Here is a 54,570-nt window from a genome sequence, read left to right as displayed (position 1 = left end):
ACCTCGGCGCCTTCAAGGACTGGGCCGAGGGTGGTGGAGCGATGGAGGCGGTTCCGGAGAAGGCTTGAGCCGACCCCCGGTCAGTTCACGCCCTGGGTCGAGCGCAGGGCGAAGTCGCCGCCGAAATTCACCAGCATCACGCCGTTCCAGCCGTCGCGGAACCCGTTGTCGCTGGCCTCGATGATGGTCTTGCCGTCGAGCGCGACCACCATCCGGCCGGCGGCATCGCGGGTCCAGGTGATGCGGGTGCGGTCGCCGCGGCGCAGCGGCGCGGTGTTGCTGGTCTGCGCCACCTGGGTGATGCCCGAGCGGCCGGCGCGGTAGAGCGCGAAGACCGGGCTGTTGGCCGGCAGATAGACCAGCCGGTAGCCGGAATCCTTGGACGCGCCCTGAAAGACCCGGATCTCGAACTGGCCCTGGTTGGCGACGTCGGTCAGCTCGAATTCGAGCCCGAAATTGTTCTTCAGCGTCTGCTGCAGCGAGATCGCCGCGACGCCGCCCTGCTGCCCGTTGGCCGCCTTGGTGTCGCTGTGCAGCCCGCTCTTGTCGACGGTCCAGGTGCCCTGCAGCGAGGTCCAGGCCGGGTTGGCGGTGAAGTTGCCGTCGCTGAAATCGTCGCTGAACACGCGGGTGCCGGCGAGCGAGGCCGGCTGCGCCGGCGCGGGGGCCGGAGCCGGAACGGGCGCCGCGGCCGGCGGCTGCGCCGGGGCCGCCGGCGGCTGGGCCGGGACCGGCGCGGTGGAGGCCGGCGGGGCGATGGTGGCGGAGTAGCGCTCCGCCAGCCCCTTCAGGTCGGCGATGAAGTCCGGGCTGGCTGCCTTGTCCCGTTCGGCCTGGCTGATCATCCGCGACAGGTCGTCGAGCAGCGCCTTGGTCTGATCCTGCTGCGCCGGCTGCCAGGGGGCATAGCGCTGGGTCGTTTGCGCCATGGCCGTGGACGACAGCAGGATGGCGGCGAGGATGGGCAGAAGGGCTCGGACGGGTTTCATCGACGGGGCTCCGCTTCCAGGTCGCGACGGCACATGCCGTTCTGACGTGCCGGACGGCCGGGCTCAAGCCCTTCCGAGCGGCGCCCCGGAAAAACCCGCGGGCGCCCTTGCGGTTCCGGCCCGGCACCATGGTCGCAACATTCCGAACGCCGTGGCTGCCCGATCCGGCGATTCGCGAAAGAACGGCCGTGACAAAGCCCCGGTCCCGGCTTATATGCAGAACATGAACTCCGTCCGCGCGACCTATTTTTGGTACTTTAGCTTCCCGCTGCCAGCGGCGGAGCGAGGGTGCGCGTGATCTGAAGTTCGATCCACAGCCGACCCGAGAGCCGCCAGATCCCCTGGCGGCTTTTTTGTTGCCGCCGGCGGGGTGAACCCCAGGAGCCCCAAGCCGTGTTGAAGACCACCGACGACCTGCGCATCCGCGAGATCAAGGAGCTGAGCACACCCGCCGAGGTGATGCAGGAGTTCCCGCGCGATGCCGTGGCCACCCGCACCGTGACCGAGGCGCGCCGCGCCCTGCACGCCATCCTGCACGGCACCGACGACCGCCTGGCGGTGGTGATCGGCCCGTGCTCGATCCACGATCCCGCGGCGGCGCTGGACTATGCCCGCCGGCTGCAGCCGCTGCGCCAGCGCCTGGGCGGCGAGATGGAGATCATCATGCGGGTCTATTTCGAGAAGCCGCGCACCACGGTGGGCTGGAAGGGGCTGATCAACGACCCCGACCTGGACGGCAGCTTCCAGATCGACAAGGGGCTGCGGCGGGCGCGCAGCGTGCTGCTGGAGGTCAACCGGCTGGGCCTGCCGGCGGCCTGCGAGTTCCTGGACATGACCACGCCGCAATACATCGCCGACCTGGTCGGCTGGGGCGCGATCGGCGCCCGCACCACCGAGAGCCAGATCCATCGCGAGATGGCGTCCGGCCTGTCCTGCCCGGTCGGCTTCAAGAACGGCACCGACGGCAATGTGAAGATCGCGGTCGACGCCGTCTCCTCGTCGTCGCAGCCGCATCATTTCATGGCGGTGACGAAAAGCGGCCGGTCGGCCATCGCCTCGACCGCCGGCAACGACGACGCGCACATCATCCTGCGCGGCGGCAAGGCGCCGAACTACGACGCCGCCAACGTCGAGGCCGCCTGTGCCGAGCTGGCCCGGGCCGGGCTGCGGCCGACGGTGATGATCGACGCCAGCCACGCCAACAGCAGCAAGAAGCCGGAGAACCAGCCGCAGGTGGTCGAGGACGTGGCACGCCAGGTCGAGGCCGGCGACGACCGCATCGTCGGCGTCATGGTCGAGAGCCATCTGGTCGCCGGCCGGCAGGAGCTGATTCCGGGCCGGCCGCTGGTCTACGGCCAGAGCATCACCGACGGCTGCATCGGCTGGGACGAATCGGTCGCGGTGCTGGAGCGGCTGGCCGCTTCGGTCGCAGCGCGGCGGACTGTAACAGCACGGACGTTGACGGCGACCGCCTGAGACGGGATCATCCCGTCATGATCCGCTTCGCCCGAGCTACCACCAGCAGCAAACGACGTCGCCCCTCGGCGACGGCGGCGCTGCGGTGCGCCGGGAGAGGCGGGGGAGCCGCCGGGACCCGTCCCGGCTGATCCCAACCGGATCCCGACCACCGCAACCCGCCGTCCCCGACCGGCGGGTTTTTTCTTGCCGGCCGCCCTGCCCCCCGAAGGAACGCAGACCATGAGCCAGCCCGCCCTCGACCCGCAGGCCCACCAGGCGACGACCGAGCCCCGGATTCGCCGGGCCAATGCCGGCGACGCCGACGCCGTCCGGGCGCTGACCCGCGCCGCCTATGCCAAATGGGTGCCGGTGATCGGCCGCGAGCCGAAGCCGATGACGGCCGATTACGACTTGGCCGTGCGCGAGCACCGGATCGACCTGCTGTTCGAGGGCGACGATCTGGTCGCGCTGATCGAGATCATCGACCGCGGCGATCACCTGCTGATCAAGAACCTGGCGGTCTCGCCCCATGCCCAGCGCCGCGGCCACGGCCGGCGCCTGCTGGCCCATGCCGAGGCGCTGGCGGCGGAGCTGGGCCGGCCGCTGCTGCGGCTGTACACCAATCCGCGCTTCGCCGGGAATGTCGACCTCTACGCCCGCGCCGGCTTCGCCGTGGAGCGGGAGGAGCTGTTCCTGGAGGGCACCACCGTGTTCATGAGCAAGCCGGTGCCGCTGGACCGGCCGGGATTGTCCGGTTGAGGGCGGTAGGCCCGAACGCGAACGCAAGGTCCCAGCCTGGTCCCCGATGAAAAATGCGGAGGACGATGAAATGCCTGTCATGGAACCAGACTGGGACTTAAATCTTAGAATCGATTACCTATGGGTGCAAGACGAAACCCTTCGTCCTACTTATGCGTGCAACTAAAGAGCGCAAAAATTTCCAGGAATGCGATTGATCGAATGGCCGGTCGCCGCCCCCGGGGACCGAGCCCCGAGGGCGGGCGCGGTCAGTCCCGCCGCGCCATATAGGCGGCGAAATCGTCCTTGTGGTCGCGATGCCAGCGCGACAGCGCCGGCCGGTTGCGGATGATGTCCTCCGCCGCCCAGCGGATGCGCTTCTCGTCCGTCGCCCGGGTGACGTCGTTGTCGGGGCAGAGGATGTAGAAGTCGCCGCGGCCGAGGCTGTCGAGCATGAACTCGACCACTTGATCCGCGGTCCAGGCCGCCGCCGGCTTCTCGGTGGCGCCGCGGGCGGTGATGCCGGTGAAGGTGTAGCCGGGGATCAGGAGATGCGCGGTGACGCGGCAGCCCTCGGTCTCGCGCAGGGCATGCGCCAGCCCCTCGGTCAGCGCCTTCACCCCGGCCTTGGAGACGTTGTAGGCGGTGTCGCCCGGCGGGGTGGTGATGCCCTGCTTCGAGCCGGTGTTGACGATCAGCCCGTCGCCGCCCTGCGCGATCATCGCCGGGGCGAAGGCCTGGACGCCGTGGATCACGCCGTAGAGGTTGACGTCGAGCAGCCGGCGCCAGCGGTCGTAATTCTCCCACGGGCCGCCGCCCTGGCCGATGCCGGCGTTGTTCATCAGCACCCCGACCTCGCCGAAGGCCGAGAGGGCGGCATCGCGCAGCGCCTCGACCTGCTCGTGCCGGGACACATCGGTCGGCACGGCGCGGATGTCCGGGGCGCCGCCGGCGGCGAGCTCCGCCACCTCGCCGGCGGCGCGGTCGAGCGCCTCGCCAGGCAGGTCGGCGAGCACGACCTTGAGGCCGATCGAGGCAAAGCGCCTGGCGGCGGCGAGGCCGATGCCGCCGGCGGCGCCGGTGACGACGGCGACGCGGCCGGCCCGGATCGCGGGGTGGGTGGACATGGAAGGCTCCTTGGAGACGGCCCGGGGGTCGACGGCCGGGGATCGGTGGCCGGGTGGCCGGCTTCAGTGATCTGGGTCGGCCGGGTCTGGCCGGCAAGCCGGGCCGGCCCGATATAGACGACGATGCGCCGCCGGATCCTGCTCCTGTCCGTTCTGATGCTGGCCGTCCTGGCGGCGGCTCTGCTGTGGCGCGGCGACATCGCCGTGCCGGAGCGCTGGAACCCCTGGGCGCCGCTCGACCTGCGCGACCCGCCGAACCTCCTGACCGGCCTCAAGCTGGCGCGGGTGAAGGCCGACCCCGATCTGTGCCGGGCGGTGCTGGCGACCTCGGGCTTGAGCACCCGCCCGGTGCCCGACCGGCAGGACGCGCCGGGCTGCGCGATCGAGAACGCGGTCGCGGTCTCCGGCGCCGGCCTCGACCGCGGCTTCGTCGCCTCCTGCCGCCTGGCCGTCGCCTTCGCCCTGTTCGAGCGGCACGCGCTGCAGCCGGCGGCGCAGGAGGCCTTCGGCCAGGGGGTCGCGGCGGTCGAGCATCTCGGCACCTATGCCTGCCGCAATGTCAACAATCGGGCGGAGGGGCGGCGCAGCCGGCATGCCACCGCCGACGCCATCGACCTCGCCGCGGTGCGGCTGGCAGACGGGCGGCGGATCACCGTGGCCCGGGGCTGGGCCGGCGACGGGCCCGAGGCGCGCTTCCTGCACAGCCTGCGCGACCGCGCCTGCCGGATCTTCGACGTGGTGCTGTCACCCGACTACAACGCGGCGCACCGGGATCATCTGCATCTGGACGTCGGGTGGTTCGGGACGTGCCATTGAAGGGTCGGCTCAGTCCCGGGTGCCCTCACGGATGGCTTCGTGGTGGCGGATCACCTCGGCGACGATGAAGGCCAGGAACTTCTCGGCGAAGTCCGGGTCGAGATGCGAGTCCTCGGCCAGCCGGCGCAGCCGCGCGATCTGCGCCGCCTCGCGGCCCGGATCGGCCGGCGGCAGGCCGACCGTCGCCTTCAGCCGCCCGACCTTCTGGGTGCATTTGAAGCGCTCGGCCAGCAGATGCACGAGGGCCGCGTCGATGTTGTCGATGCTGCTGCGCAGCTCCGCCAGCTCGGGCGGGATGGCCGGTTTGGTGTCGGCGTTCTGGTCCATCGGGTCACCTGGGATCGGAAAGGTCCGACCATAAAGCAGCCATCCGGGTCCCGCCAAGCCGGCAGGGCCTGCTGCGGCAAAGCGGCGGAGACCACGCCCGTTCCGCCGAGAAGCCGGGACAAAGCCCCTGCCCCGGCCTGGCGACTCAGAGACCGTGTGGAAACGCTACTGGCGCGGCCGTCTGACGGCGGTTTCTGCGCTTCCGGTGCTCACGGACTCAAACGTCCGCTGCGCGCCGGGTCTCGAAACCACCGCCAGCCGACTCACGCCAGCGCGTTTCCAAACGGTCTCTCAGAGGTTGAAGTCGAGGTGGCCGAACAGGCCGCCGAGCACGCTGCCCAGCGCGTTGCCGACGCCGTCACCGATGTGGCCGACCGCATCGCCGACGCCCGCGACGACATCGCCGACGGCCGACTGCGTGCCCTCGAGCACCGAACCGACGGCCGAGGTGGCGCCGCCGACCACGTCGCCCAGCGCGTCGCCGACGACCGCGCCGACCTCGCTCACCACGCCGCCGACGATCTCGCCGGTCTCGCCCACCGCCGTGCCGACCGTGCTGCCGACGCCGGCGACCGCGCCGCCCACCACGTCGCCGACATCGTGCAGCAGGCTGCCGAGAAGGCCGGTCAGATCAAAGATGCCGCTCATGAACGTCTCCTGTGTGTGAAGGAAGGACTTCTGGTTGCCGCCGCCGAGACCGCGACTTCGCCAAACGAACCTCGATCAGGAGAGATTATTCTTCGAACGCAGAAAGAATCTATCCGACGAAGCCCTGTCGTCCAGGCAGCTGGCCGGTCGATTTTCAGAAATCGGCCGACAGAAACCATTCCTATCACTCAGATCTCGCAAGTATACCTGCTATGTTATGCAGATTGACTGCCGATCGAGATCCACGAATCGAGACGCCCGCCGACGGGATGCGATTTCGTCCTGTGATGGCGGATGGCAGCCGGATCGGGGCCGCGCCGGGGGCCCGCGGCGGCTTGCCGCAGCCGGCACCCCATACGGTCTTATGCGAATCTTCTTTGCGGTATCCGCCGAATAGAAATACAATGAGCCCAGCCGCCATGACTTAACGTGGCGCAGAAAAACTCAATAATAACCAATAAAATTATCAAGAAAGGGGGAACCCCCGAGAGAGCACGATGCGGATGAGGGGCAAATGGATCAAATTTTCCAGAATTTCATCCTACACCTCCCGGCCATCGGTCGGCTGGGGGTGGGGGAGCTGTTGGAGCAGACGGTCCGGGGGTATGGGCTGAGATACTTTGCCTATGTCAGCTTCCCGTCGGGGGAAGACGACATGCCGCTGATGCTGACGACCTATCCCGCGGACTGGGTCGAACGCTACGGCGAGCACCGCTACGACCGGATCGATCCGGTGATCGCGCGCGCGGTCGGCACCATGCTGCCCTTCAGCTGGACGATCGAGTCGCTGAAATCGCCGCGGCAGCCGCCCTCGCGGCGGCTGAAGGCGTTCCTGGACGAGGCGGCGGAGGCCGGCATCCGGCGCGGCGTGACCATCCCGATCCACGACCGGCAGGGCCGCGCGTCCAGCCTGACCCTGGCCGAGTTCGGCCTGGAGCCCGACTTCCAGCGCTGCATCGACCAGAATCAGCACGCGCTGCATCTGGTGGCGCTGCATCTGCATGCCCGGCTGCGTCAGGATGAGCGGCCCGAGCCCGAGACGCGGCCGGCGCTGACGCCGCGGGAGATCGACTGCCTGCAATGGGCGGCCAAGGGCAAGAGCGCGTCGGACATCGCCGAGATCATGCGTATCAGCCGCCGCACCGTGGTGTTCCATACCGAGAATGCCAAGCAGAAATTCGGTGTCGCAACACTGTCACAAGCGATTGCCAGAGGGATGATGCATGACATCATCATTTGTGCCTGAGCAAAACCTGTAAACCTATACAGCTCCCGACAGCTTTCGATTCACACCAAGCTTCGCGCGGTTAGGACTCATTGAGCTGCGATGCCGGTCCCGCGCATGTCCGTCATGCGTTGGACTGGCCCGGCGGAGCGAGGCGGCGTGGGGATCGCGATCATTACCGAAGGCGCCGGCCGCGGCACTGCCGCCGGACCGCGAAAGATTTCAATTCGAGTCCTTGTGCCAATTTGTGCCGGCCGCGCCGCCAGGCGTGGGCATCGGGGAGCCTGGATATGACCAGCGTTTTCGACAATCCGGAAGGCCGCTTCCACGTCCTGGTCAACGACGAGGGGCAGCATTCGCTGTGGCCGGCCTTCATCCCGGTCCCGTCCGGCTGGACCGCGGTGCTGCGCGACGCCGCCCGCCCGTCCTGCCAGGACCACATCGACAGCCATTGGACCGATCTGCGGCCGGCATCGCCGGCCGGTCGGTGACCACCGCCTGCGGACGGCCCCCCTTTATATTCTGCGAGCGAGTTGAGCCATGGACAGCATCGATTTCGGCAGCGCCTCGCTGCCCCTGACGACGGCCCAGACCGGCATGTGGCTGGCGCAGAAGTTCATGCCCGAGATCGAGTTCAACCTCGCCGAGGCGATCGAGATCCACGGCCCGCTCGATGCCGGCCTGATGCAGGCGGCGCTGCGGCAGCTGACGCGGGAGGCCGAGGCGGTGCGCATCCGCTTCGTCGAGGGCGGCGAAGGCCCGCGGCAGCTGATCCGGCACGAATATGAAGGCGACATCCCCTTCATCGATTTCAGCGCCGAGCCGGACCCGCGGGACGCCGCCGGCCGGTGGATGAAGTCGGACTACGCCCGGCCGCTCGACCCGCTGACCGATGAGCTGTGGTACTCCGCCGTGCTGAAGATCGCGGACGAATCCTTCATCTGGTACCACCGCTGCCACCACCTGCTGATGGACGGCCTGTCCGGCGGGCTGTGCACCCGCCGCGTCGCGGAGCTGTACACCGCCCTGGTCGAGGGCCGGCCGCCAAGCGACACCACCGCGTTCGGCGCGCTGGCCGAGGTGCTGGGGGAGGAGGCGGCCTATCGCGGCTCCGACCGCTTCGGCCGTGACCGCGACTACTGGATGGAGCGCTTCGCCGACACGCCGTCGCCGATCACGCTGTCCCACCGCCGGCTGGCATCCGGCGACCTGCTGCGCGACCGGTCCTTCATGGAGCCGGGCCTGGTGACGTCCCTGCGCGCCCTGGCGCAGTCCATCGGCGCCAGCCTGCCGCAGATCCTGATCGCCCTGACCACCACCTATCTCTACCGCATGACCGGGGCCGAGGACCTGATCGTCGGCCTCACCGTCACCGCACGGGCCAATGCCCGGATGCGGCGCACCCCGGCGATGCTGGCCAACGCCGTGCCGCTGCGGCTGCGGATGGACCCGGCGCTGACCATGCAGGACGTGATCCGCCAGGTCGGCACCGAGGTCCGCCAGTGCCTGCGGCACCAGCAGTACCGCTACGAGGACATGCGGCGCGACCTGAACCTGCTGCCCAACAACCAGCAGCTGTTCACGATGCTGGTCAACATCGAGCCCTTCGACTACGACCTGCGCTTCGGCGGCCTGCCGATGACGCCGCAGAACCTGTCGAACGGGTCGACCAACAATCTCGGCGTGTTCATCTACGACCGCGGCGACGACAAGGGCCTGTGCATCGACCTGGACGCCAATTCGGCGCTGTACACGGCCGAGGAGTTGGCCGGCCACCGCGAGCGGCTGCTCCGCCTGGTCCGTTCGGTCGTCGCCGATCTCGGCCGGTCCATCGGCGGGATCGACCTCCTGGCCCCGGAAGAGCGGCAGCGGCTGCTGGTGGACTGGAACCGGACCGACCGGCCGGTCGAGCCGGACACGCTGACCGCGCTGCTCAACGCCCAGGCCCGGACGGCGCCGGCCGCGACCGCGCTGGTGTTCGAGCGGGACGAGCTGAGCTATGCCGAGCTCGACGCCCGCGCCAACCGCCTGGCCCGGCTGCTGGCCGCGCGCGGCGCCGGGCCGGAGCGGATCGTCGCCGTGGCGCTGCCGCGGTCGGTCGAGCTGGTCGTCGGCCTGCTCGCCATCCTCAAGACCGGCGCCGCCTATCTGCCGATCGACCCCGACTATCCGCTGGACCGCATCGCCTACATGCTCGGCGACGCCCGGCCGGTCACGGTGGTGACCACCAGGGACTTCGCCTGGGTGGTGCCGGACGATGCCGACCGCCTGGTGCTCGACACGGCGGAGGTGGGGGCCGCGCTGGCCGCGGCCGACCCGTCCGGCCTCGGCGACGCCGCCGGCACGCTGACGCCGCTGCATCCCGCCTATGTGATCTACACTTCGGGCTCGACCGGCCGGCCGAAGGGCGTTGCCGTGTCGCATGGCGCCATCGTCAACCGGCTGCGCTGGATGCAGGCCGAATACGGCCTGACGGCCGACGACCGGGTGCTGCAGAAGACGCCGTCCGGCTTCGACGTCTCGGTCTGGGAGTTCTTCTGGCCGCTGATCCAGGGTGCCACGCTGGTGGTGGCCCAGCCCGGCGGGCACCGCGACCCGGCCTATCTGGCCCGGCTGATCCGCGACGAGCGGATCACCACCCTGCATTTCGTCCCCTCGATGCTGCGCGCCTTCCTGCAGGAGCCGGAGGCGGCCGGCTGCACCGGGCTGCGGCGCGTCTTCTGCAGCGGCGAGGCCCTGCCCGAGGACCTGCAGACCCAGTTCCACGCGACGCTGGCGGTGCCGCTGCACAACCTGTACGGGCCGACAGAGGCGGCGGTCGACGTGACCTATTGGGAGTGCCGCCGCGACGCCGAGCCCGGGCCGGTGCCGCTGGGCCGGCCGATCTGGAACACCCAGCTCTACGTGCTCGACCCCGGGCTGCAGCCGGTCCCGGCCGGCGTCAATGGCGAGCTGTACCTGGCCGGGGCCAACCTCGCCCGCGGCTACATCAACCGGTCGATGCTGACGGCCGAACGCTTCGTCGCCAACCCCTACGGCGCGCCCGGCAGCCGGATGTACCGCACCGGCGACCTGGTGCGCTGGCGGGCCGACGGCACCCTCGACTTCCTCGGCCGCATCGACCACCAGGTCAAGCTGCGCGGCTTCCGCATCGAGCTGGGCGAGATCGAGGCGGCGCTGATCCGCAGCGATACCGTGGTCCAGGCGGCGGTGGTCGCCCGCGAGGACCGGCCGGGCGACCCGTATCTGGCCGCCTATGTGGTGCTGGAGACCGGCGCGGTGCTGGAGCCGGCGGCGCTGCGGCACGATCTGGCGCTGCGGCTGCCCGACTACATGGTGCCGACCACCTTCACCGCGCTGGACGCCCTGCCGCTGACCCCGAGCGGCAAGCTGGACCGCAAGGCGCTGCCGGCGCCGGAGCGGCAATCCTCCGCCGGCTACGTCGCGCCGCGGACGCCGACCGAGGCGACCCTGGCGGCGATCTGGGCCGAGACCTTCGGGCTGGAGCAGGTCGGCGTCGAGGACAACTTCTTCGAGCTCGGCGGCCATTCCATGCTGGTGGCGCAGCTGATCGGCCGGGTGAAGGCGACCTTCGCCGTCGACCTGCCGCTGGCGATGGTGTTCGAGGTCTCGACCATCGCCGGCCTCGCCGGGAAGGTCGACCAGGCCCTCGGCGACGGCCTCGCCGCCGCTTCGCTCGACCTCGCGGCCGACGCCCGCCTCGACGACGGCATCCAGCCGCAGGCAGTGCTGCCGCCGGTCGAGTTCAGCCAAGCGTTCCTGACCGGCGCCACCGGCTTCGTCGGCAGCCAGATCCTCGCCACGCTGCTGCGCGACACCGACGCCCGCATCGTCTGCCTGGTGCGGGCGATGAGCCGGGGCGCGGCCCGGACCCGGCTGCGCCGGACCCTGGCGGAGCGCGGGCTGTCCGAGCTGTGGGACGAGCACCGCATCGAGATCCTGATGGGCGACATGGGCGAGCCGGATCTCGGCCTCGAGGAGCACGGCATCGCCGTCATCCGCGACGAGTGCGACGCCATCTTCCATTGCGGCGCGATGATCGACTTCCTGCAGGGCTATGCCGCCCTCAAGGGGCCCAATGTCGACGCGGTGCGGACGCTGATCGGCTGGACCGCGACCGGCCGGCCGAAGGCCCTGCACTACGTCTCGACCCAGTCGGTGATCGACCCGGCCAGCGGCCCGGTGCTGATCACCGAGGCATCGGGGCTGGAGAGCTGGCGCGGGCTGGTCGGCGGCTACAGCCAGAGCAAATGGGTCGGCGACACGCTGGTGCGGCAGGCCCAGGCGCGCGGCCTGCCGGTGGCGGTGTACCGGCTGGGCACCGTCACCGGCGACCGCATCTCCGGGCTCTGCAACGACCGCGACATGATCTGGCGGGTGGTGCGGGCCTCGGCCGGCCTCGGCGCCGTCCCCGACATCCACCTGCCGATGACGCCGGCCGACGACATCGCCGACGCGATGCTGCGGCTGGCGCGCAGCGACAAACCCTGGGGCGGCGTCTACCACCTGGTCAGCCAGGGCACCGTCCATCTGCGCGACATGGTGCCGATCCTCCAGCGGCTGGGGCTGCAGATCGAGCTGCTGCCGCTGGCGCCCTGGCTGGAGCAGGCGCAGTTGAACCGGCTCGACAGCCGCGACCGCGACCTCGCCACCGTGCTGTCGATCTTCGGCGAATACGACACGTCGCTCGCCCTGCCGTCCCTGTCCTTCGAGGCCACCCATGCGCGGCTGGCGGAGGTCGGCGGCACCATCCCGCCGGTCGGGCTGGACCTGATCGAGCGCTACCTGCGCAACCTGAAGATCCGGGACTCGGTCGAGGCGGCCGAAGCCTGGACACCCGAGCCGACCCCCGTCGCCGCCGAGTGACCTGCAGCAAGGCCGGGCGGCACCAGCGCCGCCCGGCGTAAGGATCGATCCGATATGGCCCGTTTCATCGTCGCCGCGACCGCCCTGCCGGGGCACGTCTCGCCGCTGCTCGGGATCGCGCATCATCTGGTCGGCCTCGGCCACGAGGTCGTCGTGCACACCGCCAGCCCATTCCGCGAGAAGGCGGAGGCGACCGGGGCGCGCTTCGTCCCGTTCCGCAGCGAGATCGATCTCGACTACCGGCAGGTCGACGACTATTTCCCGGACTACCGCAAGGCGCAGCCCGGCCCGGAGAAGATGATGTTCGGGCTGAAGCACTTCGTCTGCGACGCGATGCTGGGCCAGAAGGCCGGGCTGGAGGAGATTCTGAGCGGCTTCCCGGCCGACGCCATCCTGGGCGACACGGTCTTCGCCGGCGCCGTGCCGATGCTGCTGGGCCCGCGTGAGGCCCGGCCGGCGGTGGTTACGCTCGGCATCACCGCGCTGGGCGCCACCAGCGTCGACACCGCCTTCTTCGGCTCGGGGCTGCCGCCCTCCTCGACCCCGGAGGGCCGGGCGCGCAACATCGCCATGCACCGGACCATGCAGACCCTGTGCGCCGGCATGCAGCAGGGGTTCAACGACACGCTGGCGTCGATCGGCTGCCCGCCGCTGCCGGAATTCATGTTCGACAGCTTCATCATCCTGCCCGACTTCTATCTGCAGCTGACCGGCGAATCCTTCGAGTATCCGCGCAGCGACCTGCCGGAAACGGTGCGCTTCGTCGGCCCCCTGCTGGCGCCGCCGACCAAGGCCTTCCAAGCGCCCAGCTGGTGGGGCGAGCTGGACGGCGGCCGGCCGGTGGTGCTGGCCACCCAGGGCACGCTGGCGAACGAGGATTTCGGCCAGCTGATCGGCCCGACCCTGACCGGACTCGCCGGCGAGGACGCCCTGGTCATCGCCACCACCGGCGGCCCGCCGGTCGAGGCGATTCCGGTGCCGATCCCGGCGAATGCCCGGGCCGAGCGCTTCGTGCCCTATGATCGGCTGTTGCCCAAGGTCGACGTGCTTGTCACCAATGGCGGCTATGGCTCGGTCAACTACGCCCTCAGCCTCGGCGTCCCGATCGTGGTGGCGGGGGACACCGAGGAGAAGCCGGAGATCGCGGCCCGCGTGGCCTGGAGCGGAGCCGGGATCAATCTCGGCACCGGCCAGCCGCGGCCAGAGCAGCTGCGCGACGCGGTCCGCACCGTCCTGTCCGACCCGCGCTACCGGCGCCGGGCCCAGGCGCTGCAGGCCGATTTCGCGCGCCACGACGCCCGCCGGGAAATCGCCGCAATCCTGGAGGATCTGGTTCCCCGTCAAGAGCGCCGCAAATCGGCCTGAGCGGGAGATCCGGTGATGAATATCCTTCGTTCCCGCCGCCTCGGCCTCCTGGCTCTGGCGGTCATCGGCCTTTCGGTGGTGGCCGGCGGCTGGCGCATCCTGGCCTCCGACCGCGTCGGACAGCCGTCCGGCGATGCCGCCGCCCCGGCCCCGGTGACCACCGTCGCCCGGGCCGAGCTGCACGAGGTGGTCGAGACCCTGGCCGTGACCGGCACGCTGATGGCGCGCGAGGAGGTGCTGGTCGGGGCCGAGGTCGACGGGCTGCGCATCGTCGCGATCGATGCCGATGTCGGCGACCGGGTCGGCGCCGGCCAGGTGCTGGCCCGGCTGGACCACGCCCAGCTGGACACCCAGCTGGCCCAGAGCGACGCCAACATCGCCAAGGCCGAGGCCGCGATCCAGCAGGCCCAGGCCTCGATCGCCGAAGCCCAGGCCTCGGCCATCCAGTCCCAGGCCTCGCTGGAGCGGACGCAGACGCTGCGCGGCAACGGCAACGCCTCGGCCGAGCAGCTGCTGGCGCGGCAGACCGAGGTCAAGGTCGCCGAGGCCCGCATCGCCTCGGCCCAGGAGACGGCGCATTCGGCCATGGCCGACAAGGCGCTGGCCCAGGCGCAGCGGGACGATGTCGCGCTGCGCATCGCCCGGTCCGAGATCAAGGCGCCGGTGGCCGGCGTGGTGTCGGAGCGGCAGGCCCGCATCGGCGCCGTGGTCGGGCTGTCGAGCCAGCCGCTGTTCCGGCTGATCCGCGACGGCGAGGTCGAGTTCCGGGCCGAGGTGACCGAGACCGGCATGCCGCGCGTCGTCATCGGCCAGTCGGTCGAGCTGCAGCTGACCGGCATCGACCGGCCGGTGCGCGGCACGGTGCGGCTGGTCGACCCGACGGTCGACGCCACCAGCCGGCTGGGCCGCGTCGCCGTCACCCTGCCAGCCGAGCCCGGGCTGCGCCCCGGCGTCTTCGCCCAAGGCGCGATCGAAACCGGCCGCAGGTCCGCGCTGACCGTGCCGCTGTCGGCGGTGTTCTTCAGCGCCGAGGGCGCCTATGTCCAGGCGGTGCGCGACGCGGTGGTCGAGCGCCGGCCGGTCGAGACCGGCTTCGTCGGCGACGGCCGGGTCGAGATCCGCCGCGGCCTGGCCGAGGGCGAGGCGGTGGTGCTGCGCGCCGGCAGCTTCCTGCGCTCCGGCGACCGCATCGCCCCGGTGTCGCCGCCGGTCGCCAAGGCGGGCTGAACCATGGCGCTGAACATCTCGGCCTGGTCGATCCGCAAGCCGATCCCGCCGCTGGTCCTGTTCGCCGTGCTGATCGTGGTCGGCCTGGTCAGCTTCCGGTCGCTGCCGGTCACCCAGATGCCGAACATCGACGTGCCGGTGGTGACCGTCACCATCGCCCAGGCCGGGGCGGCGCCGAGCGAGCTGGAGACCCAGGTGGCCCGGCCGGTCGAGGACGCCGTGGCCGGGCTGACCGGGGTCAAGCACGTCACCACCGCCTTGACCGACGGCGCCGCCGTCGTCATGGCCGAGTTCGTGCTGGAGACGCCGACCGACCGGGCGGTGAACGACGTGCGCGACGCCGTGGCCAAGGTCCGCACCACCCTGCCGCAGAGCATCGAGGAGCCGGTGATCCAGCGCATCGACGTCGCCGGGCTGCCGATCCTGACCTATGCCGCGTCGATCCCGGGGATGAATGTCGAGCAGCTGTCATGGTTCGTCGACGACACGGTGGTGCGGGCGCTGCAGAGCGTTCCGGGCATCGCCCAGGTCACGCGCATCGGTGGCGTCGACCGCGAAATCCGGGTCGACCTGCGCCCGGACCGGCTGGCGGCGCTGGGCATCACCGCGTCCGAGGTCAACGACCAGCTGCGCGCCAGCAACATCGACCTGGCCGGCGGCCGCGGCACCATCGGCGTGCAGGAGCAGTCGATCCGCACCCTGGCCGGGGCGGCGACGGTGGAGGAGCTGGCGCAGCGCCGCATCGCCCTGCCCGGTGGCCGCCAGGCGCTGCTGCAGGACCTGGCCACCGTGACCGATGGCGGGGCCGAGCCGCGCAGCTTCGCCCGGGTCGACGGCAAGCCCGTGGTCGCCTTCAGCCTGTACCGGTCCAAGGGCTTCTCCGACGTCGTCGTCGGCGACGCCGCGGCGCTGCGGCTGCAGCAGTTGACGATGGAGCATCCGGAGCTGTCGATCACCGAGATCGACAACCTGGTGCGCTACACCCGCGCCGATTACGACATGACCATGGAGACGCTGATCGAGGGCGCCATCCTGGCCGTCATCGTCGTGTTCCTGTTCCTGCGCGATTTCCGGGCGACGATCATCTCCGCCGTCGCCATCCCGCTGTCCGTGCTGCCGACCTTCGCGGTGATGGACGCGCTGGGCTTCTCGCTGAACTCGATCAGCCTGCTGGCGATCACGCTGGCGACCGGCATCCTGGTCGACGACGCCATCGTCGAGATCGAGAACATCGTCCGCCACATGCGCATGGGCAAGTCGGCCTACCGCGCCGCGATCCAGGCGGCGGACGAGATCGGCCTGGCCGTGGTCGCCACCACCATGACCATCGTCGCGGTGTTCCTGCCGGTCAGCTTCATGGGCGGCATCGCCGGCCAGTACTTCAAGCAGTTCGGCATCACCGTCGCCGTCGCCGTCACCTTCTCGCTGCTGGTGGCGCGGCTGGTGACGCCGCTGATGGCGGCCTATCTGATGCGCGACAAGGGCCATGAGGAGGCGCGCGACGGGTGGGTGATGCGCCGGTATCTGCGGCTGCTCGACTGGTCGATCCGGCACCGCGGCCGCACCATCGCGGCCGGCCTCGGCATCTTCGTCGCCTCCGCCGCGCTGGCCAGCCTGTTCCCGACCGGCCTGCTGCCGAACAACGACATCTCCCGCTCCTCCCTGTCGATCGAGCTGCCGCCCGGATCGACCCTGGAGGACACCCAGGCCGTGGCCGACCGGGTGTCGGCGCTGTTGCGCGCCCAGCCGGAGGTGACCAGCGTCTACGCCGTGGTCGGCAGCACCGGCGTGAACCCGCTCGACGTCGCCGGCGGCGAGGTGCGCGAGGCGACCATCGTCGCGACGCTGGTGCCGCGGGCCGAGCGCAGCCTGGACCAGAAGGCGTGGGAAAGGACGATGCAGGCGAAGATCGCCGTCGAGCCCGACCTGCGCTTCAGCTTCGGCGCCGGCGGCGGGTCGCGGGAGTTCACGCTGCTGCTCTCCGGCAATGATTCGGCGGTGCTGGAGCAGGCGTCGCTGGCAATCGAGCGCGAGATCCGCGACCGCGTGCCGGTCTTGGCCAATGTCGTCTCCACCGCGGCGATCGACCGGCCGGAGATCCGCATCGTGCCGCGGCTGGCCGAGGCCGCGGCGCTGGGCGTCTCGGTGGCGCAGATCGCCGAGACGGTGCGAATCGCGACGCTGGGCGACATCTCGGCCAACTTGGCCAAGTTCTCCTCCGGCGACCGCCAGGTGCCGATCCGGGTGCAGATCGCGGAGACCGCCCGCGGCAAGCTGGCCACCTTCGAGACGCTGCGGGTGCCGACCGCGACCGGCGGCAAGGTGCCGCTGACCTCGGTCGCCCATATCGGCTTCGGCGAGGGCGCCACCACCATCGACCGCTACGACCGCCAGCGCCGCGTCGCGATCCAGGGCGACCTGATCGGCAAGACGCCGCTGGGCGAGGCGATGACCGCGGTGCTGGCGCTGCCGTCGGTGCAGGCCCTGCCGCCCGGCGTCAGCATCCGGCCCTTCGGCGACGCCGAGATCATGCAGGAGGTGTTCTCCGGCTTCACCCTGGCGATGGGCGCCGGGGTGCTGCTGGTGCTGGCCGTGCTGGTGCTGCTGTTCGCCGACATCGCCCAGCCGGTCACCATCCTGGTGTCGCTACCGCTGTCGATCGGCGGGGCCTTCCTGGCGCTGCTGGTGACCGGCTACCCGATCAGCCTGCCGGTGGTGATCGGCATCCTGATGCTGCTGGGCATCGTCACCAAGAACGCGATCCTGCTGGTCGATTTCGCGATCGAGGCGATCGCCGCCGGCGCCGGCCGCACCGAGGCGCTGATCGAGGCCGGCCGCAAGCGCGCCCGGCCGGTGGTGATGACCACCCTGGCGATGATCGCCGGCATGGTGCCCTCGGCCATCGGCTGGGGCGAGGGCGGCGCCTTCCGTTCGCCGATGGCCTCGGTGGTGATCGGCGGGCTGATCACCTCGACCGTGCTGAGCCTGGTGTTCGTGCCGGCGGTGTTCACCGTGCTGGACGACCTGAACCGGCTGTTCGGCCGCGTCTTCGGCCGCTTCGTCGGCGCTCGCGATGAACCCGAGCCGGCCGCGCCGCCGGCGGAATAGGCCAGATCGTCTCAAATACGGTGAGACCAAATGACGACGCTTGGAGCAGTGGTTGTGCTATTCCACCCGACGGCGGAGCAAATCGCGCGGGCTGTCGAGTTGCGCAGACACTGCGACGACCTCGTCGTCGTGGACAACACACCGCAACCCGACAATCGACTGGCGATATTGTTCGAAGACCATGACATCACTTTGATCAATGAAGGTAATAGAAACGGCATCGCCGGAGCCCACAATCGCGGATTGGCGAGTCAGTTCGAGCGGGGCGCGGACGCAGTTGCCCTGATCGATCAAGACTCGGTGATGCCGGCGGACTACTTTCCAGTGATGCGCGAAATTTGCGCGACGCTGGCTTCACAGCCCTTCATAGTGGGACCCCGAATTTTCGAAGAAGCCATTCAAGAATATGTCCCCGTGCTGGAAACCAATGGCATCGCTGTACGACAGCTTGACATTCACGAAGATGACGGCATGCAGCGTTGTGCAACTCTGATCTCTTCCGGCTGCGTGATCTCACGCGCGGCCTTTGCGAAGATTGGCTCGTTCGACGAGAAGCTCTTTATTGATTGCGTTGACACCGAATATTGTTTCAGGGCGCGTGCCTGCGGCGTCCCGGTGTACGTCACCCCGGCGCTGACGCTGTCTCATCGGATCGGGAACCTGCGTCGCCATAAGCTGGGTCCATACAAGACGATAACGCTGAATCACCCCTGGTACCGGCGCTATTACAACGCTCGCAATAGCATTCAACTTTTATTCCGACACGGAAGGCGATATCCAGTCATATTCTTGCTGAATTTGTTCACCTTGAGGGAGGTCTTTTACATTGCGTTGCTCGAGGACGCCAAGCTCGCCAAGCTTATCGGTATATTTCTGGGAGTGGTGGACGGGCTGTCTGGCCGCCTTGGGCCAATCGAGCATACACGTCCGCGATTGGTCGCCCGCTTTGCGCATGGGGCCGATCGACGACGGCTCGAGCCGCGACTGGGTCGCAGCAGGCGTGGTTAGATGCAGATGACCAGCCCGCCTCCGCGCCGACCGGGCCGCGCCGCGGTCGCCTTCGTGTTCGTGACCATCCTGCTCGACACCCTCGCGTTCGGTGTGATGGTGCCGGTCCTGCCCAAGCTGATCGTCGACTTCGAGGGCGGCGACATGGAGCGGGCAGCGTCGATCACCGGGCTGTTCGGCCTGGCCTGGGCGGCGATGCAGTTTCTGGCCTCGCCGGTGCTGGGCGCGCTGTCCGACCGGTTCGGGCGGCGGCCGGTGATCCTCCTGTCCAATCTCGGCCTCGGCCTCGACTACGTGCTGATGGCGCTGGCACCGAACCTGACCTGGCTGTTGATCGGGCGACTGATCTCCGGCATCACCTCCGCCAGCGCTTCGACCGTCGCCGCCTACGTGGCCGACGTGACGCCGCCGGAGCAGCGTGCCGCCAAGTTCGGGCTGCTCGGCGCCGCCTTCGGTTTCGGCTTCATCGCCGGACCGGCGTTGGGCGGGCTCCTGGCCGGCATCGATCCCAGGCTGCCGTTCTGGGCCGCGGCGGCACTCAGCCTCGCCAACGCCGCCTACGGCCTGCTGGTCCTGCCGGAATCGCTGCCGCCGGAGCGGCGCGCCCGCTTCTCCTGGACCGGTGCCAGCCCCCTCGGCGCCATGGCGCTGCTGCGCTCATCCCCGGCACTGCTCGGCCTCGCTGGCGCGGCCTTCATGATGCTCCTGGCACAGGAATCCATACCGAACATTTACGTGCTCTACACCATCCATCGCTTCGGCTGGGACGATGCGGCGGTCGGGCTGTCGCTGGCGGCGGCCGGCGCCGGGGCGATCGTGGTGTCGATGGCCCTGACCGGCCCGGCCGTGGCCCGGCTGGGCGAACGCCGGGCGATGGCCGTGGGGCTGGTCTTCGGGGTTGCCGGCTTCGCCCTGTTCGCCCTGGCCCCGACCGGCTGGCTGTTCCTGGCGGCAATCCCGCTGCTCTCGCTATGGGCCCTGACCGGGCCGGCGCTGCAGGCGCTGATGTCGCGCCAGGTCGGGGCGGACGAGCAGGGGCGGCTGCAGGGGGCGCTGGCGGGGCTGCGCGGCATCACCGGCATGATCGGCCCGGTGCTGTTCACCCAGAGCTTCGCGTTCGGCATCGCACCAAGGGCAGGCCTGGATTCGCCCGGCCTGCCCTACGGGCTGGCGGCGGCGCTTCTGGCGTTAGCCCTGGTGCTGGCTTGGCGGATCACCCGGGTGGAAGGCGTCCGGTCGGACGCCGAGCCGGCCCTGCCGCCGGGCTGAGCGTCCCCGGCCTTACATCCACAGGATCAGGTCGCGCGGATGCGGCGCCGGGCAATGCGGCTCCAGTCCGACATCGCGGCGCTCATGGTTGGTCAGCCGCTCCACCGACAGGGTGCGGCTCCGGCGGCGGCGCATCGTCTCGACCAGGATCGAGAGGTGCAGCCACAGGCCGAGGCGGACCGGACGCATCGGTGCCTCGATCTGGACCGGTGGCACAAGCCGGAGATACGACACCCTGCCGGGAGCGGGCGGGTTCATGACCCAATTCCTTTCGTGAGCGGTGGGGAGGCAACAAAAAACCCGCCGGGAAATCCGCGGCGGGCTGGTGAACGCGAGGGGGGTGACGATCCGGGCCTAGGCCCTCGAAGACACCCCTTCAACGCGCAGCACGCCCGCCGCCGGACGGACCCGGCGTCGCATGTGCAGCGAGCTGTTGAGGATGGCGTTCATGGCGAAAGGATCGGGGACGACGCCGTCCCCGTCAATGGGCTTCGGGCTCGCTGCGGTCAGTTCCCCCATCTCGGCCGGCGCAGCTCGAACACCAGGGCCTCGGTGATCTGCGTCGCGCTGAAATTGTCGTCGGACATCACCACCAGAGTCGGGTTGCCGTTGCGCAGCCGCGGGCCCCAGCCCATCGCCTCGAAATTGTCGAGACGGACGCCGCTGAGCGTGTCGAAGTCGAGCAGCAGCGTCTTGCGCATCGGCCGCCAGCGGCTGCCGGCCAGGGAGTCGATCCGGGAGACGTCGGTCGCGCCGGCCCGGTCGGCGACATAGAGCCGGAGCTTGTTGCCGACCCCGGCGATGAAGGTGCGCTCGAGGACCAGGAGGTCGCGGCCGAAGCCGGGCCCGGACAGGATCTCCGACACCCCGAAGCTGCCGCTGCCGCCCGCCGGCAGCGGGTCGGTGACATAGACATATTCCGCCCCGGCCCTGCCCGTCAGGGTGTCGAAGGCGGTGATCCGGACCGGGCCGGGCGCGGGCGTCGGCGGGATGTCGGCGTCCTGGATCAGCGGGGCTTCCATCGAGGCGAACAGCGTCCGGCCGTCGCGCGAGAGCGCCAGCCCCTCGAACACCAGGTTGTTGCGCGGGCCGCTCTTGCCGTCGCTCGACACCTTGAAGCGCTGCGGCAGGTCCATGCTGCGGCGGAGAGTGCCGCCCGGCGAGGCGACGTTGATCGACGGGTCGATCCCGGCCGAGATGTCGCCCTCGCTGCTCCAGTACAGGATGCCGCGCAGCGGGTCGCGCCGGATCGATTCGGGGTCGACCGCGCCCGGGGCGTAGGTCTGCCCGGCCTTGTCACGCAGCGGCGTCACGCCGGTGACTCGGATGCCGCGCACGGCCTGCGCGTCGTAGTCGATGGCGAGGGTGTAGAAGCGCGCCGGGCCGGTGGCCGAGCGGTCGTCGCTGAGCGCCGTCCATCGGGCGTTGACCGGGTCCCAGTCCAGGCCGGACAGGCCGCCGACGACGGTGCCCTGGAAGTCCAGCCCATGCGGCAGCGTCGCCAGGCCGATCAGGCGCAGCTCGCCGATCCGGTCGCCATCATGGCCCGGCAGGTCGTGGCGCGTAGAATCGGATGCCACCTGCGCCTGGCCCGGCTGGGCGCCGAGCAGGGCGGCGGCGACGCAAAGGGCCGCCGCGACGGAACGAATCGCCATCCCCCACCTCCATCAGATCCGGTCTTCGATTGGGGTGGGATCAAGCACAGTCCGGATTTGTTCATAAAGTTAATTTATTGTGACGAAGCTATTGTTTTATTTGTGTGATTCCCAGATGAGCTTGGACGAGACTGCCGGCATGACCATCTACTTCACCAGCGACACTCATTTCGGCGATCCGCGCGTGCTGCGGATCGACCGGCGGCCCTTCGCCAGCGTCGCCGAGCATGACGAGGCGCTGATCGCGCTGTGGAACCAGACGGTGGGGCCGGAGGACGAGGTCTGGCACCTGGGCGACTTTGCGCTCGGCCCCCCGCCGGAGGCGGTGGCGGCGCTGCTGGGCCGGCTGAACGGCCGCAAGCACCTGATCAGCGGCAACAATGACGGGCCGGGAACGCTGGCGGCGCCGGGCTGGGAGTCGGTGCAGGCCTATGCCGAGCTGCGGGTCGACGGGCGGCACCTGATCCTGTGCCACTACGCGTTCCGCACCTGGAACCAGATCGGCCGCGGGTCCGTGAACCTGCACGGCCATTCGCATGGCCGGCTGACGCCGGCGACGCGGCAATTTGATGTCGGGGTCGATGTGCAGGAGTTGAGGCCGGCGACGCTGGATCAGATCATCGCCCGGAAGCGCGTGCGGAAACCGTTCGCGGAGACGAGGGAACCGGGAGGGGAGTGATCAGACCTCGGGATCGGGAAGCGGCCGGCGGCAGCGGTGCGGGGCGCGATTCGCCTTGCGCAGCGCGGCATGCAGCTCGCGCTCATGCCCGTCGTCGTCGCCCATGGCGGCGGCCAGCAGCCGCACCCAGTTCCACACCCGTCGCATCGGCTGGCTCCCCTTGAGGAAGTCTCCGCCCCATGTGACGACGGTAGGGGAATTATGTCAAATACAAGCCGACAACAATTTTGTTACGAAGCGTTGCCGGCGCCGATCCGGCGCAGCGCCTCGGCGGTGGCGGCATCGGCCGGGAAGAAGGATTCCACCGCCAGCTCCGACAGGGTGACGTCAACCGGCGTACCGAACACGGTGGTGGTCGACAGGAAAGAGAGAATCCCGGACTTGGTCGCGAGGCGGAACGGCACCACCACGTCGGGATGCGCCTCTTCCGGCGGGGCCAGCGTCGCGATCGTGGCCGGCGGGGCCGGATAGGCCCGCAGCTCCGCCAGCAGCTCGACCAGCACCGGGTCGCCGGCCGATTCGACCTGGCGCTGCAGCCGCTCCAGCAGATGGCCGTGCCACTCGGCATAGTTGACGATCCGCGGCGCCAGCCCGTCCGGGTGCAGGCCGAGCCGCAGCACATTGACCGGCGGCTGCAGCAGCGCCGCCGACACCCCGTCCAGCAGCAGCGGCACCGCGGCGTTGGCGGCAACCAGCTGCCAGTGCCGGTCGACCGCCAGCGCCGGGTTCGGCGCATGCGCCTCGATCACCCGCTCCACCGCCCGCCGGGCCAGGGCCAGGGCCGGGTCGTCCAGCGGCCGCAGCGGATAGGCCGGGGCGAAGCCGGCGGCGACCAAGAGGGTGTTGCGCTCGCGCAGCGGCACCTCCAGCCGCTCGGCCAGGTGCAGCACCATGTCCCGGCTCGGCCGCGACCGCCCGGTCTCGATGAAGGAGAGGTGGCGGGTGGAGATGTCGGCCTCGCAGGCGAGGTCGAGCTGGCTGAGGCGGCGGCGCCGGCGCCAGTCGCGCAGATGGTCGCCGAAGCTGGGAGCGGTGTGGGCCATGCGCCGACGATAGCCGGTGGGCGGCGGCGCATCCATGACCTGGCAGGTAATCGCTTTCGTCCCCCAGGCCGGACAGGATCGGGCCATCGCAACCACCGATGGAGAGCCCAGATGACCGACGTGACGAGTGGCGCCACCGACCTGGTCGACCGCTACATCGCGATCTGGAACGAGACCGATGCCGGCCGCCGGCGCGCTTTGATCGACACGACCTGGACCGAGGACGCCGCCTATCTCGACCCGATGATGCGGGGCGACGGCCGGGCCGGGATCGACGCCATGATCGCCGCGGTGCAGGAGCGCTTCCCCGGCCACCGCTTCCGCCGGATCGGCCCGGTCGACGAGCACAGCGGCCGGGTGCGCTTCCGCTGGGAGCTGGGGCCGGAGGGCGCGCCGGCGCTGGTCGCCGGCACCGATTTCGGCGAGATCGCCGGCGGCCTCTTGTCCGGCATCACCGGCTTCATCGACCAGGCCCCGGCGATGGCGGCGTGAGGAGGCGGGGGCGGACCGCAAGGCCCGCCCCTTCCCTTCATTCGGCCGGCAGCCGCAGCGCCAGGCCGATCACGACCAGCGCCGCCAGGGCGCAGAACCCGGCCAGCGCCGTGCCGGCCGGCAGCACCAGCACCGCCAGCGTGCCGACGGCGCCGACGATCAGCCCCTCCAGGCAGGCATGGAGCGCCGTGGCGGTGCCGGCCACATGGCCGAAGCCCTGCAGCGCTCCGTTGGCGGTGACGGCGCAGGTAATCGAGATGCCGGCCGAGAGCACCCAGACCGGCACCAGGAAGGCCCGGAGCGAGGGACCCACCGCGACCTGTCCCAGCGTCAGCAGCCCGGCCCCGGCCAGCAGCAGCGCCATGCCGCGGATCAGGCAACCGCGCCGGCCCCAGCGCGCGGTGAAGCGGCCGGCGAAGCGGGCGGTCGCGATCATCACCAGGGCGGCGGTGCCGAAGGCCAGGCTGAAGCCGATCGGGGTCAAGCCGAGCCCACCGATCAGCACCGCGGGCGCGGTCGAGAAGTAGACGAAGAACGCACCCATCGCCGCGCTGAAGCCGAGCGTATAGGTCCAGAACGGCCCGCTGCCGAGGATGGCGCCGACATGGCGCAGCCGCACCCCGTCGCCGCCCTCGGGCCGCGTCTCCGGCCAGCGCCACAGCGCGTGCAACCCGGCCAGGGCGCCGAGCCCGGCCAGCAGCCAGAAGATGCCGCGCCAGCCGAAGCCATGGTCGACCCCGGCGCCGAGCAGCGGCCCGAAGGCCGGCACGAAGGCCAGCATCGAGCCGAGCAGGCTGTAGATCACCGCACCCTCGCGCCGCGTGGCATAGACGTCGCGCACCGTGGCGAAGGTGGCGACCAGCATGGCGGCGGCGCCGGCCGCCTGGACCAGGCGCAGCGCCAGGAACAGGCCGGCCGAGGCGGTCAGCGCCAGACCGGCCGAGGCCAGGGTGAACAGGAACGCGCCGCCGAGCAGCACCGGCCGCCGGCCGATGCGGTCCGAGAGCGGCCCGAACAGCAGCTGGCCGCAGCCGAGCAGCAGCAGATAGAGGCTGAGGGTCAGCTGGACCAGGGCCGGCGTCGCCGCCAGGGCAGCCGGCATCAGCGGCACCACCGGCAGGTACACGTCCATGCCGAGCGAGGCGATCAGGTCGAACGGGGACAGCAGCAGCAGGGTCGCCGCCAGGGAATATGGCCATGGCCTGGGTGCAGGCATGGGAAGACCTCCGCGAAAAGGGGATTCGGCGGCGGTCCGCATCAGGATCGGCAGGAAAAGGCCGTGATCGGAGCGCCGCAACAACCGGACAGGCTGCTGCGGCTCAGCGGGTTGCGGTGGAGTCGGTCCTCATCGCATGGCTCCGGGCTACGGCAGGATGGCTGTAGCGGGTGCGGGACAGGGCGTCAATCGGCGGACCGCCCGGAATGCGTGATCCGCGGCGCGATCCGGGCTAGGCTGCGCCTTCCCTTTCCTGAGCTGCGGGCGGCACGATGGTCTCCTTCCTCAAATCCCTGTTCGGCGGCGGCAAGCGCGAGGAGGCCTCGTCCGGCGAGGCCCCGGCCGGGCCGGCGGTCGAGTACAAGGGCTTCCGCATCCGCCCCGCGCCCTTTGCCGCCGGCGGCCAGTATCAGACCGCGGGCGTGATCGAGAAGGACTTCCCGGAGGGCACCAAGACCCACCGCTTCATCCGCGCCGACAAGCACGGCAGCAAGGACGACGCCACCGCCTTCTCGGTGACCAAGGCGCAGCAGATCATCGACGAGCAGGGCGACCGGGTGTTCGCGGACTGAGGCTCAGCGGGCCTGGCGGCGGTATTCGCCGGGCGGCAGGCCGGTGCGGCGGGCGAACAGGCGGCTGAACGACGCCGCGTCCTGGTAGCCGACCCGGTAGCAGATCTCGGCGACGCCGAGATCGCTGCGCTCGAGCAGGTCGCGCGCGGCATCCAGGCGCCGGTCCTGGATCCAGCGGCCCGGCGTGGTCTGCAGCTCCTCGGTGAAGCGTCGGGCCAGGGTGCGCGGCGACAGGCCGAGCGTCCCCGCAAGGCTTTCGGGGCTGAGAGCCGGGAGATCGGCCCGCGCCACCTCCAGCAGGCGGTCCCGGAACGGCTGCGGCGCGACCTCGTCGAGCGGGAACTCGTAGGGCGTCTGCGACCGGCGCGCCGGCGGCAGCACCAGCAGCTTGCGCACGATCCGCTCTTCCTTGGCGAAGCCGAGGTCGCGCAGCAGGGCGGTGGCCAGCTCGAGCCCGGAGAAGCCGCCGCCGCAGCTGTAGATCCGGTCCTGGCGCAGCAGCAGGCGCGACGGATCCCAGCGCACCTTCGGGAAGCGCCGCAGCGCATCCTCCTTCAGCCACCAGGAGATGGTGGCGCGGCGGCCGTCGAGCAGCCCTGCATCGGCCAGGAAATAGGCGGCGCCGCAATGGGCGGCGATGATCGCGCCCTGCTGCCGGGCCTGGTCGATCAGCGGCCGGGCGTGGCCGCTTTCCTCCGCCAGGGCCCGCAGCATCTCCGGCACGTTCAGCCCCGGCATCGCCAGCAGCACCAGCACGTCGACCGGCGCCGAGGGCTGCGGCCGGGCCGGGAAGGCGATGCCGGAGGTGGCGGCGGCGACCGGCGTGCGGGCCACGAATTCGAAGGTGAAGGCGGGCTCGCGCCGCAGCGCGTTCACCAGCTCCAGCATCTCGACCAGCGTCGCCGCCACGGCCGAGTAGAAGCGGGCGGGCAGCCAGATCGCCACATGGATCGGTTTGACCGTCATCCGGCAGATTTAGCACAGAGATTGTCAATCCCGCCAATTCAACCGCCGACGGCGCGCTTCTAGGGTCTCGGTATGCGGCCCCCTGTTCCGAGGCTTCCATGACCAGACTCCCCGTCGCGATCCTGGCCGCCGCGCTGTCCGCGCCGGTGCCGGCCGCCGCCGAGCCGCCCGGCCTGCCGGCGGGCTTCCAGAGCCGGACCATCGCCACGGCCGGCGCCGAGATCTTCGTGCAGGTCGGCGGCGCCGGCGACCCGGTCGTGCTGCTGCACGGCCATCCCGAGAGCGGCGACATGTGGGGGCCGCTGGCGGCGGCGCTGGCACCGCGCCACACCGTGATCGTGCCGGATCTGCGCGGTCTCGGCCGGTCGTCCCGCCCCGCCGGCGGCTACGACCAGGCGACCCAGGCCGCCGACATCCGCACCGTGGTCGAGGCGCTGGGCTTCGACCGTGCCGCGCTGGTCGGGCACGACCTCGGCGGCATCGTCGCCTATGCCTATGCCGCGCGCTATCCCGGCAAGGTCACCCGCCTGGCCTTCCTGGAGGCGCCGATCCCCGGCGTCGGCCCCTGGGAGGAGGTCAAGGCGATCCCGGCGCTGTGGCACTGGAACTTCGGTGGCCCGGATGCCGAGCGGCTGGTCGCCGGGCGCGAGCGCGTCTATTTCGACCATTTCTGGAATGCCTTCGCCGCCGACCCGGCCCGGATCGGCGACGAGGTCCGCGAGCACTACGCCGCGCAATACGCCGCGCCGGGCGGCATGCGCGCCGCCTTCGCCCAGTTCGCCGCCTTCGCCGAGGACGCGCGGCAGAATGCCGGGGCGGAGGAACGCAAGCTGACCATCCCGGTGCTGGCGGTGGGCGCCGAGCGCGCCTTCGGCCCCTACCCCGCCGTCTTCATGCGCGAGGTCGCCACCGATGTGCGCGCCGTCGTGATCCCCGGCACCGGCCACTGGCTGATGGAGGAGGCGCCGGACCAGACCGTCGCGCTGCTGCGCGACTTCATCGACGGCGAATGACGGAGGATCGGATGAAAGCGGTGGTGTTCGACCGGATCGGCCTGCCGGCCGAGGTGCTGTATGTGGCTGATGTGCCGGTGCCGGAAATCGGACCGGGCGAGGCGCTGGTGCGGATGGTCGCGGCCTCGATCAACCCGGGCGACTTCCTGTTCGTCCAGAACCTGTATCCCGAGCCGAAGAAGCCGAAATTCCCCCGACAGATCGCCGGCAACCATGGCGCCGGAGTGATCGAGCGGGCGGGCACGGGCGTGGCGCTGCCGCCGGGCACGCTGGTGGCCTTCAGCCATGAGAAGACCTGGGCGGAATACGCGGCGGTGCCGGCCGAGTACCTGATCCCGCTGCCGCCCGGCATGCCGGCGGAGAAGGCCGGGCAGCTGATGAACCCGATCACCGCCTGGGACCTGGTGGCCGAGTCCGGCGTCGAGCCTGGCCAGTGGCTGGCGGTGACGGCCGGCTACTCCACGATCTCGACCCTGGTGCTGCAATTCGCCCGGCGGCGCGGCATCCGTCCGATCGCGATCGTCCGCCGCACGCATCCGGAGCTCGACCTGCGCGAACTCGGCGCCGAGGCGGTGATCGACCTGTCCCGCCAGGACCTGCGGGCCGAGGTGATGGCGATCACCGGCGGCGCCGGGCTGCATGGCGTGGTCGACAATGTCGGCGGGCCGGCGACCGGCACGCTGATCCGCAGCCTGGCCTTCGGCGGCCGGGTGGTGATCAACGGCGGCATGAGCGAGGAGAGCTTCACGCTGCACAATTTCGACCTGCTGCTGAACGGCGTCACGATCCGGCCCAGCATCTACCGCTACTTCTTCGGCCCGCCGGCGCCGGAGGATGCGGCGATGCTGGGCGAGATGATCGAGGTCTTCGCCCGGCCGGAGATCCGGGTGCCGCTCGGAGGTGTCCATCCGCTCGAGGATGCCGGCCGGGCCATCGCCGAGAGCTGGGCCCGCCCGGGCGACGGCAAGCGGATCTTCCGGATGTGAGTCCATGACCTCCGAGGTCATGGACCGCAGGACGGCAGCGCCCGCATCCTGCCGGCCGCTGCCACAGGAGGCCCCGATGCTGCTGTCCACCGTCACACCGCCCGGCGGCACGGCCGTCGCGATCGTCGTCACCCTGCATGTGAAGCCGGGCCGCGAGGCCGAGTTCCTGGCGCTGCTGACGCCGGTGCTGGACGCGATGCGGCACGAGCCGAGCTTCATCAACGCCGTGCTGCACCGGTCGCCGGATGACCCGACGCTGTTCATGCTGTACGAGACCTGGGCCGATCGCGACGAGTTGGTGCAGGTGCAGATCCCCCGCGCCTACCGCCAGGCCTATGTCGCGGCACTGCCGGACGTGCTGCGGCAGGAGCGTGGCGTCACCATCTGGCAGCCGATGCGCGGCGATTTCGCGACGGCCGCGCCGGGCGCGTGATCAGACAGCCTGCCCGGCGCACCAGCCGGAGGACCAAGCCCATTGGAAGTTGTAGCCGCCGAGCCAGCCGGTGACGTCCACCACCTCGCCGATGAAGTAGAGGCCCGGCACCGCCTTCGCCTCCATGGTCCGGGAGTCGAGGCCGGCGGTGTCGACGCCGCCCAGCGTCACCTCGGCGGTGCGGTAGCCTTCGGACCCGGCCGGCCGCACCCGCCAGCCATTCACCGCATCCGCCACCCGGCGCAGCACCTTGTCGGACAGGTCGGCGAGGTTGCCGGCCGCGCCCTCGGCCTCCGCGATGGTCTGCGCCAGCCGCTTCGGCAGCGCCTCGGACAGCACGGTGTGCAGGGCCCGGCGGCCGTTCGCGACGCGGGCGGCGCGCAGCCAGTCGAACATGTCGGTGCCGGGCAGCATCGACACCTCGATCTCCTGCCCTTCGCGCCAGTAGGAGGAGATCTGCAGGATCGACGGGCCGCTGAGGCCGCGATGGGTGAACAGCATGGCCTCGCGGAACCGGGTGCGACCGCAGCCGATCTCGGCGTCGACGGCGATCCCGGCCAAGGGCTTCAGCCGCTCCAGCAGCGCCGGCTCGAAGGTCAACGGCACCAGGGCCGGGCGGGTCTCGGTGACCTCGAGGCCGAAGCGGGCGGCGAGGTCGTAGCCGAAGCCGGTGGCGCCCATCTTCGGGATCGACCGGCCGCCGGTGGCGACCACCAGGGACCGGCAGCGCAGCGGGCCGCCCCCTGACGCTTCATGGGCCAGCCCGAGGACGAAGCCGTCGGCGTCACGCTCGACCGAGTCGACCTTGCTCGACAGGCGCAGCGTGACGCCGGCGCGGCCCATCTCGGCCAGCAGCATATCGATGATCTGGCGGGACGAGCCGTCGCAGAACAGCTGGCCCAGCGTCTTCTCGTGCCAGGCGATGCCGTGGCGCTCGACCAGGGCGATGACGTCGCGCTGGGTATAGCGGCGCAGCGCCGAGATGCAGAAATGCGGGTTGGCGGAGACGAAGTTCGCCGGCGCCGCGTGCAGGTTGGTGAAGTTGCAGCGGCCGCCGCCGGAGATGCGGATCTTCTCGCCCGGCGCCGCGGCGTGGTCGAGCACGAGCACAGACCGGCCACGCTTGCCGGCCTCGGCCGCGCACATCATCCCGGCTGCCCCGGCGCCGATCACCACCACGTCGAAGGACTGCACGCCGTCTCCGTTCCGGCCCGATCAGGCGACCAGCGGCGCCACCTTGGCGTTCAGCGCCGCCCGAAGATCCTGCGGCGTCAGCCGGATCTGCAGCCCGCGCTGGCCGCCATTGACGAAGATCTCGGCCTCGGCCATCGCCGCTTCCTCGATCGCGGTCGGCACCGCCCGCTTCTGGCCGAGCGGGCTGATGCCGCCGACATGGTAGCCGGTGACGCGCTCGGCGTCGGCCGGGCGCATCATCTGCGCCGACTTCGCCCCGAAGGCGGCGGCCAGCTTCTTCATGCCGACCTCGCGGTCGGACGGCACGACGACGCAGACCGGCTTGCCGTCGGCCTCCGCCATCAGCGTCTTCAGCACGATGCGCGGCGGCACGCCCATGGCTTCGGCCGCCTGTATCCCGATTCGGTCGGCGCCGGGGTCGTAGTCATAGGTCGCGACGGCGAAGCTCACGCCCGCCTGCTGCAGCGCCTGGGTGGCGCGGGTGGTCTTCGACACGACGCCCCGCGCCTCTCAGGTCAGCGCTTGGCGCGCGCCTTGCGGGCGGCGTAGCGGGCGTCGCGCTCGGCCTTCTGCTCGGCCAGCTGCGCCACCATCCGCTCCGCGTCCTCGCGCCGGGACCGGGCCTCGGCCTCGGCGGCCTCGGCCTTGAGCCGCGTCTCCTCGATCGCGCGGGCCTCGGCCTCGGCCTTCAGCCGCACCGCCTCGGCCTCCTTGGCCACCCGGCGCTCGGCCTCACGCTGCTCGCGCGCGGCGGCACGGGCCTCGCGCTCCGCCCGCTGCCGGGCCAGCTCCGGATTGTCCGGAGAGACCTTGGCGCGGAACCGCTCCAGCGCGGCCTTCTTCGCATTCTGAGCGCTGCTCAGCCGGTCCCCGAACCCCTTTTCCTTGTAACTGCTCATCGTTCCGTCGACTCTTTGCATGTATCCCCGATTCACCGGCGGGGGAAGAATGCCGCCCGCGCGGACGCACTAGATATGCTTCCTCGGCGGCGGTGCCAACAGCCGTTCCGGCATGCCGGTCACGCGGACTAATTGGTTCTGCCATCTCAAGACGCGGCCGGGCTATGCTTTCGCGGTTGTCGCGGGAGGCCGTCATGACCATCGAGATCCGGCCGGCGACCGCGCCGGATGCCGCGGCGATCGCCGATCTGCATCAGCGCAGCTGGCGCAGCGCCTATCGCGGGCTGCTGCCCGACGCCTATCTGGACGGGCCGGCCGCCGCAGAGCTGGCGGCGCGCTGGGGCCGAGCGTTCACCAAGGACGAGCCGCGCCGGGTGATCCTGGTCGCGATGGCGCCGGACGGAATCGCCGGCTTCGTCGCGGCCTGGCCGAACACCTCGCGGATGGCGCTGATCGACAACCTGCACGTCGCGCCCGGACAGCGCGGCGGCGGGCTCGGCCGTCGCCTGATGGGCCGGGCCGCGGCCGAGCTGCGGCGCCAGGGCTTCGAGGCGGCCTTCCTGGAGGTGATCGAGGGCAATCACGGCGCCCGCGGCTTCTACCGGCGGCTCGGCGGCGTCGAAGGCGAGCTGTTCGTCGAGCCGATCGGCGGCCACCCGACCCCGGTGTTCCCGGTCGTCTGGGACAACCTGGCCGCGCTGGAAGCGGCCTGCGCGCCGTAGGTCGGCCTCAGCGGCGCTGGAACAGCTTCTCGATGTCGGCCAGCTTCAGTTCGACATAGGTCGGCCGGCCGTGGTTGCACTGGCCGGCATTGGGCGTGGCCTCCATGCTGCGCAGCAGCGCGTCCATCTCGGCGGCGTTGAGGCGGCGGCCGGCGCGGACGCTGCCATGGCAGGCCATGGTGGCGCAGACATGGGCGAGCCGCTCGGTCAGCGGCCTTGCGTCGTCCCATTCCGCCAGCGCGTCGGCGAGGTCCTGCACCAAACCGGGCACGTCGGCCTGCCCGAGCAGCGCCGGCACGCCGCGCACCACCACGGCGCCGGGCCCGAAGGGCTCGAGCTCAAGGCCCAGCTCCGCCAGCTCGGCCTGGCGCGCACCGAGCCGGTCGACCGAGGCCTCGTTCAGCTCCACCACCACCGGCAGCAGCAGGCCCTGGCTCTTGACCGTGCCGGACAAGAGCTCGGCCTTCATCCGCTCATAGACGATGCGCTCGTGGGCGGCGTGCTGGTCGACGATGACCAGCCCGTCGCCGGTCTGGGCGACGATGTAGGTGGCATGAACCTGGGCCCGGGCGGCGCCCAGCGGATGGTCCGGCGCCGGCTCCTCCACCACCGCCTCCGCCCGCGCCGACGGCCGGGCCAGGTCGGACGCGATCGGCGCCTGCCAGGCGGCCGCCGATTCGGCCAGGCCGGCGGGCGGACGCACCGGGCCGCGGGTCTGGAACCAGGAGGTCTGGCCGCTGAACCGTGACAGCGGGGCCTGCATCGGCGCCGCTCCGTCCTGCGACACGAAAGCCGCCAGGGTGTCGGCGCCGACGCTGGTCGAGGCGCGGTGGCCGGCGGCGGCGATGGCGTGGCGCAGGGTGCTGACGATCAGCCCGCGCACCAGCGCCGGGTCGCGGAAACGCACCTCGGCCTTGGTTGGGTGGACGTTGACGTCGACCTCCTCCGGCGGCAACTCGAGATACAGCGCCAGCACCGGGTGGCGGTCGCGCGGCAGCACGTCTGAGTAGGCGCCGCGGATGGCGCCGAGCAGCAGCCGGTCGCGCACCGGCCTTCCGTTGACGAACAGATATTGCGCCTGGGCCGTGGCGCGGTTGAGGGTCGGCAGCGCGGCATGGCCGGTCAGGCGCACCGATTCGCGCTGCGCCTCGATCGGCATGGCGTTCTCGGCGAAGTCGCCACCCAGCACGGCGCCGACGCGGGCGAGGCGGGCGTCGAACAGCTCGCCCTGCGCCGCCTCCAGCCGCAGCAGGGTGCGGGCGGCGTCAGCGACCGTGAAGCTGAGGGTCGGATGCGCCATGGCCAGGCGCTCGACCGCGTCGACCGCGGCCTGGGTCTCGGCCCGTTCGCCCTTCAGGAATTTCAGCCGCGCCGGGGTGGCATAGAACAGGTCGCGCACCTCGACCCGGGTGCCGTGGTTCAGCGCCGCCGGCACCGGCGCCGCCACCGCCCCGCCCTCGACCGACAGGCTCCAGCCCTCGGCGGCATTGCGAGGACGGCTGGCGATGGTCAGGCGCGAGACGGCACCGATCGAGGGCAGCGCCTCGCCGCGGAACCCGAGAGTCGAGATTCGCACCAGATCGTCGTCGGGCAGCTTCGAGGTGGCGTGGCGCTCGATCGCCAGGACCAGCTCCTCCGGATCCATGCCGGCGCCGTCATCGACCACGGCGATCAGGCTGCGGCCGCCGTCGCGCAGCGCCACGTCGATGCGGCGGGCGCCGGCGTCGATCGCGTTCTCCACCAGCTCCTTCACCGCTGCGGCCGGGCGTTCGATCACCTCGCCGGCGGCGATCTGGTTGACCAGGGTCGGCGGCAGGCGGCGGATGGTGCGGAGGGACTCGATGGTCATGGATCGATTCTAGGCCCGGATCGCGCCGGAGGGAATCGGTCAGGACGGATCGTCGATCAGCGTGCCGGAATAGACCACCGGCCCTGTCGGGGCGCCGGTCGGCGAGCCGCCGGCCGGCTCGACGCTGACCGCCAGGGTGCCGCCGACGAGGGTGGAGCCGCGCAACGCCTCGGGGATGGCCAGGCGCTTCCGGTCGGCGGCGTCGATCAGGCCGAGCGAGCGCGGCGCGGCGCCGGCGGCGACGAACCACAGCTCGAGGCTGCGGTCGGCCGGCACCTCCGCCCGCACCGGCCGCACCTGGACCACGCCGGCGCGGGTGTCGACCCGGACGATCAGCGCCGGCAGGTCGCCGCCGCGATTGACCACCGCGACATAGCTGTCCGGCCGGGCGGGCGGCTCGGCGCGCGGCAGCAGGATGAACGCGGCCAGGCCGGCGGCCAGCGCCCCGGCGGCCAGGGCCGCGCTGCGCCACCAGGCACGGGACCGGTGCAGGCGGCTCTCGGCGGAGAGCGTTACGACAGTCGGGCCCGCGGCCACGGGCGGCGCCTCCGGGCCGATCGCGCGTTCCAGCGCCGCCCAGACCTGCGGGCCGGGCTGCACCGGCGGCACCTGCGCCGCCAGCCCGGCCAGGCGCCGCTCCCAGGCCGCGACCTCGGCCTTGAGCGCCGGGTCGGCCGCCAGCTCCCGCTCGAATTCGGCCCGTTCCCCGGGCGGCAGGGTCCCGAGGACGTATTCGGCGATCCGGGCCTCCTGCTCCTCGGTCACGGTCCGGCTCCATCCATGCAATGCCGCAGGGCGGCAAGCCCGCGATGCAGCCAGGTCTTGATGGTGTTGACCGGCCGGTCGAAGCGGGTCGCCAGCTCCTCGCGGGAATAGCCCTCGTAATAGGCCAGCAGCACGCAGCTGCGGTGGCTGTCCTCCAGCAGGCCGAGGCAGTGGCCGAGCTGGCGCAGGGCGACGAAGCCGGCGCCTTCGGACCGCGAATCGGGGATCGATTCAAGCCAGTCGCGGCCGTCCTCGTCGGGCTCGACCAGCACCTCGCGGCGCTGCCGGGCCACGTCGATGGCGCGGTTGCGGGCGATCGCCGCCATCCAGCCCAGCGGCGACCCGGTGCCGGCCGAAAAGGACGCGGCGCCGCGCCAGATGCGGAGATAGGCATCCTGCAGCACCTCCTCCGCCGTCGCCCGGTTGCGCAGGATGCGGAGAACGATGCCGAACAGCAGCGGCGACGTCCGGTCATAGACGGCCTTGAACGCGCGCCGGTCCCCGCGGCCGGTCGCCTGCAGCATCCGGATCAGCTCCTCGTCTTCCTGCAGCCGCATCGGTCCCCGCATCATGGGTGCCGGGACTCTAGCAGCAGAGCCCCGGCTGGCGGACGCGAATTCGCTGTGCGGGGGCGCCCCGGCCGCGACGCCCCCCTCGCCGGTCACTACGGCATCAGCACGGTGTCGACGACGTGGATCACGCCGTTCGACTGCAGCACGTCGGGGATCGTCACCCAGGCGGTGGCGCCCTTGGCATCGACCACCTCGAGCCGGTCGTTCTTCCACCCGACGGTCAGGTCCTCGCCCTCGACCGTCTTCAGCATGGCCTTGCCCTTGCCGTCCTTGACGGCCTTCATCAGGTCGGCCGCGGTCAGCCGCCCGGGCACGACGTGATAGGTCAGGATCGTGGTCAGCATCGCCTTGTTCTCCGGCATCACCAGGGTCTCGACCGTGCCCTTGGGCAGCTTGCCGAAGGCGGCGTTGGTCGGGGCGAAGACGGTGAAGGGGCCCGCGCCGTTCAGGGTGTCGACCAGCCCGGCCGCCTTGACCGCCGCGACCAGGGTGGTGTGGTCCTTCGAGTTGACCGCGTTCTCGACAATGGTCTTGCTCGGGTACATCGCGGCGCCGCCGACCATCACGGTGTCTTCCGCGAAGGCCGGGCCGGCCGCGGCGAGGAAAAGGCAGGCGCCGATGGCGCTGGAGACGATTCGAACGACACGCATTTCGGGTTCTCCCTCTCGGTTGCGTCGCCGGATGACCGGGACGGGGAGCCTTTACGGGGCGCGTGCCGGGAAAGTTTCAGGGCCGGGCCAGAAAAAAGAGTCCGCTTACCAGGGGAAGGTGCCGAGCTCCGGCTCGCCGTAGAAGACCGGCCGGTCCGGCCGGATGCGGTCGACCCAGCCGGCCAGGCGCGCCGCCGCCTCCGGCGCCTCGAGATCGGCGTCGGCGCTGGCCATCCTGGTGCGGATCCGGCCGGGATGGACGGCGTAGACGGCGAGGCCGCGCGGGCCGAATTCGCGGGCAAGGCAGGCGGTCAGCATGTTCTGCGCCGCCTTGGAGATGCGGGTGGCGTAGGCGATGCCGAGATGGTCGAAATCGCCGGCCGCGACCCGGCCGATCGAGCCGAGCCGGCTGCTGACATTGACGATGGCCGGCCGCTCCGCCGCCAGCAGCGCGTCGATCGCCGCCTGGCTGATGCGCAGCGCCGCCAGGCAGTGGACATCGAGCGCCTGCTGCACATCCTCGATCCGGATGCCGGCCAGCTGCGCCCCGCGGCCGGACATGCCGGCGTTGTTGTAGAGCAGGTCGACCGCCGGCGCGCGCTCCGCCAGCACCTGGCGCAGCCGGTCGGCGCAGGCCTGGTCGGTGACGTCGCCGCGCACCAGGATGCTGTCCGGCCCGGCCGCCGCCGTGAAATCGGCCGCGTCGCTGCGGACCACGCCGACCACGGTGTCGCCACGCGCCGCGTACCACCGCGTCAGCTCCAGCCCCAGCCCCGCCCCGGCGCCGGTGATCACGATCCTGCGAGCCATGCGTCGTCCCCTTATGTCCGATGTAGCGGGGGCAGGATGCGGCGAAGCGGCTGGAGGAGCAAGCGGGCCGACCTCAAATCAACATATTTATTTTGTATGAAATATAAATAACACCGCCGCGATATTGACTTTTCTTCTGCAATAACAGATATGACAGTCAGCGGAGGTTGATCATGCCCTTGCCTGCCCGGACATCCAACGTCGTCGACCTGGCCCAGTACCGCGCCCAGCGCGCGAGGGCGGCCGCGCCTGCGGTCGACCCGACACAGGCGATGGCTTTTCCGGTAATGTGGGTGTGGATGCCGCTGCTGCCGACCATGCCCGTCGCCTGGCCGACCCAGCCGGCAGGCTGATGAGGATGACCTTGGCCGGGACCGACGCCGACGAGCCCGCCACCGACAAGACCGCCGCCAAGCCTGCAGACGAGGCGAACGGCGCCGATACGGCCCATGACCTGTCGCTGGCTCTCGGCCAGAATCTGCGTCGGCTGAGGACCCGCCAGGGCCTGTCGCTGGAGCGCTTCGCCCAGAAATCCGGGGTCAGCCGGGCCATGCTCGGCCAGATCGAGAACGGCCGCTCCGTCCCGACCATCGGCGTTGTCTGGAAGGTGGCGAAGGCGCTGGACGTGCCCTTCTCCAGCCTGCTGACCGGGCCCGAGGCACGCGGCACCACGGTGCTGCGGGCGCGCCACGCCAAGGTGCTGACCTCGACCGACGGCAGCTTCGTCTCCCGCGCGCTCTTCCCCTATGAGGGCGAGCGCAAGGTCGAGTTCTACGAGCTGCTGCTGGCGCCCTGGCGGCAGGAGGATGCCGAGGCGCATGCGCCGGGCACGACCGAGAACCTGGTGGTGGCGCAGGGCGAGGTCGAGATCACGGTCGGCGCCGAGCGCCATCGCCTCGGCCCCGGCGACGCCATCCTGTTCGAGGCCGACGTGCCGCACAGCTACCGCAACCCCAGCGCCGACAAGGCGGTCATGTACCTGGTCATGACCTATGTAGAGTCGGTCGGATCCTGATGAATCGCTGGCTGCTGGTCCAGGGCGGCACTGTGCTGGGCACGCTGCGCTGGACGCACAGCGACTTTCCTTTCGACTATTGCCGCTTCGAGCCTGCTCCCGCCTTCTCTGCGGTGGAACCGCTGTTCGCGGCGTCCCTGCAGGCCCTCAAGGCCGACGACGGATCGCAGTTCGAACAGGCCTATGAGCGCATCGAAGCGCTCGGTCTCGCCCTGGTTTCGCCTGATGGAGCCGAGCGGATCGACGCGTTCCTCTTGAACATCGACGGCGAACAAGCCTGGTTCCGGTCCTGATCACCCGGAATCGTTAGGGCGGCCGCGCCGAGGCGCCGGCCGCCCTTGCTCCCGGACGTGTGAACGAGAACAACGCGGCAGAGGCCGCGCCGGCAGAAGATCAGGCCGCCATCTCCGGCATGCCCACCATCATCGGCATGCCGCCGCAGCTCATCATCACGGGCATGCCGCCGCCCATCATCGCCATCATCCGGCGGCAGGCCTCGGTGAACATCTCCATGCTCATGCCGTCCATCGGCATCATCTCGCAGGTCATGCCGGTCGGGGTCGTCTTGCAGGTCATCTTGCACATCATGACCGGCATCATGCCCCCCATCATCGCCATTTGGGGCATCATCTGGGGCATCATGCCCGGCATCATCCCGGACATCATGTTGGGCATCATGCCCATCATCGGCATCATGCCCTGCATCATCTGGGGCATCATGTTCGGCATCATGCCCATCATCGGGTTCATCGGCATGGCCTGGCTGGTCGAGGACGTCATGGATCGCGCTCCGCGGCGAGGGGGTCGGCGTGGCGCGACCATTTCGCAGCCGCGGACTCGGCGCAAGGCGCGCCCGGCCGCGCACCGCACTTTCCTCCGCGCCATCGGAGGGGCCGCCGCGATCCTGGAGGCCCCGACCGATTTGACGACCGGACGTCCGATTTATTGGAGGCCGGTCAGGGCAGGAGCTTCACCCGGCCCTCGACCTTGGGCGCGACCCGGCCCTGCGCCGCGACATAGTCGATGACCTGGTTGGCGATGATCTGGGCGTCGGATTCGGTGACGATCGGCCGTCCCTCGGCCAGCATCGCGTACTGGTCGCCGCCGCGGGCGAGGAAGTCCGGCGTGGCGAGGGTGTAGGTCCGGGCGGGGTCGAGCGGCGCGCCGCCGACGGTGACGCTGCGCAGCCGCTCGCCGACCGGCCGGTCGAGATCGGCCTCGATCGCCATGCCGGAGACCTGCGGGAACCGTCCGCCGACCTCGCGCACCTGGCTGACGCCGTTCTCCAGCGCCCGGCGCAGCACCGCGCCGGTGACCTCGAGCTTCACCGTCCGGTTGCCGAAGGGCAGCTCCGACTGGATGTCCTTGCGGGTCAGCACGGCGCCGGCCCTGTATTCCCGGTCGGCGCGGATGCCGCCTCCGTTGAACAGGGCGACGTCGGCGCCGACCGCGGCGCGCATCGCATCGGCGATCAGGTTGCCGATCGCGGTCTCCTGGGTGCGAACGCTGGCACGGCGGCTGTCCAGCGGCGTCTCGGTCACGCCGATCTCGACCAAGAGCGCCTTGTCGAGCTGCCTTCCATAGGCGGCGACCACCTCGGCGATCGCCGGATCGGGCGTGACCGTGGCGGTGTCGACGATGCGGAAGGCGGGCCACCAGTCGATGTCGGTCCCGCCCTGCTCCACCGACTTGGTGATGGTCGCCTCGGTGACGACGACGAAATTGGCCTCGGTCTGGGATTCGACCAGCGCGCCCTTGCCGTCGAAATAGGTCAGGAGGTGTTCGTCATGGCCGGACAGGACCAGGTCGGCGAAGCCGCCGCGCAGCAGGCCCATATCGACCGCGAGCGGCGTGTGCACCATGGCGACGATGAAGTCTGCGCCCTTGCCGTGCAGCTCCGCCGCCTTGCGCTTCGCGGTGTCGATCGAGCCTTCGAAGGTGATCTCGCCCGGGCTCGACCCGATCGGCGTGTCCTCGGTGGTCAGGCCGTAGAAGCCGATGCGGATCCCGTCCACGTCGATGATCTTGTCGTCGATGGTGTGGGCCGGGGCGCGGCCGTCCGGCTCGCGGATGTTGGAGGAGACGATGTCGAAGCGCGCCTCGGCCAGCCGGTCGCGGAAGACCTGCGGGCCGAGATCGAAATCATGGTTGCCCGGCACGAACAGATCGACCGGAATCCGGTTCAGGAGGTCGATGATGTGGCGGCCCTTGTCGATGCCCGAGAGCAGCGAGGGGGACAGCGTGTCGCCGGTGTGGATGAAGATGGTCCGGCCCGGCCGCGCCCGCTCCGCCGCCACCGCGCCGGCCAGCCGGGCGAAGCCGCCGCGACCGTCGCGCTCCTCCATCCGGTCGATGTCGTTGGTGTGGACGAAGCGGACCGTGACCGTCTGGCCCAGGGCCGGGCCGGCGAGCACAACGATGCCGAGCGCCGCGGCGACGGCCGGCGCGATCGTCTTGCCAAATCGCATTCTGTTCCCCCTCTCGGATGTGGCATGTCCGGGACGCGCCGCAGCATGCCCCGACCGTTTGCCATGCCCGCGATGACAGGGTGATGAAGCCGGGCGGCCTCAACCGCCCTGGATCGCCCGGATATAGCGCTCGGCCGAGCGCAGCACGGCGCCACGGGCATCCGCCCTGACCTGCCGTCCGACGAAGGCGCCGTAGAGCCGGTCGAAGGCGAAGGGCGCCACCGCGTCGGCGATGCGCCGCACCGCCGGGGCCGGCAGCGGGATCAGGTTCGGGTAGCTGAACATGAAGGACACCCAGCGCCGGTCCGGCAGGCCCTGGATGGTGTCGCCGCTGAGCAGCACGCCGCGCCCCTCCGCCCCCGCCGCCCAATGCAGCACCGCGGCGCCGACGAAATGGCCGCCACAGCGGATCACGGTGAGGCCGTCGGCCAGCGCCAGGGTCTCGCCCGACCAGAAGGACAGCGCCGGGTCGGGGCGCTGCGCCCACTCCCGGTCATCGGCATGGAGATGCACCGTGCAGCCGAAGGCCTGCGCCCATTCCACCATCGTGGTGTAGTAGTGCGGGTGCGAGATGGCGATGGCGCGGAGGCCGCCCAGCGCCCGGATCGCCGACACCGTCGCATCGTCGATCAGCGCCACGCAGTCCCACATCACCACGCCGCCCGCGGGCAGCCGGATCAGGAAGGCGCGCTCGCCGATGCCGAATTCCGGCTCGACCAGGACCTGGTCGAGGCCGGGCTCGATCGCCGTCAAGACGTTGCGGTGGCCGCGCCGCAGCTCCTCCAGCGTCAGCCAGCTCTGCCCGGATTCGGGCACGAACTGGCGCTCGTCCTCGCAGATCGGGCAGGCGGCGGGCGGTGCCGCGCTGTCGGGGTACTGGGTGCCGCAAGTGCGGCAGAGGTGGAAAGCCATGCCGCGATCCTGTCACGGGATCGCGGGGGCCTCAATCATGGCCGCTGCTGCCCGCACCCAGGCTGGAGCCGCCACGCGAGGCGGGCTTGACCTCGACGCCCTGGCAGGCGGCGAGCAGGAGCAGGGCGCTGAGCAGCGACCCGATCGCGGCGAGGTGGGTGATCGACATGGCGGGCTCCATCGTCGTGGTCTGTCCCTGCCATGTGGTGCCCCGCCGCGACGCGGGGAAGAGCTAGCGCGGGCGGCGGGCGACGACAAAAAGCCGCGGGAAGGCCAGCAGCAGCCTGCCGTCCGCCTTCGGCCGGTAGGCCTCGGCGATGCGGCGGGTGTAGTCGTCGAGAAAGCCGGCGCGCTGGGCCTCGGTCAGCGGGTCGATGAAGGGCCGGAGGCCGGTGCCGCGCACCCAGTCGACGATCGCCTCCGGCGACGCCATCGGGTGCTGGTAGGCGGTGCGCCAGACATCGGTCTCGGCGGCGAGCGGCGCCAGCAGGTCGTAATAGGCGTCGAGCAGCAGGATCTTGGTGCGGACCAGCGCGGCCTCGCCGATCGTCTCTTTCCACGGCCCCTCACCCGCCACCGCGCGCATCAGCCGGTGCGTCGGCTCCTCGCGGTTGTCGGGCATCTGCACCGCCAGCACGCCGCCGGGCGCCAGCAGGCCGAACAGCCGCGGCACCAGCGCCTCATGTCCCGGCACCCATTGCAGCGTGGCGTTGGCATAGATCAGGTCCGGTGCCTGCGGCGGCTGCCATGTGGCGACGTCGTGCCGCTCGAAGCGGCAGCCCGGCAGGCGGGCGCGGGCATCGGCCAGCATCGCCTCGGAGCTGTCGATGCCGGTGATCTCCGCCTCCGGGAAGCGCTCGACCAGCAGCTCGGTCGAATTGCCCGGGCCGCAGCCGAGATCGTAGATCACCAGCGGGCGGCCGGGCGGGTCGAGCTCGACCCGCGCCAGCAGGTCACGGGCCGGGCGCGTGCGCTCGTCCTCGTAGCGGCGGTAGAGGGCTGGGTTCCAGTCGGCCATGGCGTGTCCTCGGCTCGCGGGGCAATTGCCCTAGAGATGAGCCGAGGCCGCCATCATGTCCAATAGTGTGATTCCGGCCGATCCATATGCATTCGATATGGATCGGCCGGCCGGGATCACGACCAGTCGCGGATCGCGGCGAGCAGGCCGAGGGTCGAGCCGTCATGCGCGCCCGGCGCCGTCTCGCCCAGCAGCTCGGGCAGGATCGCCTTGGCCAGCTGCTTCCCCAGCTCCACCCCCCACTGGTCGAAGGAGTAGATGTTCCAGATCGTGCCCTGGACGAAGATCTTGTGCTCGTAGAGCGCGACCAGCAGGCCGAGCGTGTAGGGGTCGATGGTCCGCACCAGGATGGTGTTGGACGGGCGGTTGCCCTCGAACACCTTGAACGGCAGCAACGCCTCCAGCGCCGCGCCGGACAGGCCGGACTTGACCAGCTCCGCCCGCACCTGGTCCGGCGTCTTGCCGACCATCAGCGCCTCGGTCTGGGCCAGCACGTTGGACAACAGGATCGGGTGGTGGTCGTCGACCGGGTTGTGGCTTTCGACCGGGGCGATGAAGTCGCAGGGGATCACCTTCGTCCCCTGGTGGATCAACTGGTAGAAGGAGTGCTGGCCGTTGGTGCCGGGCTCGCCGAAGATCACCGGCCCGGTCTGGTAGTCGACCCGGTGGCCCTGGCGGTCGACCGACTTGCCGTTCGACTCCATGTCGGCCTGCTGCAGATAGGCCGGCAGCCGGTGCAGATACTGGTCGTAGGGCAGCACGGCGTGGGTCTGCGCGTCCCAGAAATTGCCGTACCAGACGCCGAGGATGCCCAGCACCGCCGGCAGGTTCTGCTCCAGCGGCGCCGAGCGGAAATGCGCATCCATGGCGCGGCCGCCGGCCAGGAAGCGCTCGAAAGCGTCGGCGCCGATGCCGATCATCACCGGCAGGCCGATCGCCGACCACACCGAGTAGCGGCCGCCGACCCAGTCCCAGAAGCCGAACATGTTGGCTGTGTCGATGCCGAACTTCGAAACCTCGGCCGCGTTGGTCGACAGCGCGGCGAAATGCCTGGCGATCGCCGCCTCCGGCGCGCCGGAATGCAGGAACCAGCGCCGCGCGGTGTGGGCGTTGGTCAGCGTCTCCTGCGTCGTGAAGGTCTTCGACGCGATCAGGAACAGGCTGGTCTCGGGGTCGATCCGCTTCAGCGTCTCGGCGATGTGGGTGCCGTCGACATTGGAGACGAAGTGCAGCGTGATGCGCGGATGCTGGTAGGGGCGCAGCGCCTCGGACACCATCACCGGGCCGAGGTCGGAGCCGCCGATGCCGATGTTGATCACGTCGGTGATCGGCTTGCCGGTGTGGCCGGTCCAGCTGCCGTCGCGCACCGCGTCGGAGAATTCGCGCATGTGCTTCAGCACCGCCGCCACCTCGGGCAGCACGTTCTCGCCGTCGACGGCAACCGAGCCGGACAGATCGGCCCTGAGCGCGGTGTGCAGCACGGCGCGGTGCTCGGTGCCGTTGATCAGGTCACCGGCGAACATGCGGTCGCGCCAGCCCTCGACGTCCTGCTGCCGGGCGAGGGCGAAGAGGAGGCCCAGCGTCTCCTCGGTCACCCGGTTCTTGGAATAGTCGAGCAGGACCTCGCCGAGGCGCAGCGAGAAGCGGTCGAAGCGCTTCGGGTCGGCGGCGAAGAGGTCGCGCATATGCACGCCCTCCATCGCCTTGCGGTGCGCGTCGAGCGCGGTCCAGGCGGGCGAGCGGGTCAGATCGGACATGGGCAGGCGCCTCCGGTGCGGCAGCGTGTCGGATCAAGGAAGACGGGCCGGCAGTGGCCGGCCCGTGGAACTCACAACCCTCAGAAGCTCGGGACGAGGCTCTCGAGCGGCGCCTCGCGCCGGCGGATGATGATCGGCGTGTCGCCGGTGGTCAGCGGCTTGCCGGCATCGGCATTGGTGTTGAGCCGCGCCGATTCCTTGTAAGGGTCGACAACGGTGCCGGGCAGCGGCTTGGAGTTCCAGAACATCAGCCGGTCGACGAGGCCGTCCTCGCTGGCCGCGATCTGGGTCGTCTCCTGGTCGACGGTCGAGCGGATGTCCGGCTGCGCCTGGCCGGCCTTGGCCAGCACAGCGGCAGCGCCGGGGCCGGTCGCGGTCGGGGCGGCCTCGCCGCGCATCACCTTCTGGCCCTGGCCGAACAGGATAGCCTCAGCCTGCTCACGCGGCTGGGCCTCCTGCGGCCGCGGCGCGCCGGGCGTCGGCGCCGGCAGCTCCTCCATCGAGGTCGGCATGGCCAGCGGCGCGCGCGGCATCACCGCGAACTCGTCCGGAGTCGAACGGTCATAGCCGATCATCTCCTGCACCGTCTGGTTGCCGCCGCAGCCGGCGACGGCCAGGGTGGCAACGATCAGGCCGGTCAGCGTGACCAGCCTGCCCCGCCGCGCCCGGGCGGGCTGAGGAAGAGAGGTAGACTGGAGAAAGCGAGACTGCCCGTTCACGATCGATCCCTCTGCTGCGCCGTCACCGGATGCGTGCGCCGGCCGAACAGACTGTCGGCGATCAGCAGCATCACCCCGATGCTGATCGCGCTGTCGGCCACGTTGAACACCCAGAAGGAATACTCCCCGGCGTGAAAATGCAAGAAATCGGCGACGGCGCCAAAGCGCAGCCGGTCGATCACGTTCCCGATCGCCCCGCCGATGATCAGCCCGACGCCGAAGGCGACGAGGCCACGATCGTTGCGCGCAAGCCACACCAGAAGGCCTGCGACGACGGCGACCGCGACCGCCGACAGCCCCCAGCGCGCCAGCGGCGTGTCGCCGGCAAGGAGACCGAAGCTGATTCCATAGTTCCAGACCATGGCAAAATCGAGGAAGCCGGTGATCCGGATCGGCGGCGCCCAGCTGGCGGTGGTGATCGGCTCGGCCAGCCCGAACACGCCCTTCAGCACCCACCATTTGCTGATCTGGTCGGCGATCAGGATCAGCAAGGCGATGCCCAGGCCGCGCCGGAACAGCCGCGCATGGGTCATGCCGAGGCCCCGGCGGCGACGGCATCGGCGCAGCGGTTGCACAGGTCGGGATGGGCCGCGACCGTGCCGACCTCCGGCAGGACCCTCCAGCAGCGCTCGCAGCGATGGCCCTCGGCCGAAGAGACGACCACGCCCACGCCCGGCACGTCGGCCAGGGCAAAGGCGCCATCCGGCACCGCGCCGGTCTCGACCGTCAGGCCCGAGGTGATGCAGGTCTCGGCGAAGTCGAGGCTGCGCAGCAGCTCGGCCTCGGCCGCACCGGCATGCACCACCGGATGGGCCTGCAGCGACGAGCCGATCTGCTTCTCCCCGCGCTTCAGCTCGATCGCGCCGGTGACCACGCGGCGCAGGTCGCGGAGCCGGGCCCAGCGCGTCGCCACGGCGTCGTCGCGCCAGGCTTCCAGCACCTCCGGGAAGGTGCGGAGATGGACGCTGACCTCCGGCCCGTCGCCATGCCGGGCCAGCCACGCCTCCTCCGCCGTGAAGCAGAGGATCGGCGCCAGCCAGACCGTCAGGTGGTCGAACAGGATGTTGAGCACGGTGCGCACGGCGCGGCGGCGCGGATCGTCCGGCCGGTCGCAGTACAGCGAGTCCTTGCGGATGTCGAAATAGAAGGCCGAGAGGTCGACGGCACAGAAATTGTGCAGCGCCGTCGACATGGCGTGGAAGTCGTAGGCCTCGATCGCCCGGCGGATGGTGCCGTCCAGCTCCCACAGCCGGTGCAGCACCCAGCGCTCCAGCTCCGGCAGCTCGGCGGCGGGCAGCCGCTCGCTGTCCTGGAAGCCGTCGAGGGCGCCCAGCAGGTAGCGCAGCGTGTTGCGCAGCCGGCGATAGGCGTCGGCCTGGTACTTCAGGATCTCCTTGCCGACGCGCATATCCTCGGAGTAGTCGGTCGAGACCACCCAGAGGCGCAGGATGTCGGCGCCGGACTGGTCGACCACCGTCTGCGGCGCGACGACGTTGCCGAGCGACTTCGACATCTTGCGGCTCTGCTCGTCGAGCACGAAGCCATGGGTCAGCACCGCGTCATAGGGCGCCCGGCCGCGGGTGCCGCAGCTTTCCAGCAGCGAGGAGTGGAACCAGCCGCGATGCTGGTCCGAGCCCTCGAGATAGAGGTCGGCCGGCCATTTCAGATCCGGCCGCTGCTCCAGCACGAAGGCGTGGGTCGAGCCGGATTCGAACCAGACGTCGACGATGTCGAGGACCTGCTCGTAGTCCTCGGCCTTGAAGGTGTTGCCGAGGAAGAACTGGGCGTCGTGCTTGTACCAGGCGTCGGCGCCTTCGAGCTCGAAGGCCGCGGCGATGCGCTGGCACACCGCGGTGTCGCGCAGCGGCTCGCCGGTCGCCTTGTCGACGAAGATCGCAATCGGCACGCCCCAGGCGCGCTGGCGGCTGATCACCCAGTCCGGCCGGCTCTCGATCATCGAAGACAGGCGGTTGTAGCCCTGCTCCGGCACGAAGCGGGTGTGGCGCAGCGCCTCCAGCGCCGTCTCGCGCAGCCCGTTCGTCTCCATCGAGATGAACCATTGCGGCGTGGCGCGGAAGATCAGCGGTGCCTTGGACCGCCAGCTGTGCGGGTAGGAGTGGCGGATCTGGCCCTTGGCCAGCAGGCCGCCGGCGGCGTCGACCGCCGCGGTGACGACCTTGTTGGCGTCGCCCTTCTTGCCGTCCGGCCGATAGATCACATGGCCGGCGAACAGCGGCACGCTGACATGGTAGCTGCCGTCCTCGGTCACCGTCTCGGTGGCGGCGATGCCGTGGGCGCGGCCGAGGTCGAAATCGTCGGCGCCGTGGCTGGGCGCGGTGTGGACCAGGCCGGTGCCGGCATCGACCGTGACATGGCCGCCGGGCAGGAACGGCACCTCGAAATCATAGCCCTGCCCCGCCAGCGGGTGGCGGGCGACGCTGCCGGCCAGGGCCGAGCCTGGGAATCTGTCGATGCAGGTCCAGCCGGTGACGGCGAGGTCCTTCGCCACCGTCTCGGCCAGCGCCGTGGCCAGCAGCAGGGTCTCGCCCGGCCGAGCCAGGCTGCCCTCGGCCACGGTGTCGACCTGGTAGACGCCGTATTCGAAGTCCGGGCCATAGGCCATGGCGCGGTTGGCCGGCAGGGTCCAGGGCGTGGTGGTCCAGGCCACCGCCGCCGCGCCGTCGAGCGACGGCCGCGACGCCTTGGTCACCGGGAAGCGGACCCAGACCATGTCCGAGGTGATGTCCTGGTACTCGACCTCGGCCTCGGCCAGGGCGGTCTTCTCGACCACCGACCACAGCACCGGCTTCAGCCCGCGGTAGAGCCCGCCGTTGAGCAGGAACTTGTGGATCTCGCGGACGATCTGCGCCTCGGCCGGGTCGGTCATGGTCAGATACGGGTCGGCCCAGTCGCCCATCACGCCGAGGCGCTGGAACTGCTCCGACTGGACCCCGACCCAGTGGCGGGCGAAGGCGCGGCATTCCTCGCGGAACTGCAGCACCGGCACCGCGTCCTTGTCCTGGCCGGCCTGGCGGTACTTCTCCTCGATCTTCCACTCGATCGGCAGGCCGTGGCAGTCCCAGCCCGGGACATAGACCGAATCCCGGCCCAGCATCTGCCGCGTGCGGACGACGAGGTCCTTCAGGATCTTGTTGACCGCGTGGCCGATATGGATGTCGCCATTGGCGTAGGGCGGGCCGTCATGCAGGACGAATTTTTCCCGGCCCTTCGAGGCGGCGCGGATCCGGTCCAGCAGGTCGTTCGCCGCCCAGCGGGCCAGCAGCTCCGGCTCCTTCTGCGGCAGGCCGCCACGCATCGGGAAGTCCGTCTTCGGCAGGAAGACGGTGGATCGGTAATCGGGCGCGGCCGGGGCGGCGGCGGCGGCCGGTGTCTCGGCAGGCTGGGCGGTCATGACATGAGGGCTCGTGGATCCACGCGGGGCTCAATACCCGCTTTGACGATCGGATGCCAGCCGGACGACCCGATGGGCCGGGGAGCGGCATGATGCGAGGGGTGCGCGCGGCGCGGTGACCCGACCCCCGTCAGAGGGCCGGGCGGATAATTCGGAGCAGGGCGGCCGACTTGCGCATGGATGCCATCGTACCGGACCAGCGCCCGGGGTCAAGGCGCGCGGAGTCGCGGGCTGGACGGCAGCGCCGCCCGGCCCGGTGCGGTCACAGCACGAAGTCGCCGGCGACGACGCCGATGGAGCCGATGAGCTGGATGTGGAAGTCGGAGACGCCGTCGCCATTGACGTCGCCGGCGATGGTGGTGACGGCGCCATCGGAGTGGGTGCGCAACTGGCCGGCGACGCCGGTGTAGAGGGCGGTGCCGATGAAGGTGAAGGCCTGGTTCCCGGCGGTGCCGGTGCTGGCGTCGATCGCCGACAGGTCGATGCGGTCGCCCTGGGCGTGGCTGAAGTCGCGGATCACGTCGGCACCGGCGCCGACCGCGCTGTCGGACACGCTGCCGTAGATGAAGCGGTCGGCCCCGGCGCCGCCGAGGAGCGCGTCCTTGCCGCCGGCCCCGGTGAGGGCATCGTCGCCGCCCCAGCCGCGCAGCACATTGGCGCCGGCGTTCCCGGCCAGGCTGTCATTGCCGAGGTTGCTGCCGGAGAGGCCCTCGATGCTGGTCAACGTGTCGCCCTGGGCATCGCCGCCGCTGGCCGTGCCGGTCGTCAGGTTGACCGAAACCCCGAGAATGCCGGTGTAGTAGCTGGCGATGTCGCTGCCGCTGCCGCCGTCCAGCTGGTCGGCCCCGGCGCCGCCGGACAGGATGTCGGCGCCTTCCCGGCCCGAGAGGATGTCGTTGCCTTCCATGCCGTAGAAGATGTTGTCGGCGTCGTTGCCGAGCAGCCTGTCCTCCACGGTCGTCCCGGTAAGGCCCTCGATGCTGATGAAGAAATCGTCCTGGGCGCCGACGAGACCGGTGCCGAGGTGCAGATCGACAAACGCAAAGCCGACGCCGGTGTTGGTGTACTCGACCATGTCGAAGCCGGAACCGCCATCGAAGATATCGGCCAAGATATCGCCGGGGTCGCTTATGCTGGCCCTGAGGATGTCGTTGCCCGCCCCACCCGACAGCGTGCTGGCGACAGGGCCGGCTCTCAGCACGTCGTCATGGTCCGACCCGATCAGGTTTTCGATGCTGTTGAAGGTGTCGCCCGTGGCGTCGCTGCCGTAAGCGATCCCAGAGCCGAGATCCACCCGCACCCCCGCGGCCGAATGGGCGTAGGACACGGTGTCGACACCGGCGCCGCCATAGAACGTATCTGCCCCGGCGCCCCCTTCCAGCACGTTGCTGCCGGTATCGCCGACCAGGGTGTCGGCGAAGGCGCTGCCGCGCAGGTTTTCGAAGCCGGTCAGCACATCGCCCTGGGCGTCGCCGCCGGAAGCGAGCCCGGTGGAGAGGCCGACGGTGACGGCGGCGGCGGAATGCTCGTAGCTGGCGGTGTCGATGCCGCCGAGCCCGTCCAGGACGTCCGCGCCGCCGCCGCCCTCCAGCACATCCGTTCCATCACCAAAGTTTATCGACGGATCGGTGCCCTGCAAAATATCGTTGAAATTCGACCCGATCCGAATCTCGAGGTTGTAAAGCGAGTCGCCTGCGGCATCGCCCCTGGATCCGCTTTGAGGACCGACGGTGACCGGGCCGGCGGATAGTGAATAGTCGATCGTGTCCACGCCGAGTCCACCGTCGAAAAAATCAGCCCCGGCACTACCGTACAGATGGTCGTCGCCATTCCGCGCTATGACAGTGTCGTCGCCGCTGGTACCGAACAGGACATCATTGCCGTTCGTGCCCTCAATGTAGGCCATCGCTGAATTCTCCCCGGAATGCGGAATAGAAACCGACTCGAACCATCGCCGCCGATTGTAGCCGGCCGATGGCGATGCCGCAGGGGAGAGGCGCGCTACCGGGCCAGCACCTGCCGGGCGGCCTCGCAGTCGCGGTCGATCTGGGCGATCAGGGCCTCGAGCGAGTCGAATGTCTCCTCGCCGCGCAGCCATTCCACCAGCTGCACCCGCAGATGGCGGTGGTAGAGGTCGCCGGAGAAGTCGAACAGATAGGCCTCGAGCAGCGGCGTCTCGGTCCGCCACATCGGCCGGATGCCGAGATTGGCGACGCCGTCATGCCAGGCCAGCGGTCCGCCCTCGTCCACGGCGCAGCGCACGGCATAGATGCCGTAGGCCGGGCGCAGGAAGTCGCCGAGCTCGACATTGGCGGTCGGGAAGCCGAGCTCGCGGCCGCGCTTGTCGCCATGCTCGACCCGGCCCTCGATCTCCCAGGGCCGGCCCAGGATCTCGGCGGCGCCGTGGGTGTCGCCGGCAGCCAGCAGCTCGCGCGCCCGGCTGGAGGAATAGAGGCCGCCGGTCTCGTCCGAGGCCTGGGTGACGATGGTGACGCCGAAGCCGAGCCGCCGGCCGAAGGCGGTCAGCGTCTCCGGCGTGCCGGCGCGGCGGTGGCCGAAGCAGAAATCATAGCCGACCACGACATGGCGGGCGCCCATCGCTCCGACCAGAATGGTCTGAATGAAATCCTCGGCCGAGCGGGCGGCGAGGGCCCGGTCGAAATGCAGCACGACATGCAGGTCGACGCCCAGCGCCTCCAAGAGCCGAGCCTTGATCCGGAACGGGGTCAGCCGGAACGGCGGGTCGTCGGGGCGGAACAGGCTGCGCGGATGCGGCTCGAAGCTGAGCACGCAGAGCGGCACGCCGAGCCGCCGCGCCGCGGCCTGGGCCGCCGCGACCACGGTCTGGTGGCCGCGATGCACGCCGTCGAAATTGCCGATGGCGACCACCGCGCCGCGCGCCGCTGCCGGCAGGTTCTCGGTGTGGCGGAAGATCTGCATGGGCCTCGTCCCGGCCCGGCCGGTCGTGCCGGGCCCGTTGGATATAGCGAGGACCGACGCCACCAGCCAGGGGGCAGGCCAGTGCGGGCCACCGGCTAGGACGGCGTGGCGCTCATCCGGCGCCGGCCGGGCAGCAGCAGCGCGGTCGGCGCCAGGCGGCGCTGCACCAGGTAGATCGGCCCGGCCGGCATGTTGTCGGTGACCACCAGATGCAGCGTCACCGTGCCGCCGGGCGGGATGGCGCCGCCCTCGAACACCAGGCCGTCATGCGGCTCGTCGACCACCCGGCCGGAGGCGAAGCCCTCGGCCCAGATCGACCGCGTGACATGCGGCCCCTGGGCGAAGGACAGGCCGTCATCATAGGTGCTGCTCTCGCCGCGATGCCGCTCCAGCTCCACCGGGAAGTCCTGCCAGGTCTGGTTGGTGTCGTTGCGCACGACCTTGGTCAGGGCGAAGCCGGTGAGATGGGCGGTGGCGATGCGGTTGCCGAAGCCGGTGGTCAGCCCGGTGATGGTCAGCGCCGCCTCGCCGTTGCCGGTGATCCGCTCGACCACCACGAAGGGATCGTCGAGCCGCCCGGTCCCGCTGGCCGATTCCAGCACGAAGCCGCCCTCGGCATCGCTGAACACCAGCCCGGCGGCCGAGACTTCTTCCGCCCGCGCCGTGCCCGCAAGTCCCAGGCCCAGCAGCAGGCCGGCCAGCGCCGCGCGGCGCCTCATCGCCCGGCCCGGGCGACGCGCCGCGGCGGCGGCAGGGACGCGGTCGGCTGGATCCGCCGCTGCACGACGTAGAATTGCGCCGACGGGGTGTTGTCGGTGACCACGACGCGCAGCACCACCGTCGCGCCGGGCGGCACCGTGCCGTCGTGGAACAGCACCATGTCGCGCGGCTCGTCATACATCTGGGCCGCGGTGAAGCGGTCGGCGCGGATGCCGCGCACCGCGTCGGGCGCCTGGGCGAAGGACAGGCCGTCGCCATAGGGGCTCTGGTCGCCGCGCTGCTCCTGCAGCTCGACCGGGAAGTCGCGCCAGGTCTCCGCAGTGTCGTTGTGCACCACCTTGACCAGGGCGAAGCCGGCCAGATGCGCGGTTCCGACCCGGTTGCCGAAGGCCGGCGTCAGCCCGGTGACGGTGAGCGCCGCCTCGCCCTTGCCGGTGATCCGCTCGACCACCACGAAGGGGTCGTCGAGCCGCCCGGTCCCGGTCGCCGATTCGAGCACGAAGCCGCCTTCCGCGTCGCTGAAGGTGATCCCCGCGACCGTCATCTCTGCCGCGTGGGCGGCCACCCCCCATGCCGCCAGGACGATGACGGGGGCGCATAACGCCGAGCGCCTCATGCCGGTCAGTGTGGCCGTCCGCCGCCTCGCGGTAAAGGGGCTCGCGGTAAAGGCTGGATGCTGCGGATTGCTTTTATGTTTATTTTTCCTAAAGCTTTAGATAATTACTCGCTGCCGTCGCCGGCCCGCCGAAACCGACCGCGAGCGTCATGACCACAGAGCTGACCGAGGCTGCCATCGCCGTCCTCCGGGCCAATGACCGGGGCGGCCATACCGTGCCGACCGCCGCCAGCCCCCGCGCGGCGCAGCGGAGCTGGGACTCCAGCCTGGCCGCGCTCGGCCTCGCCCAGTTCGACGAGGACCGCGCCTGGACCGAGATCGAGACCCTGCTGGCGGGACAGGAACCGGACGGCATGGTGCCGCACCTCCTGGTCCATGGCGGCGAGCTCGGCGATGCCCCGGACGGCGTGGCGGCCCCCGGCCTGACCCACCCGCCGGTCGCCACCACCGCCGCCCGCCATCTGTTCGAGCGCTTCGGGGTGCGGCGGTCGCGCCCCCGCCTGCGGACCCTGGCGCCGAAGCTGCTGGCCTGGCACCGCTGGTTCGCCGCGGCGCGGGATCCCGAGGGCACCGGGCTGGCGGCAATCATCGATCCCGAGGAGAGCGGAATGGCGGGCAGCCCGGCCTGGGATGCCGCGCCGGCCCCGTTCCGCGTCGCCGATATCGGCTTCAACGCCATCCTGCAGCGCGCCAACCGCGACCTGCGCTTCCTGCTCGACATGGTCGACGACCGCGCCGGCATGGCCGAGGTCGACCGCATGATCGCCCGGACCCGGGCGGCGCTGGAGGCGTGCTGGGTCAAGGCCGACGGCGCCTACCATTCGCGCGACGCCGGCAGCGGGCAGCCGATCCGCCAGCCCGGCATCGGCGGCCTGCTGCCGCTCTACGCCGATCCGGCCCTGGCGACGCGGCACCCGGCCCTGCCGGCCCGGCTGGAGCGCTGGCTGGACCAGGCTGCCGTCGCGGTGCCGAGCGTCGAGCCCGGCCAGCCCGAATTCGATCCCAGGCGCCCCTGGCGCGGCGCGGTCTCGCTGCCGGTCAACTGGATGCTGTATGACGGGATCAAGCGCGCCGGCCGGCGGGAGCTGGCGGCGCGCATCCGCCGCGACAGCATGGCCGTTGCCGCGCGCAGCGGCTTCCGCGAATATTTCGACCCGATCACCGGCGAGGGGCTCGGCGGCACCGACGCCTCCTCGACTGCAGCCATGGTGCTGCTGTTCGCCGGCCTCGAGGACTGACGACGGGACGGGCGCATGGCGGATCGCAAACGGGTGGGCATCGTCGAACTCGCCCGGTCGCTCGGACTGTCGACCTATACCGTTTCCCGCGCCCTCAACGGCCACAGCGACGTCGCCGACGACACCCGCAAGCGGGTGCTGGCGGCGGCAGCCGAGGTCGGCTACATGGCGAACGCGCTCGGCCGCACCCTGCGCCGCGGCCGGACCGACGCGGTCGGCTTCCTGCTGACCCCCTCGCCCGCCGGCTTGGTCGACAGCTATTTCCTGCCGCTCCTGACCGGCATCGACGCGGTGCTGGCGCCGGCCGGCTATGCCGTGATGGTCGCCGGCGCCGCGCCGGACTGTCAGGAGATCGAGGTGCTGCGCCGGCTGGTCGAAGGCCGGCGGGTCGACGCGGTGATCCTGACCCGGGTGCGGGTCGACGATCCGCGCGCCGCCTATCTGCGCCGGCTGGACTTCCCCTTCGTCATGCTCGGCCGCGACGGCGAGCAGCCGGAGACGCCCTTCGTCGACGCCGACCACCGGGCCAGCGGCCGGGCCGCGACCGCCTGGCTGGCCGCCCCCGGCCATCGCCGCATCGGCCTGATCAACACGCCGGCGCAGGTCAATGCCAGCCGGCAGCGGCTGATCGGGTGGCAGGAGGCGCTGGCCGAGGCCGGCCTGGCCGCCGACCCGGCCTGGCACCGCTGCGGCGACTACACCGCCGAGACCGGCCGGCGCCAGGCCCAGGCCCTGCTGGCGCTGTCGCCGCGGCCGACGGCGATCCTGTGCGGCAATGACGAGATGGCGTTCGGCGCCGCCGAGGCGGTGCGCGCCGCCGGCCTGCTGGTCGGCGTCGACGTCTCGATCATCGGCTGCGACGACATCCCGATCGCGGCGCTGGCCAACCCGCCGCTGACCACCTTCCGCACCTCGCAGCGCCCCTTCGGCGAGCGCCTGGCCGAGCAGGTCCTGGCGCTGCTGCGCGGCGAGACGCCGCCGTCGCAGCTGGGCGTGCCGGAGCTGATCGAGCGCGGCTCGGCCGGGCCCGCCCCCTCGGACGCCGGC

At 70.7% G+C, this 54,570-nt stretch carries 55 protein-coding genes (1 of these 55 only partly in view); 23 read left to right on the top strand and 32 right to left on the bottom strand.

Annotated features, from left to right (window positions below):
• Window positions 1–68, top strand: partial view of a rhodanese-like domain-containing protein gene (locus ACTOWL_RS22890; protein ID WP_441323584.1) — the final stretch only. Its footprint begins 319 nt before the window's first position; 68 of the gene's 387 nt are visible here — the last part of the coding sequence; its start codon lies off the left edge, out of view; its stop codon occupies window positions 66–68.
• A gap of 12 nt (window positions 69–80) precedes the next feature.
• On the opposite strand, the gene ACTOWL_RS22885 is transcribed toward ACTOWL_RS22890, so the two are convergent.
• Window positions 81–989 (bottom strand): hypothetical protein, encoded by a 909-nt coding sequence (locus ACTOWL_RS22885; RefSeq protein WP_441323583.1) that lies wholly within the window; start codon window positions 987–989, stop codon window positions 81–83.
• Window positions 990–1,382: 393 nt separating this feature from the next.
• On the opposite strand from ACTOWL_RS22885, the gene ACTOWL_RS22880 reads away from it, so the two are divergent.
• Entirely contained in the window at window positions 1,383–2,465 is a 1,083-nt protein-coding gene (locus ACTOWL_RS22880; RefSeq protein ID WP_441323582.1) for a 3-deoxy-7-phosphoheptulonate synthase, read from the top strand.
• 222 nt (window positions 2,466–2,687) lie between these two features.
• Window positions 2,688–3,206, top strand: a complete 519-nt coding sequence (locus ACTOWL_RS22875; RefSeq protein WP_441323581.1) for a GNAT family N-acetyltransferase — start codon at window positions 2,688–2,690, stop codon at window positions 3,204–3,206.
• A 248-nt stretch (window positions 3,207–3,454) separates the two neighbouring features.
• On the opposite strand, the gene ACTOWL_RS22870 is transcribed toward ACTOWL_RS22875, so the two are convergent.
• The gene (locus tag ACTOWL_RS22870) at window positions 3,455–4,312 is read right to left on the bottom strand and encodes an SDR family NAD(P)-dependent oxidoreductase (RefSeq protein WP_441323580.1); all 858 of its coding nucleotides are present in this window, start codon (window positions 4,310–4,312) and stop codon (window positions 3,455–3,457) included.
• Between the two features lie 123 nt (window positions 4,313–4,435).
• Here ACTOWL_RS22870 and ACTOWL_RS22865 point away from each other — a divergent pair, with 123 nt between their 5' ends.
• Window positions 4,436–5,128 carry an extensin-like domain-containing protein gene (locus ACTOWL_RS22865; protein ID WP_441323579.1) on the top strand — a complete coding sequence of 231 codons (693 nt, stop codon included), beginning with the start codon at window positions 4,436–4,438 and terminating at the stop codon, window positions 5,126–5,128.
• A 9-nt stretch (window positions 5,129–5,137) separates the two neighbouring features.
• On the opposite strand, the gene ACTOWL_RS22860 is transcribed toward ACTOWL_RS22865, so the two are convergent.
• A complete protein-coding gene (locus tag ACTOWL_RS22860; RefSeq protein ID WP_441323578.1) occupies window positions 5,138–5,455 on the bottom strand; it encodes a chorismate mutase in 318 nt (105 codons plus the stop codon).
• Between the two features lie 291 nt (window positions 5,456–5,746).
• On the bottom strand, window positions 5,747–6,103 hold the full coding sequence (locus ACTOWL_RS22855) for a hypothetical protein (protein ID WP_441323577.1): 357 nt from the start codon (window positions 6,101–6,103) through the stop codon (window positions 5,747–5,749).
• A 514-nt stretch (window positions 6,104–6,617) separates the two neighbouring features.
• On the opposite strand from ACTOWL_RS22855, the gene ACTOWL_RS22850 reads away from it, so the two are divergent.
• The 8 genes from ACTOWL_RS22850 (at window position 6,618) to ACTOWL_RS22815 (ending at window position 20,192) form a co-directional block, all read left to right on the top strand.
• Entirely contained in the window at window positions 6,618–7,349 is a 732-nt protein-coding gene (locus ACTOWL_RS22850; protein ID WP_441323576.1) for a helix-turn-helix transcriptional regulator, read from the top strand.
• Between the two features lie 269 nt (window positions 7,350–7,618).
• On the top strand, window positions 7,619–7,819 hold the full coding sequence (locus ACTOWL_RS22845) for an MbtH family protein (protein ID WP_441323575.1): 201 nt from the start codon (window positions 7,619–7,621) through the stop codon (window positions 7,817–7,819).
• Between the two features lie 49 nt (window positions 7,820–7,868).
• The gene (locus ACTOWL_RS22840; RefSeq protein ID WP_441323574.1) at window positions 7,869–12,215 is read left to right on the top strand and encodes an amino acid adenylation domain-containing protein; all 4,347 of its coding nucleotides are present in this window, start codon (window positions 7,869–7,871) and stop codon (window positions 12,213–12,215) included.
• A gap of 54 nt (window positions 12,216–12,269) precedes the next feature.
• Window positions 12,270–13,580 (top strand): glycosyltransferase, encoded by a 1,311-nt coding sequence (locus tag ACTOWL_RS22835; RefSeq protein WP_441323573.1) that lies wholly within the window; start codon window positions 12,270–12,272, stop codon window positions 13,578–13,580.
• A gap of 15 nt (window positions 13,581–13,595) precedes the next feature.
• Window positions 13,596–14,807, top strand: coding sequence for an efflux RND transporter periplasmic adaptor subunit (locus ACTOWL_RS22830; RefSeq protein ID WP_441323572.1), 1,212 nt, complete (start codon window positions 13,596–13,598; stop codon window positions 14,805–14,807).
• 3 nt (window positions 14,808–14,810) lie between these two features.
• Window positions 14,811–17,915: an efflux RND transporter permease subunit gene (locus ACTOWL_RS22825; protein WP_441323571.1), complete on the top strand. Its 3,105-nt coding sequence runs from the start codon at window positions 14,811–14,813 to the stop codon at window positions 17,913–17,915.
• A 30-nt stretch (window positions 17,916–17,945) separates the two neighbouring features.
• A complete protein-coding gene (locus ACTOWL_RS22820; RefSeq protein WP_441323570.1) occupies window positions 17,946–18,923 on the top strand; it encodes a glycosyltransferase family 2 protein in 978 nt (325 codons plus the stop codon).
• A 6-nt stretch (window positions 18,924–18,929) separates the two neighbouring features.
• Window positions 18,930–20,192 carry a TCR/Tet family MFS transporter gene (locus ACTOWL_RS22815; RefSeq protein WP_441323569.1) on the top strand — a complete coding sequence of 421 codons (1,263 nt, stop codon included), beginning with the start codon at window positions 18,930–18,932 and terminating at the stop codon, window positions 20,190–20,192.
• A gap of 12 nt (window positions 20,193–20,204) precedes the next feature.
• Here the strand turns inward: ACTOWL_RS22815 and ACTOWL_RS22810 are convergent, their stop codons facing one another.
• Both ACTOWL_RS22810 and ACTOWL_RS22805 read right to left on the bottom strand, forming a co-directional pair.
• A complete protein-coding gene (locus ACTOWL_RS22810; RefSeq protein ID WP_441323568.1) occupies window positions 20,205–20,381 on the bottom strand; it encodes a hypothetical protein in 177 nt (58 codons plus the stop codon).
• A gap of 317 nt (window positions 20,382–20,698) precedes the next feature.
• Window positions 20,699–21,847 carry an esterase-like activity of phytase family protein gene (locus tag ACTOWL_RS22805; RefSeq protein WP_441323567.1) on the bottom strand — a complete coding sequence of 383 codons (1,149 nt, stop codon included), beginning with the start codon at window positions 21,845–21,847 and terminating at the stop codon, window positions 20,699–20,701.
• A gap of 115 nt (window positions 21,848–21,962) precedes the next feature.
• Between ACTOWL_RS22805 and ACTOWL_RS22800 the strand changes: the two genes are divergently transcribed.
• Window positions 21,963–22,526 (top strand): metallophosphoesterase family protein, encoded by a 564-nt coding sequence (locus ACTOWL_RS22800; RefSeq protein WP_441323566.1) that lies wholly within the window; start codon window positions 21,963–21,965, stop codon window positions 22,524–22,526.
• Here the strand turns inward: ACTOWL_RS22800 and ACTOWL_RS22795 are convergent, their stop codons facing one another.
• Both ACTOWL_RS22795 and ACTOWL_RS22790 read right to left on the bottom strand, forming a co-directional pair.
• The gene (locus ACTOWL_RS22795) at window positions 22,527–22,673 is read right to left on the bottom strand and encodes a hypothetical protein (protein WP_441323565.1); all 147 of its coding nucleotides are present in this window, start codon (window positions 22,671–22,673) and stop codon (window positions 22,527–22,529) included.
• An 83-nt stretch (window positions 22,674–22,756) separates the two neighbouring features.
• The gene (locus ACTOWL_RS22790; protein WP_441323564.1) at window positions 22,757–23,569 is read right to left on the bottom strand and encodes a helix-turn-helix domain-containing protein; all 813 of its coding nucleotides are present in this window, start codon (window positions 23,567–23,569) and stop codon (window positions 22,757–22,759) included.
• 111 nt (window positions 23,570–23,680) lie between these two features.
• Here ACTOWL_RS22790 and ACTOWL_RS22785 point away from each other — a divergent pair, with 111 nt between their 5' ends.
• Window positions 23,681–24,061 carry a nuclear transport factor 2 family protein gene (locus ACTOWL_RS22785; RefSeq protein ID WP_441323563.1) on the top strand — a complete coding sequence of 127 codons (381 nt, stop codon included), beginning with the start codon at window positions 23,681–23,683 and terminating at the stop codon, window positions 24,059–24,061.
• A 37-nt stretch (window positions 24,062–24,098) separates the two neighbouring features.
• Here the strand turns inward: ACTOWL_RS22785 and cml are convergent, their stop codons facing one another.
• Window positions 24,099–25,277: a CmlA/FloR family chloramphenicol efflux MFS transporter gene (gene cml / locus ACTOWL_RS22780; RefSeq protein WP_441323562.1), complete on the bottom strand. Its 1,179-nt coding sequence runs from the start codon at window positions 25,275–25,277 to the stop codon at window positions 24,099–24,101.
• Between the two features lie 272 nt (window positions 25,278–25,549).
• Between cml and ACTOWL_RS22775 the strand changes: the two genes are divergently transcribed.
• Window positions 25,550–25,849, top strand: coding sequence for an HlyU family transcriptional regulator (locus tag ACTOWL_RS22775; RefSeq protein WP_441323561.1), 300 nt, complete (start codon window positions 25,550–25,552; stop codon window positions 25,847–25,849).
• Between the two features lie 3 nt (window positions 25,850–25,852).
• Here the strand turns inward: ACTOWL_RS22775 and ACTOWL_RS22770 are convergent, their stop codons facing one another.
• Window positions 25,853–26,815, bottom strand: coding sequence for a GlxA family transcriptional regulator (locus ACTOWL_RS22770; RefSeq protein WP_441323560.1), 963 nt, complete (start codon window positions 26,813–26,815; stop codon window positions 25,853–25,855).
• A gap of 98 nt (window positions 26,816–26,913) precedes the next feature.
• Here ACTOWL_RS22770 and ACTOWL_RS22765 point away from each other — a divergent pair, with 98 nt between their 5' ends.
• The 3 genes from ACTOWL_RS22765 to ACTOWL_RS22755 all read left to right on the top strand — a co-directional run bounded on the left by ACTOWL_RS22765 (window position 26,914) and on the right by ACTOWL_RS22755 (window position 29,247).
• A complete protein-coding gene (locus ACTOWL_RS22765; protein ID WP_441323559.1) occupies window positions 26,914–27,828 on the top strand; it encodes an alpha/beta fold hydrolase in 915 nt (304 codons plus the stop codon).
• Between the two features lie 11 nt (window positions 27,829–27,839).
• Window positions 27,840–28,814: a quinone oxidoreductase family protein gene (locus ACTOWL_RS22760; protein WP_441323558.1), complete on the top strand. Its 975-nt coding sequence runs from the start codon at window positions 27,840–27,842 to the stop codon at window positions 28,812–28,814.
• A 76-nt stretch (window positions 28,815–28,890) separates the two neighbouring features.
• Complete coding sequence (locus ACTOWL_RS22755; protein ID WP_441323557.1) at window positions 28,891–29,247, top strand: putative quinol monooxygenase; 357 nt, start codon at window positions 28,891–28,893, stop codon at window positions 29,245–29,247.
• On the opposite strand, the gene ACTOWL_RS22750 is transcribed toward ACTOWL_RS22755, so the two are convergent.
• Genes ACTOWL_RS22750 through ACTOWL_RS22740 form a run of 3 tightly spaced genes read right to left on the bottom strand, consistent with a single transcriptional unit; the run spans window position 29,248 to window position 31,340 of the window.
• A complete protein-coding gene (locus ACTOWL_RS22750) occupies window positions 29,248–30,441 on the bottom strand; it encodes an NAD(P)/FAD-dependent oxidoreductase (protein WP_441323556.1) in 1,194 nt (397 codons plus the stop codon).
• Window positions 30,442–30,462: 21 nt separating this feature from the next.
• Window positions 30,463–30,936 (bottom strand): Cys-tRNA(Pro) deacylase, encoded by a 474-nt coding sequence (gene ybaK / locus ACTOWL_RS22745; protein ID WP_441323555.1) that lies wholly within the window; start codon window positions 30,934–30,936, stop codon window positions 30,463–30,465.
• 20 nt (window positions 30,937–30,956) lie between these two features.
• Window positions 30,957–31,340 (bottom strand): DUF6481 family protein, encoded by a 384-nt coding sequence (locus ACTOWL_RS22740; protein WP_441323554.1) that lies wholly within the window; start codon window positions 31,338–31,340, stop codon window positions 30,957–30,959.
• 194 nt (window positions 31,341–31,534) lie between these two features.
• Here ACTOWL_RS22740 and ACTOWL_RS22735 point away from each other — a divergent pair, with 194 nt between their 5' ends.
• The gene (locus ACTOWL_RS22735) at window positions 31,535–32,062 is read left to right on the top strand and encodes a GNAT family N-acetyltransferase (protein ID WP_441323553.1); all 528 of its coding nucleotides are present in this window, start codon (window positions 31,535–31,537) and stop codon (window positions 32,060–32,062) included.
• A 7-nt stretch (window positions 32,063–32,069) separates the two neighbouring features.
• On the opposite strand, the gene mutL is transcribed toward ACTOWL_RS22735, so the two are convergent.
• The 6 genes from mutL to ACTOWL_RS22705 form a co-directional block, all read right to left on the bottom strand.
• Entirely contained in the window at window positions 32,070–33,911 is a 1,842-nt protein-coding gene (gene mutL / locus ACTOWL_RS22730) for a DNA mismatch repair endonuclease MutL (RefSeq protein WP_441323552.1), read from the bottom strand.
• Between the two features lie 39 nt (window positions 33,912–33,950).
• Window positions 33,951–34,676 carry an anti-sigma factor gene (locus ACTOWL_RS22725; protein ID WP_441323551.1) on the bottom strand — a complete coding sequence of 242 codons (726 nt, stop codon included), beginning with the start codon at window positions 34,674–34,676 and terminating at the stop codon, window positions 33,951–33,953.
• The gene (locus ACTOWL_RS22720; RefSeq protein ID WP_441323550.1) at window positions 34,673–35,233 is read right to left on the bottom strand and encodes a sigma-70 family RNA polymerase sigma factor; all 561 of its coding nucleotides are present in this window, start codon (window positions 35,231–35,233) and stop codon (window positions 34,673–34,675) included. The genes ACTOWL_RS22725 and ACTOWL_RS22720 overlap by 4 nt, the downstream gene beginning before the upstream one ends.
• A gap of 107 nt (window positions 35,234–35,340) precedes the next feature.
• Entirely contained in the window at window positions 35,341–35,898 is a 558-nt protein-coding gene (locus ACTOWL_RS22715) for a fasciclin domain-containing protein (RefSeq protein ID WP_441323549.1), read from the bottom strand.
• 105 nt (window positions 35,899–36,003) lie between these two features.
• Window positions 36,004–36,708: an SDR family NAD(P)-dependent oxidoreductase gene (locus tag ACTOWL_RS22710; RefSeq protein ID WP_441323548.1), complete on the bottom strand. Its 705-nt coding sequence runs from the start codon at window positions 36,706–36,708 to the stop codon at window positions 36,004–36,006.
• 157 nt (window positions 36,709–36,865) lie between these two features.
• On the bottom strand, window positions 36,866–37,027 hold the full coding sequence (locus ACTOWL_RS22705) for a hypothetical protein (RefSeq protein WP_441323547.1): 162 nt from the start codon (window positions 37,025–37,027) through the stop codon (window positions 36,866–36,868).
• Between the two features lie 45 nt (window positions 37,028–37,072).
• Here ACTOWL_RS22705 and ACTOWL_RS22700 point away from each other — a divergent pair, with 45 nt between their 5' ends.
• Together ACTOWL_RS22700 and ACTOWL_RS22695 are read left to right on the top strand one after the other, a co-directional pair.
• Window positions 37,073–37,723: a helix-turn-helix domain-containing protein gene (locus ACTOWL_RS22700; RefSeq protein ID WP_441323546.1), complete on the top strand. Its 651-nt coding sequence runs from the start codon at window positions 37,073–37,075 to the stop codon at window positions 37,721–37,723.
• Window positions 37,723–38,016, top strand: coding sequence for a hypothetical protein (locus ACTOWL_RS22695; protein ID WP_441323545.1), 294 nt, complete (start codon window positions 37,723–37,725; stop codon window positions 38,014–38,016). The genes ACTOWL_RS22700 and ACTOWL_RS22695 overlap by 1 nt, the downstream gene beginning before the upstream one ends.
• Window positions 38,017–38,116: 100 nt before the next feature.
• Here the strand turns inward: ACTOWL_RS22695 and ACTOWL_RS22690 are convergent, their stop codons facing one another.
• The 13 genes from ACTOWL_RS22690 to ACTOWL_RS22630 all read right to left on the bottom strand — a co-directional run bounded on the left by ACTOWL_RS22690 (window position 38,117) and on the right by ACTOWL_RS22630 (window position 52,213).
• Window positions 38,117–38,479: a hypothetical protein gene (locus tag ACTOWL_RS22690; RefSeq protein WP_441323544.1), complete on the bottom strand. Its 363-nt coding sequence runs from the start codon at window positions 38,477–38,479 to the stop codon at window positions 38,117–38,119.
• 200 nt (window positions 38,480–38,679) lie between these two features.
• The gene (locus ACTOWL_RS22685) at window positions 38,680–40,191 is read right to left on the bottom strand and encodes a bifunctional metallophosphatase/5'-nucleotidase (RefSeq protein WP_441323543.1); all 1,512 of its coding nucleotides are present in this window, start codon (window positions 40,189–40,191) and stop codon (window positions 38,680–38,682) included.
• Between the two features lie 99 nt (window positions 40,192–40,290).
• Window positions 40,291–41,103, bottom strand: a complete 813-nt coding sequence (locus ACTOWL_RS22680) for an MBL fold metallo-hydrolase (RefSeq protein ID WP_441323542.1) — start codon at window positions 41,101–41,103, stop codon at window positions 40,291–40,293.
• A gap of 31 nt (window positions 41,104–41,134) precedes the next feature.
• The gene (locus ACTOWL_RS22675) at window positions 41,135–41,272 is read right to left on the bottom strand and encodes a hypothetical protein (protein ID WP_441323541.1); all 138 of its coding nucleotides are present in this window, start codon (window positions 41,270–41,272) and stop codon (window positions 41,135–41,137) included.
• 63 nt (window positions 41,273–41,335) lie between these two features.
• Window positions 41,336–42,121, bottom strand: coding sequence for a trans-aconitate 2-methyltransferase (gene tam, locus ACTOWL_RS22670; protein ID WP_441323540.1), 786 nt, complete (start codon window positions 42,119–42,121; stop codon window positions 41,336–41,338).
• Window positions 42,122–42,237: 116 nt separating this feature from the next.
• Window positions 42,238–43,878, bottom strand: a complete 1,641-nt coding sequence (pgi, locus tag ACTOWL_RS22665) for a glucose-6-phosphate isomerase (protein ID WP_441323539.1) — start codon at window positions 43,876–43,878, stop codon at window positions 42,238–42,240.
• Between the two features lie 80 nt (window positions 43,879–43,958).
• A complete protein-coding gene (locus ACTOWL_RS22660) occupies window positions 43,959–44,597 on the bottom strand; it encodes a DUF3035 domain-containing protein (RefSeq protein ID WP_441323538.1) in 639 nt (212 codons plus the stop codon).
• A complete protein-coding gene (gene lspA, locus ACTOWL_RS22655) occupies window positions 44,594–45,130 on the bottom strand; it encodes a signal peptidase II (protein ID WP_441323537.1) in 537 nt (178 codons plus the stop codon). The genes ACTOWL_RS22660 and lspA overlap by 4 nt, the downstream gene beginning before the upstream one ends.
• Complete coding sequence (ileS, locus tag ACTOWL_RS22650; RefSeq protein WP_441323536.1) at window positions 45,127–48,009, bottom strand: isoleucine--tRNA ligase; 2,883 nt, start codon at window positions 48,007–48,009, stop codon at window positions 45,127–45,129. The genes lspA and ileS overlap by 4 nt, the downstream gene beginning before the upstream one ends.
• A gap of 262 nt (window positions 48,010–48,271) precedes the next feature.
• Window positions 48,272–49,915, bottom strand: coding sequence for a calcium-binding protein (locus ACTOWL_RS22645; protein ID WP_441323535.1), 1,644 nt, complete (start codon window positions 49,913–49,915; stop codon window positions 48,272–48,274).
• Between the two features lie 95 nt (window positions 49,916–50,010).
• Complete coding sequence (locus ACTOWL_RS22640) at window positions 50,011–50,949, bottom strand: bifunctional riboflavin kinase/FAD synthetase (protein ID WP_441323534.1); 939 nt, start codon at window positions 50,947–50,949, stop codon at window positions 50,011–50,013.
• Window positions 50,950–51,044: 95 nt separating this feature from the next.
• Window positions 51,045–51,668, bottom strand: a complete 624-nt coding sequence (locus tag ACTOWL_RS22635) for a hypothetical protein (RefSeq protein WP_441323533.1) — start codon at window positions 51,666–51,668, stop codon at window positions 51,045–51,047.
• The gene (locus ACTOWL_RS22630; RefSeq protein ID WP_441323532.1) at window positions 51,665–52,213 is read right to left on the bottom strand and encodes a hypothetical protein; all 549 of its coding nucleotides are present in this window, start codon (window positions 52,211–52,213) and stop codon (window positions 51,665–51,667) included. Before ACTOWL_RS22630 ends, ACTOWL_RS22635 begins: the two co-directional genes overlap by 4 nt.
• Window positions 52,214–52,434: 221 nt before the next feature.
• Here ACTOWL_RS22630 and ACTOWL_RS22625 point away from each other — a divergent pair, with 221 nt between their 5' ends.
• On the top strand, window positions 52,435–53,523 hold the full coding sequence (locus ACTOWL_RS22625) for an MGH1-like glycoside hydrolase domain-containing protein (RefSeq protein WP_441323531.1): 1,089 nt from the start codon (window positions 52,435–52,437) through the stop codon (window positions 53,521–53,523).
• A 15-nt stretch (window positions 53,524–53,538) separates the two neighbouring features.
• Window positions 53,539–54,570, top strand: a 1,032-nt coding sequence (locus tag ACTOWL_RS22620; RefSeq protein ID WP_441323530.1) for a LacI family DNA-binding transcriptional regulator, incomplete at its 3' end; no start/stop codon positions are given.

Source organism: Inquilinus sp. CA228, from assembly GCF_052078665.1.
Classification (GTDB): Bacteria; Pseudomonadota; Alphaproteobacteria; order DSM-16000; family Inquilinaceae; genus Inquilinus.
The sequence above is the reverse complement of the archived record's forward strand: the minus strand, read 5'-3'. Positions and strand labels throughout refer to the sequence as shown.

Coding starts and splice junctions, on each gene's coding strand:
- ACTOWL_RS22885 (WP_441323583.1), bottom strand. CDS start 989: ATGAAACCCGTCCGAGCCCTTCTGCCCATCCTCGCCGCCATCCTGCTG.
- ACTOWL_RS22875 (WP_441323581.1), top strand. CDS start 2,688: ATGAGCCAGCCCGCCCTCGACCCGCAGGCCCACCAGGCGACGACCGAG.
- ACTOWL_RS22870 (WP_441323580.1), bottom strand. CDS start 4,312: ATGTCCACCCACCCCGCGATCCGGGCCGGCCGCGTCGCCGTCGTCACC.
- ACTOWL_RS22865 (WP_441323579.1), top strand. CDS start 4,436: ATGCGCCGCCGGATCCTGCTCCTGTCCGTTCTGATGCTGGCCGTCCTG.
- ACTOWL_RS22860 (WP_441323578.1), bottom strand. CDS start 5,455: ATGGACCAGAACGCCGACACCAAACCGGCCATCCCGCCCGAGCTGGCG.
- ACTOWL_RS22855 (WP_441323577.1), bottom strand. CDS start 6,103: ATGAGCGGCATCTTTGATCTGACCGGCCTTCTCGGCAGCCTGCTGCAC.
- ACTOWL_RS22850 (WP_441323576.1), top strand. CDS start 6,618: ATGGATCAAATTTTCCAGAATTTCATCCTACACCTCCCGGCCATCGGT.
- ACTOWL_RS22845 (WP_441323575.1), top strand. CDS start 7,619: ATGACCAGCGTTTTCGACAATCCGGAAGGCCGCTTCCACGTCCTGGTC.
- ACTOWL_RS22840 (WP_441323574.1), top strand. CDS start 7,869: ATGGACAGCATCGATTTCGGCAGCGCCTCGCTGCCCCTGACGACGGCC.
- ACTOWL_RS22835 (WP_441323573.1), top strand. CDS start 12,270: ATGGCCCGTTTCATCGTCGCCGCGACCGCCCTGCCGGGGCACGTCTCG.
- ACTOWL_RS22830 (WP_441323572.1), top strand. CDS start 13,596: ATGAATATCCTTCGTTCCCGCCGCCTCGGCCTCCTGGCTCTGGCGGTC.
- ACTOWL_RS22825 (WP_441323571.1), top strand. CDS start 14,811: ATGGCGCTGAACATCTCGGCCTGGTCGATCCGCAAGCCGATCCCGCCG.
- ACTOWL_RS22820 (WP_441323570.1), top strand. CDS start 17,946: ATGACGACGCTTGGAGCAGTGGTTGTGCTATTCCACCCGACGGCGGAG.
- ACTOWL_RS22815 (WP_441323569.1), top strand. CDS start 18,930: ATGACCAGCCCGCCTCCGCGCCGACCGGGCCGCGCCGCGGTCGCCTTC.
- ACTOWL_RS22810 (WP_441323568.1), bottom strand. CDS start 20,381: ATGCGTCCGGTCCGCCTCGGCCTGTGGCTGCACCTCTCGATCCTGGTC.
- ACTOWL_RS22805 (WP_441323567.1), bottom strand. CDS start 21,847: ATGGCGATTCGTTCCGTCGCGGCGGCCCTTTGCGTCGCCGCCGCCCTG.
- ACTOWL_RS22800 (WP_441323566.1), top strand. CDS start 21,963: ATGAGCTTGGACGAGACTGCCGGCATGACCATCTACTTCACCAGCGAC.
- ACTOWL_RS22795 (WP_441323565.1), bottom strand. CDS start 22,673: ATGCGACGGGTGTGGAACTGGGTGCGGCTGCTGGCCGCCGCCATGGGC.
- ACTOWL_RS22790 (WP_441323564.1), bottom strand. CDS start 23,569: ATGGCCCACACCGCTCCCAGCTTCGGCGACCATCTGCGCGACTGGCGC.
- ACTOWL_RS22785 (WP_441323563.1), top strand. CDS start 23,681: ATGACCGACGTGACGAGTGGCGCCACCGACCTGGTCGACCGCTACATC.
- cml (WP_441323562.1), bottom strand. CDS start 25,277: ATGCCTGCACCCAGGCCATGGCCATATTCCCTGGCGGCGACCCTGCTG.
- ACTOWL_RS22775 (WP_441323561.1), top strand. CDS start 25,550: ATGGTCTCCTTCCTCAAATCCCTGTTCGGCGGCGGCAAGCGCGAGGAG.
- ACTOWL_RS22770 (WP_441323560.1), bottom strand. CDS start 26,815: ATGACGGTCAAACCGATCCATGTGGCGATCTGGCTGCCCGCCCGCTTC.
- ACTOWL_RS22765 (WP_441323559.1), top strand. CDS start 26,914: ATGACCAGACTCCCCGTCGCGATCCTGGCCGCCGCGCTGTCCGCGCCG.
- ACTOWL_RS22760 (WP_441323558.1), top strand. CDS start 27,840: ATGAAAGCGGTGGTGTTCGACCGGATCGGCCTGCCGGCCGAGGTGCTG.
- ACTOWL_RS22755 (WP_441323557.1), top strand. CDS start 28,891: ATGCTGCTGTCCACCGTCACACCGCCCGGCGGCACGGCCGTCGCGATC.
- ACTOWL_RS22740 (WP_441323554.1), bottom strand. CDS start 31,340: ATGAGCAGTTACAAGGAAAAGGGGTTCGGGGACCGGCTGAGCAGCGCT.
- ACTOWL_RS22735 (WP_441323553.1), top strand. CDS start 31,535: ATGACCATCGAGATCCGGCCGGCGACCGCGCCGGATGCCGCGGCGATC.
- mutL (WP_441323552.1), bottom strand. CDS start 33,911: ATGACCATCGAGTCCCTCCGCACCATCCGCCGCCTGCCGCCGACCCTG.
- ACTOWL_RS22720 (WP_441323550.1), bottom strand. CDS start 35,233: ATGCGGCTGCAGGAAGACGAGGAGCTGATCCGGATGCTGCAGGCGACC.
- ACTOWL_RS22715 (WP_441323549.1), bottom strand. CDS start 35,898: ATGCGTGTCGTTCGAATCGTCTCCAGCGCCATCGGCGCCTGCCTTTTC.
- ACTOWL_RS22710 (WP_441323548.1), bottom strand. CDS start 36,708: ATGGCTCGCAGGATCGTGATCACCGGCGCCGGGGCGGGGCTGGGGCTG.
- ACTOWL_RS22705 (WP_441323547.1), bottom strand. CDS start 37,027: ATGGTCGGCAGCAGCGGCATCCACACCCACATTACCGGAAAAGCCATC.
- ACTOWL_RS22695 (WP_441323545.1), top strand. CDS start 37,723: ATGAATCGCTGGCTGCTGGTCCAGGGCGGCACTGTGCTGGGCACGCTG.
- ACTOWL_RS22690 (WP_441323544.1), bottom strand. CDS start 38,479: ATGCCGATGAACCCGATGATGGGCATGATGCCGAACATGATGCCCCAG.
- ACTOWL_RS22685 (WP_441323543.1), bottom strand. CDS start 40,191: ATGCGATTTGGCAAGACGATCGCGCCGGCCGTCGCCGCGGCGCTCGGC.
- ACTOWL_RS22680 (WP_441323542.1), bottom strand. CDS start 41,103: ATGGCTTTCCACCTCTGCCGCACTTGCGGCACCCAGTACCCCGACAGC.
- ACTOWL_RS22675 (WP_441323541.1), bottom strand. CDS start 41,272: ATGTCGATCACCCACCTCGCCGCGATCGGGTCGCTGCTCAGCGCCCTG.
- tam (WP_441323540.1), bottom strand. CDS start 42,121: ATGGCCGACTGGAACCCAGCCCTCTACCGCCGCTACGAGGACGAGCGC.
- pgi (WP_441323539.1), bottom strand. CDS start 43,878: ATGTCCGATCTGACCCGCTCGCCCGCCTGGACCGCGCTCGACGCGCAC.
- lspA (WP_441323537.1), bottom strand. CDS start 45,130: ATGACCCATGCGCGGCTGTTCCGGCGCGGCCTGGGCATCGCCTTGCTG.
- ileS (WP_441323536.1), bottom strand. CDS start 48,009: ATGACCGCCCAGCCTGCCGAGACACCGGCCGCCGCCGCCGCCCCGGCC.
- ACTOWL_RS22645 (WP_441323535.1), bottom strand. CDS start 49,915: ATGGCCTACATTGAGGGCACGAACGGCAATGATGTCCTGTTCGGTACC.
- ACTOWL_RS22640 (WP_441323534.1), bottom strand. CDS start 50,949: ATGCAGATCTTCCGCCACACCGAGAACCTGCCGGCAGCGGCGCGCGGC.
- ACTOWL_RS22635 (WP_441323533.1), bottom strand. CDS start 51,668: ATGAGGCGCCGCGCGGCGCTGGCCGGCCTGCTGCTGGGCCTGGGACTT.
- ACTOWL_RS22630 (WP_441323532.1), bottom strand. CDS start 52,213: ATGACGGTCGCGGGGATCACCTTCAGCGACGCGGAAGGCGGCTTCGTG.
- ACTOWL_RS22625 (WP_441323531.1), top strand. CDS start 52,435: ATGACCACAGAGCTGACCGAGGCTGCCATCGCCGTCCTCCGGGCCAAT.